The sequence below is a fragment of the Pseudoalteromonas sp. 23_GOM-1509m genome, from assembly GCF_000518425.1.
Classification (GTDB): Bacteria; Pseudomonadota; Gammaproteobacteria; order Enterobacterales; family Alteromonadaceae; genus Pseudoalteromonas; species Pseudoalteromonas tetraodonis.
In genome coordinates this window covers 115,343-173,013 of sequence record NZ_JADO01000012.1, presented here as the reverse complement: position 1 = coordinate 173,013, position 57,671 = coordinate 115,343, and the positions used below count along the sequence as shown (strand labels likewise).

Here is a 57,671-nt window from a genome sequence, read left to right as displayed (position 1 = left end):
CTATTCAAATCACTACGAATTAATTTTTAATGGTCGCGTTGTGATAAACATTTTGTACGTCATCGCAATCTTCAAGCATATTGATAAATTTATCAAAGTTGGCAATAACTTCTTCATCAGTGATTTCAACATGTACTTGTGGCACAAAGGTAATTTCATCAACTTCAAAGTTAATGCCTTCAAATGCCTCTTCCAGTGCCGTTTTAGCTTTAAAATACTCAGTATGCGGTGCAAACACCGATATCTTGCCATCTTCGGCTTCTACATCGGTTACATCAACGTCAGCCATCATCAGGGCTTCTAACACAACTTCGTCGTCATCGCCCGCAAATCCTAAAACAGCAAGATGATCAAACATATGTGCAACACACCCAGGCGTACCTATTTTTGAGTCTGTTTTAGTAAACGGTAAGCGTACATCTTTAATTGTACGGTTTGGGTTGTCGGTTAAACAGTCAACAATCACCATACAATTACCAGGGCCGTAACCCTCGTAACGGGCTGAAGAGTAATCTTCCCCTGCCCCACCGGCTGCTTTTTCAATTGCTTTTTCGATTACGTGCGCAGGAACTTGGTCTTTTTTTGCTTTTTCAATTAAGCGGCGCAATGTTTGATTTACATCGGGATCGGGTTCACCACTTTTGGCTGCAACGTAAATTTCTTTACCGTACTTCGAATTTACTTTAGTTTTTGCGTTGGCTGTTTTAGCCATCGAACTTTTGCGGACTTCAAATGCTCTGCCCATCTTGTGCCTCTATTGAATACATTTGGTTTGCGATATTTTACCAATTCAAACCGTATTGGGCTAGTGGTTCAACATGCTATGCTGTGCAAAAGCAGCTGGGTATTAATTTAAATAATACCCATTATGTCATTAAATAAATAAAACGAAGCTCAATTTAACATAACTCAACTTTTTCAGCGTAATTGTCAATTAATGACACCAACTCATCAAACGCATGAATAACAAAATCGGCTTGTTCGGCATACCCGGGGGTTACATCAGGTGCATACAAACAGGCACGCATATTGGCATTGTGCGCCGCTTGTATGTCATATAAATAATCACCAACATAAATCACATTATCAACCGGCATTTCCCATTGAGTTGCAACCGTTAATAAAGCGCTCGGATCGGGTTTTGCTGGTGCGTCTGTTCGGGTGAGTACTGTTTCTATTGGTAGCGGGTTATTCTGTAACTTTAATGTCGCCGCCTTATCAAAATTACGTGTAACAATAGCCATAGGTATGTTTTTAGCTTGTAGCGCTTTAACAGCCTCTACAACGCCAGGTAGAAGCTTAGCCGATTGTGCATCTAACAACTCATGCTGATGCACTATATTCATTGCTTCTTCACGCATATAGGGGGAAGGCAGTTGTTCTATGTAATCGAGTAAGTCTTGCTCTGCAGGGCAACCTACTTGGGCTTTTATCAATGAAAAGTTTAATTCTGAAGATACTAAAGTTCCGTCTAAATCAAAAATAACACCTTTGATTGCCTCAATTTGCGTTTTCATTTCATTCCTTGCGCTAAATAATTAGCTCAGTATGCTAGGTTTGGCTTAGGTTATCTAAACCTTTAATAAAAAGTATATCAATAAACATATAAAAAACAGCTCAGTCCATTGAAATTTAATTATAGCTCATTCGATAACGTAATAGTTTGGGTTTGTATAACTGGTATAATAAAGACTGTACGATGCAATTAATTAACTCGATCAGCTATAAAGGAAAGTGCGCACCCTCTAAAGGTGCACAATAATAGTGGTTATTTCGGCTCAAATTTCGCTTCAAGCCAGGTATCGTCTTGGCTAAAGTTTAAGGTTTTTATCTGTCCTCGCCCTTCAACATTCACCATATTCACTTGTGCAGGCCACAAATCACGCAGTGCACCATGACTCATTCTAATGCCCTCAATCTCATCGGGAATAGCAGCTTCTTGGTACACCCAAAAAAACTTACCATCCACTTGTGCACCTACATAATTAAGGGTGAGGGGCTCACCGCTCAAGGTTTGTAAGGCAACATGAGATTCAACATACTTGGCAAAGCGTTTTTGGTCACGCTTGTTACTCATAATATCCACTTTGCCTTTAAACAAGTTACCAACAGCATGCTCTGTGTCATGTAAATAAAAACGATGCATCAATTCAATATTGTGCGTACGCTGATTAAATAACACAGTTGTAACGGATGATTTTAATTGATGCGCCATACTTGGCGCAGCAATTAAAAAACAAACAATAATAAGCAAAAATCGCATTATTATTGGTCCTCGTCGTTATTTTTTTCGTCTTTTGGCTCGTCTTTTTTCAGCTCTGTTTTGATATCTTGCATAATATCACGGCTTACTTTTGCCTTGCTCTTTTCACGTTTATACACTTCAATACGCGAAGGAATAATACGACGTGGGTAGTGGTTATTTTCTACATCAACATCTGCTGTTTCCCAGCCTGGATCAACCGATACTGAGGTAAGCGGTTTGTTTTTGTCGGTAATAATCAGCTTTTGTACGTTTTTGTGATTACGACGCCAAATTTCTGCAGGAATATAACGTTCCTCTTTAGTGCCATCTTCATACGTTAGCTCTAAAAGAATTGGCATCACTAAGCCACCGAGGTTTGAAAACTCCATCACGTAGTAGTTTTTGTCTTCTTCAAGCGCGCGATCAAGTGTTTTACGCTCCCACGGCTTTAAGCCTTTTAAAAACTTGTTGTACGTATTACGCTCTTTGTTTGTAACGGTAAAGCGGTCGTTTTCGTCATAAAAGTCTGTCACATCTGGATTTTGTTCAACCCACGTTTTTTTACCTTCAGCGCGATTACGCTCAACAAATAATGAACTTGGCTTATTCGCTTCAATATCACGTAAACGTTTAAAGTCGATATCTGGATTTTTAGTGTCTAAACGTAATTGATATACTTTATCAAGCGAGATATCAACATGGTCTGTGGTGTAGAACCAACCACGCCAAAACCAATCTAAATCAACACCTGAGGCTTCTTCCATAGTACGGAAAAAATCAGCGGGAGTAGGGCGTTTATACTTCCAGCGCTGAGCGTACTCTTTAAAGGCAAAATCAAATAATTCACGCCCTAAAATCACTTCACGTAAAATATTTAATGCCGCAGCTGGTTTAGTGTAGGCGTTAGGGCCTAAACGTAGCACGCTGTCTGATTGCGTCATGATAGGCACTTGAGTCTCTGACTTCATGTAAGCAACAATGTCACGTGGTTCAACGCCCCATGGAATGGTTGGATCCCATTCACGCCCAGCAACACCGTCTAAAAAGCTATTTAAACCTTCATCCATCCAAGTCCATTGGCGCTCATCTGAGTTTACAATCATTGGAAAGTAGATATGACCAACTTCATGAATAACAACACCAATTAAAAAGCGCTTTTCTGCTTGAGAGTAAGTGCGTGTACCATCGTCTTGTAAATCTGTACGTGGGCCATTAAAAGTGATCATTGGGTATTCCATACCCCCTACAGGGCCATTAACTGACTGCGCAGTTGGGTATGGGTAATCAAATGAATACTGTGAATACACTTCCATCGTGTGTACAACCGCTTCAGTTGAGTATTTCTTCCATAAGTCGCCACCTTCTTTAGGGAAGAACGACATCGCCATAACGAGTGGTTGTTCATCACCACCTTGCTGGTAACCTTTAGCATCCCACATAAATTTACGTGATGATGCCCAAGCAAAGTCACGAACATTTTCTGCTTTAAAATGCCATGTTTTTGTTTTGTCTGTACCGGCTTTTTCGTTTTCGAGCGCTTCTTCTTCGGTAACAACAAACACAGGGCGTTTTGCTGTTTCAGCTTCTTTTAAACGCTTGCGCTGAGTGCTGGTCAATACCGAGCTTGGGTTATCAAGCTTACCAGTTGCCGATACAATATGATCCGCAGGAACCGTAATTTCAACATCGTAGTCACCAAACTCTAAAGTGAACTCACCACTGCCTAAAAACGGTTTGTTTGTCCATGCTTCGTAATCGGTGTAAGCCGCTAAGCGAGGAAACCACTGTGCAACTAAGAAAATATCGTTACCGTCTTCTTCAAAATGCTCGTAACCTGCACGTGCGCCTACCGCGTCTTCTTCAACGAGGTTAAACGCAAAGTCCATACTAAACTCAACATCTTTACCGGGTTTAAGTGGCGTATTTAAATCAATGCGCATTAAGGTATCAACCACAGTCACGCGCAGCGCTTTACCATCTTCATCTTTAACATTGCTGATGGTGTAACCCAGTTCATTATCGTCCATAAATTGCTGACGACGTAAATCACCTAAGCTTAACTTAGCAGGCTTTGCATCTGGCTCGTTCTGTAGGGTACTTTTAAATGTTTGCGTGGTTTCTGCAATTGAGTCATTTTTAAAAATATTTTGATCAAGCTGAAGCCATAAATACTTTAATGTATGCGGAGAGTTATTTTTATATTCAATTGTTTGACTCCCCGTTAAGCGACGCTTTTGCTCATCAAGCTTTACATCAATATCGTAATCAACGCGTTGTTGCCAATAATTTTCAGCAGGGGCACCAGCTGCACTGCGGTAAACGTTAGGCGTAGGTAAAGCTTCATCTAGTTGACGAAACTTATCAACATAGCTGCCTTTAGTTTGCTCAACAGATGAGGCAAGCACAGAGCTTGCCATTGCCAAAGGCAATACAAACGCGCTCAGTGTAAATAAATTTTTCTTCATTGTTAATCCTGATCGATTTTAGTAACGCTACTGTGACAAATTTACAGCTTAGCTTCAATAAAATAGCGATAAAACCCTGCTTTTATAGGGTGATATTCCACACCTTTTTGTAAATACAATAAATAGCGTTTTATACAACAAAAAAGAACGGAAATTTCGTCAGAAATTGAATAAAAAAACAAAGGCCATTAATACGCTAAACAAAACTGTAAAGGGGGTTTACAAAATAGACTGGCTATCACTAAAAGTAGAGATAAAAGCAAAAAACACAGCTATTTTCATTAAAAAAGCTAAATAACGCAGTTTTAGGTTGATCTTTACTATGGTTTGTAATTAGAATCGCCCACTTTTTTAATTTGAGAGCATTTTTTTAGCGTTTCTCTCAAATATTTTTTGTTCTAACTAGTCGTAACAAGTGTGGTGAGTTTATGGATTTTTATGTCCTAAAAAAGCAGCAAAAACTAATTGCAATACCAGCAGACGTGCAAAATTGTAAGCAGTACATAAACTCGGGTTATCTGTATATTGATAAAGTCGCTGCTTGTAATGAAACTAATGCACTGCAAGTATTACAAGCTAAAAAAGCCAAAGCATTAAAGTGGCCTTTAACAATCGCGCTCGCTGCTTTGCCCGTTATTTTTATAGCCTGGTATGCTTTAACCTAAAGCGATACTTGCATCTTTAATTGCCTTGGGTATATTGGCGCTCTTATGGTTTTTTAAGAGCGCAAAATGAAAGTTCTTCACACTTCAGACTGGCACCTAGGTCAGCAATTTTATGAACATGATCGCCGTCATGAACACCATGCTTTTTTCTCTTGGCTGTTAACCACCCTCGTTAACCAACAAATCGATTTATTGCTTGTTGCAGGTGACATTTATCATACTGCCACACCGAGTGCTAACGCCGAAAACCAACTCTATCAATTTATAAAAAACGCCAAAGCCCAGTGCCCACAATTACACGTTGTTATTATTGCGGGTAATCATGACTCCGCTAATCGTATTTTGGCTGCACAGCCCTTATTAGCCCAGTTTGATACTCATGTGGTAGGGCGGTTTGATCCTGCTAAACCCAGTGACGTTGTAATAACGATTAATAACGATGATAAACGCGCTGTGGTAATCGCTATGCCTTTTTTACGCACCAGTGACATAAGCACGCTTAGCCAAACCGAAAATGGCCCCAGTTACGCACAGGGCGTTGCAAAAGCCTATGAACTTGCTCTTGAACATGCGCTAACACTTAACGCTGAAAATACGCCTTTAATTGTTATGGGTCATTTGCATGCAAAAGGCGGTAATATTTCAGGTGACTCTGAACGTAATTTGGTCATTGGCGGTGAAGAAGCTATTTCAGCGTCGGTATTTGGTAAGCAAGCCAATTACGTCGCACTAGGCCACTTACATAAAGCGCAACTAGTGGCTAAAAATGAGCAAATACGTTACAGCGGCACGCCTATTCCAATGTCGTTTTCAGAGAGAAAGTATACCCATCAAGTAAATGTGGTTGAATTTAGCGCGCAAAAAAAACAACCGTTAAACACCACTGTAAACCCCCTTTACATTCCGCGCTTAGCTGAAGTAATTGTACTTCCTGAAGGAGAATGTGTGCCTTTAGCGCAGCTGTGTGAGCAAATAAAAGCACTCGATACAGAGCAATACGACATTGCTCCTTACTTACGAGTAAAACTTAAATCAAGTGATATCGATACCACCTTTCGAGAACAAATTGAGCAAGCACTTAAAGGAAAACAGGTTAATTTTTGTGGCATAGAGCGAGTTCGTGACCAGCAAATGAGTAATTCCTCAGAAACGGTATTTGAAGATTTAAGCTTTGTTGAAATGCTCAACCCAATTAGCTTACTCGAACAAGCATTTAATAATGATAAAGATATGGCCGCAGCGACCGTGCCCAATGAATTAAAAGCACTGTTAACCGACGTAATTGAAGAACTTGAACAGGAGCAACTGCTATGAAAATAACGGCTGTTCGTATTCATAATTTAGCCTCCATTGCCGATGCCGAAATCGACTTTTTAGCCTCGCCACTCAAAGACGCAGGCCTCTTTGCCATTACAGGTGACACCGGCGCAGGTAAAAGCACCGTACTCGATGCTATCTGCTTAGCACTTTATACTAAAACTGCGCGTTTGAAAGGCGATAAAGGTAACCTAATTGATTTTAATGGCGATAACATTAAGCTTAACGATGCCCGCAATTTATTGCGCCGTGGCAAATGGGAAGGGTACGCCGAAGTAGATTTTAGTGGCCAAGACCAACAGCTTTACAGAGCACGTTATAGTATTCAACGTACGCATAAAAAAGTAACCGGCAAACTTAAAGTGGCCGAACATACTTTACATAGCCTACCCGATGAAACCTTAATTGCTGACAAAAGTGGCACCTTAAAAGCCATAGAAAATAAAATAGGTTTAACCTTTGAGCAATTCTCGCGTGCGGTGCTACTAGCACAACATGAGTTTGCCGCCTTTTTAAAAGCCACTGGCGATGAGCGCGCGCAGCTTTTAGAGTGCCTGACTGGCACCGATAAATTTAGTCGAATAGGGCAGCGTATATTTGAGCGCAACAAAGCTATTAAAGATAAATTTGAATTACTAACGGCAAGTTTAGCCAGTTATACGTTATTGTCTGACGATGAGCTGAGTGAAAAACAACAAACGCTGGCTGATTTAAAACAACAAATTGAACACACTAAAACAACTTTAGCAACGACAGAGCAAGGCGTTAATTGGTATAAGCAAGCACATAGCTTGGAGCTGACATTAAAAAATGCTCAGCAAAACGAGCAACAAGCACATGCCGCACTCAATGCTGTTAAAGCGCAAACTGAGCAAGCAAAACAAGCGCAAAGTGCGCTTGAAATTAAAGATAACCGCCAGCGCTGTGAAAGCTTAACAGCGCAAAATAGCCAGTTAAATACACAAATAAAACAATTAAACGAGCTTGATCACAACGCGCTGATCACCGAGCAAGCCAGTAACGTTAAAAAACAGCAAAACGAATTAGATACAGCAAAACAACAAAAGCTAACGGCAGAGCCTCTGATTGCAAAAGCGCGAGAGCTCGACAGCCAATTAGCAATATATAACCAAACTATAAAAAGTCTGACTCAACAAAGCGCCAAAGAGCAGCAACAATTAAGTGATTTACAACAGCAGCTACAACAAAACAAAATAAGTGCAGAGCAAGCCACAACTCAAATCACAGGGCATCAGCACTGGTTGAACGAGCAGAGTCAATTAAAGCCATTGGCAACTGATTGGAACTATTTTCATCATAGTTTTAAGCAGTTTTTTAATACTCAGACACAACTAAAAACAACCCAGCAGCAAGCTCAGGCTCACGCAGAGCAACAAACAATACTCACAGCAAAACTTAGCGAGCAAAATAAACAACTCGAACAAGCAGAGCAAACGCTTACAACGCAGCAGCAAAGCCTAAATAAGCTAAACCAGCAGCACGCTCAATTTAACATTGAACAATGCGACATTAAGCTTAAAAACATTGATTATTTAAAAGATCAGCGCACACGCTATAAGCAGTTTAACCAAGAATTAAAACACACGGTGCAACAGCAACGTGATGTGGCAGAAAAGCTCAGCCACAGTGAACACACTAAAACTACGCTGCTTACGCATTTAACCATCAAAGAGCAGGCACTTAAACACGCAGAGCAAGCGCTTAATCAAGCGAGGCTTCGTGCCAGTGAGCATGTTGAGCATTTACGCGCACAACTGGTTCCAAATGAGTCGTGTGCCGTTTGTGGGGCTACAGAGCACCCGTTCGCGAGCAATCAAAGCCAACCTTTTACAAACCTAATAACCGACTTTGAAAATGCATATAATAACGAAAAGCAGCAACACCAAGATGCTCAAACACAGCTTCATCAGCACCAAACACAACACGCGGTTTTGGTGGCAGAGCATACTCAGCACAACCAAGCCATTAGTGATGCACAAGCCAAAATGCTGGAAATTAAAAATACCATGCAAGCGGCTAAAACCGAGCTTAATGAGTTAACAGTTGAGCAGCTTGATGAAACTTATAAGCAATTAAGTGAACAAAAAACACAGTATTTTTCGGCGCAAAAACAGCTCAGTAATTTGCAAGAAACTGTTAACCAGCTGCAAAGCACAGTTAAAAAAGAACAAGCGACACAGCAACAATTAAACACACAACATGTTGAGCTGAGCAATCAGCAATCTCAGCTTAATAACAAATGCGATGAACTAGCAACTCAAAGCGAAGCGTTTATAAAAGAGCTCAATTTACATTTTGAACACAGTGATTTTTGGCACGCATTGCAAGCAGGATCGTTAACGCTTAGCGATTTAGCTCAGCAGGTAGAACAATATCAGCAAATCCAAGCACAGCTTGAGCAAAGTCAAAAACAATTCGACAGCGCCAATGTACAGTTACAACAACTAACACCGCTTATAACCAAAGCAGAGCAGCGAGTTAACACGCTCAATGAAGAATTAACTCAAACACAGCAACAGCACAATAATACGCAGCAACAGCGCTTAGCCTTATTTGATAACCAAACTATTAGCGCCGATGACTACCAAGCTAAACTGTCAGCACAGCTAGAGCACTGCCAAAACCAATTAAGTGCCAGCCAACAAGCACACGACAGTGCCGTAAAACAGCGCGATGAACACGCCATCACGCTTAAAAACCTTGAGCATCGTCTGGCAGATAACCACCAAGAGTTAGTGATGCTTGAAACGCGTTACAACGACTGGTTTAAAGAATTTAACATCCTTCATGGCGATATCAGTCATGAGCAAGTCACATTTTTACTAACTATCAGCAACGACGATATTAAAACTCAGTTAAAACAAGGCGAGCAACTATCGCAAGCAGTCGTTGATGCCAGTGCCGCGTTAAAGCAACAGCAACAAGCTAATGAACAGCATCAACAAAATAATCAGCCAACGCAAAGCGAAGCACAGCTAATTGAGCAACAAAACCACTTAAATACCCAGCAAACACAATTGCAAAATAGCTTACTCACCATCAACACCGCGATTGAGCAGCACAACCAAAATGCAAAAGCGCTTGAGGGCAAACAAGCTGAACTGAGCCAGCTCAAGCAACAGGTTGACCAATGGCATTTACTTAATAAAGTACTAGGTGATGCCACAGGTAAAACAATGCGTAATTTAGCGCAAACACAAACACTCAAAATATTGCTGCATTATGCTAATAGCCATTTAAAAACCCTTAACAAGCGTTATGAGCTCACTGCAATTGCTGAGTCACTTGATATAGCCATTATCGACCGCGATATGGCCGATGAACAACGCTCGGTCAATACGCTATCTGGCGGTGAATCGTTTTTAGTGTCGTTGGCATTAGCACTGGGACTTGCCTCACTATCTTCGAACAAAGTGCAAATTAACTCGTTATTTGTTGACGAGGGCTTTGGAACACTAGATAGTGAAACACTCAGTATTGCCATGGACGCGCTAGATTCATTGCAAGCGCAAGGTAGAAAGGTCGGTGTAATTTCACATGTAAGTGAAATAAGCGAACGCGTTGCTACGCAAATTCATGTCGCTAAAAAACCGGGTGGATACTCCACCATAAACGTAATTTAAGGAGACAGCATGCCCACTTTCAAAGGCGAAGAAGCACAAGAATATGATAACCGCATTACCCGTTTAGTCCCAGGCTATGAGCTACTTCATCAACTAACCAATGCACAACTGCAAACCACGTTAAGCGACGATGCACACATTTTAGTGATTGGTGCCGGCACAGGTAAGGAAGTATTAGCATTAGCACAAATAAATCCTAAATGGCAGTTTACTGCCCAAGACACCTCCAGTGATATGCTCGATATTGCAAAACAGCGCTTTGCAGAGCAAGGTATTGATAGCCGTGTCACTATTGAATGTAGCCCAGTTGATAAAGTAAAAGCGAAAGCAGACGCCGTATTATGTTTACTGGTGATGCATTTTGTAGAAGATAACGGCGACAAAAAACAAATTCTTAAAAGCATTAAAACTAACCTTAAAAAAGGAGCGAATCTTTACATTGCTGATTTAATGCGCCCAGAAACAACATTTGAGCGTGAGTCACAATTAAACACCTGTGCTCAATTAGGCTTAACTGAAGCTGGCAAAACTCAAATGGGGCATAACCTCGAAAGAGAGTTTTACCCCCTAGATCGTATGCGCTTTAGTGAACTACTGAATGAATGTGGATTTGGTATTCCAAAGCTTTATTTTAAAGCACTTGGCTTTAGCGGTTACGTTGTATAAATTTTTGTCAAAAAAAAAGCTAATATCATAATGATATTAGCTTTATTGCTTAACACGAGTTTAAGCGGAGTGAGTGCGCTTTAAAGCCTACTCCCTCTATAATTAGATGCAAACGATGTTTTCAGCTTGCGGGCCTTTTTGACCTTGAGTAACAGTAAACTGTACACGTTGGCCTTCAGCTAATGTTTTAAAACCGTCGCCAGAGATAGCACTGAAATGTGCGAAAACGTCTGCGCCAGATTCTTGCTCGATAAAACCAAAACCTTTTGCTTCGTTAAACCATTTTACTGAACCAGTAGTTGTATTAGACATAATATGTATCCTAAAAATTAATTAAAGTGTGCCTGAAAAGAGGCGATTGAGCCGAAAAAATAGTTAACTTGAGGATATCGCGTAGGATTATTACTAAAACAACGGGGTACTAACAAATAAAACAAAACTTCTTTCAAACTTATAAATATTGATGGGTTAACACTAACCCATCAATTAAAACTATTTAGATGCAAACGATGTTTTCAGCTTGCGGGCCTTTTTGACCTTGCGTTACAGTAAACTGTACTTTTTGGCCTTCGGCTAATGTTTTGAAACCGTCGCCAGAGATAGCACTGAAATGTGCGAAAACGTCTGCGCCAGATTCTTGCTCAATAAAACCAAAACCTTTTGCTTCATTGAAAAATTTTACTGTACCAGTAGTTGTATTAGACATAATAATATCCTAAAAAAATAAATAAAAAATTTGCCTTAAAATAGGCGTTTAACAGGAAGAAAACAAACATTTAACTTGAGGATATCGCGAAGGATTATTACTAATAACAACGAGGTACTTACAAATAAACAGGGCTTTCTATCAACCCGATGGCAAGCAGAATAACAGCAATACACTTTATAACAAGCTTTATTTACACTTTATTTTTACCTATTTAGGCAAAGCCCGCTGCCATAGGCTTTGCAGCGTCATCGGCTTAACTTTTTAAAGTTCGTGTAAAACATAACCTGTTAAAAGTGCAAGTTACGCGCTCTTACAATATCTTTCATCACAATGGTTGAGGTTAAACGTTGTACACCCGGTAAGGCTGATAGCTTGTCATCGTAGAGTTGCTGAAACGCGGCTAAATCTTTAGTAACGACGTGTAATAAGTAATCAGGGGTGCCAAATAAGCGTTGTGCATTGGTGATCTGAGGGATAGCATCCACCGCTTGCTCTAATTTGCTTAACGACGCTTTATCACCTTCTTTAATAGTAATAAATACTAACGCAGAAAAGTTTAAACCCACTTTTTCAGGTGATATTTCTGTTCTGTAGCCAACAATTGCTTTGCTTTTCTCAAGCTCTTTTACACGACGATGACAAGGTGACACGCTTAGCCCAACACGATCAGCCAATTCAGAAAGGGTGAGCCTGCCATCAACTTGCAACTCAGCAAGAATTTTCCTATCTATGGTATCCATAGTTGATTATTTCCTAAAATGAACGCTTATGTCAGTAAAATACAGTAACTTTTACTCATCAGAAAGAAATAAAATAGCAGCTCACTTATTTTGGGTTTTAGCGCATGGATACGTATGGATATTAATATTATTTTTTCTTTTTGGCTGGTATCAATCTTGTTTGTACTTACCCCCGGTGCCGATTGGGCTTATACAATCAGTGCAGGTATAGCGGGTGATAAAATCATTCCTGCAGTAGCGGGGTTAATACTTGGGCATTTAATGGCCAGTTTAATAGTGGTGGTAGGTTTAGGCGCGTTATTAGCGTCGCATGCCATTTTTATAAAGCTGTTAACTTTATTTGGTGCTTTGTACATAATTTGGATTGCCGTATCACTGTACCGATTTCCTCCAATGCCTGCAGCCTATAACGATGGCCAAGAACACACCTCAGACACGCCCCTAAAGTGGATGAGAAAGGGCTTTATAATTAGTGGCTTGAATCCCAAAGTGATGCTGTTATTTTTAGCCTTATTGCCGCAGTTTGTTTTACCAACACTGTCATTTTCTATTACTGAACAATTGCTGGTACTTAGCATTATTCATTTAGTTGGCTGTGCGCTGGTATATTGGTTAATAGGGGTAAGTGCCAGAAAAATCCTCAGCAATAATCCGGCGCTCTCACTAAAATTTGGCCGTGCATCGGCCTGCATCCTATTTATTTTGGGCTCGCTCATGCTAGTTGATAGCGCTAACACACTGAGCGTAACACTTACCTAAAAAACGAAAGTGGCTCAGATTATTCGCAACTGAGCCACTAATTCACTCAAACGGGCAATTTTAATATTACTCAGCTGCCTATAATCAAAATAGGGGCATACAATAATATTCTGGCTTTTATCTATAGCAAACTCATCATCAAGCCAATCAAGTTGGGCGTTTAATTTACCTTGTTGTATCAAGTTTTTAGCGTGAGTTCGCCCTGCTATAATGTGCAATTGATTTTTATGCTCAGTGAGCACCGGCGCACTAAAGAGTAATGCAGTCCCGCTATGTTGCTGTAACAACAGCTCATCTCGATATGCTTGCCAACTCACTGCTTGTTTAGCAAATGAGTAATACTCGCTTGGCAGCGCAAATAACACTTTGGCGTACACATTAAAAACTTTTCGCCAGCCATTGCCACAGTGCTGGTTTATGCTATTTATTTGCCCACTAACTACAGGCTCTAGCTGCGCAAGTGTTTCAAAGTAAGGCATAGGGGGCGCTTTTGCTACATACACAGCAACACTGAATGAATTATCACCTAACCCTATTAACTGGCTGCTCACCTTAATTGCTCTTATTTTGCGCTAAAATACGATCAAGATTGTTAGCAAAGTTTTGTCTGTCACTTTGGCTTAATGGAGGCGGCCCACCACTCATTTCTACGCCACTTGAGCGCATAGTATCCATAAAATCGCGTACATTTAGTAATGAACGAATGTTTTCAGTGGTGTAAAGCTCACCGCGCGGATTAAGTGCTTGGCCGCCATTATCAATCACTTCACTTGCCAGTGGAATATCTCCTGTGATCACTAAATCGCCTTTTTCAATCCGTTTTACTATTTCATCATCAGCCACATCAAAGCCCGATGACACTTGTAGTCGGCTAATAAATTTTGACGGTGGGATGCGCATGGCATGATTTGCAACCAGTATAGTTTCTGTTTGCGTACGCTCTGCGGCTCTAAATAAAATTTCTTTTATTACCACCGGACAAGCGTCAGCATCAACCCAAATTTTCATGCTAAGTTCTTTAAATTGCTTTAGTATTAAAGCGATCCTATAGCAATTTCTAAAGAAAAGGAAACAACATGAAACTCGCTTTTAAAACCGCATTATTTATTACCACCGTGTTTTTACTCAGTGCCTGTACCAGCGCACCCGAAGGAATAACTCCTGTTAAAAACTTTGATTTAGAGAAATACCAAGGCAAGTGGTATGAAATAGCACGATTAGACCACTCTTTTGAACAAGGAATGGAGCAAGTAACAGCCACTTATTCAATTAACGATGATGGAACGGTAAAGGTATTAAACAAAGGGTTTATTAGTAAAGAACAAAAATGGGACGAAGCTGAAGGCTTAGCTAAATTTGTAGAAAACGCCGATACAGGGCATTTTAAAGTGTCATTTTTTGGCCCGTTTTATGGTGCCTATATTATTTTTGAGCTCGACCAACCTGATTATCAATATGCCTTTATTACCAGTTATAGCAAAGATTACTTATGGTTTTTATCGAGAACACCTACAGTGAGTAAAGAGCTCAAGCAGCACTTTTTAAGCCAAGTAAAAGCGCTTGGTTTTGCAACAGATGAGATTATTTGGGTAAATCAAAAATCGCTGTAAAGGGGGTTTACATGCCCCTAGGTTGTAATAAAACGTTCACCTTACTGTAAGGTAAACTAAATAAAGAGGGGCTATATTAGCCCTACTTGCAAAAGGAAAGGCAAGTACAAGACATAATGACAATCCCCCTTTTTTATTGGCAAGCCTGATGGCTTGCCATTTTTTTACCTCAATTTAGCCTATTCTTTGGGATCAGGTTTTTACTAACTAAAGCCCATTTAAACCAAAAAATAACGTACTCGTGGCTAATATCAATAATACAAGCAAGTTAAAAAGCTTAGTTAAATTGACTAAAAAACTATAAAAAATCATTATAATTAAAGCACTTAACGACATAAACCCGCAAAACTGTAGAGCGCCATAGCCGTGTAATTCGCTAACGCAAAGCAGCAAACTTAGTAAAATACTGATCCAAGCAACACTCAATAAAATTAAACGCTGCTGATCAGTAGGGCGCTTGTTAAAAACATCCTTAAAATGATTAAACTTAGCCAGTGCAAAGCAGTTAAAAGCCACCAAACATAAACTAAAAGGGAGCAATGCCATCATACTTTTTGCTCCTGAGTGTTTATCGGACTAGGTTTTTTAGCTTGCAGCGCAGTACGTAATTTTTCGGTTTGTAACAAAAACAGCAAACCAAACAGTAAAAAGAGACTATCAAACATAAATAAAGCCCACTGTTCATTACGTAAATAACTGATTATATTCCCTTGTGTTGTTAGCGCATTAACCACTGGCACACTAAAACAAGCAATGCTGTTTATGGCAGCCATAACACACCACTGCAACTTGTCACGCTTTACAAAAGCGATAATAAGTACACACAGCCAAGTTAAAAAGAAGGCAAGTATCTCTTTATCCGCGCGCTCCATTGCGCGTGTGCTGATTAATCGGTTTGCTAAAAAGAACGCAGACGTTGCCAAGGGCAATCCCATTAAAGTTCCTAAATTAAGCGCTTCGACGAGTTTTAAACCCCATGATGGCTGGGCATTTTTTTTCATTCGCTCCCGAATACGCTTCGCCCACATAATACAGCCCGTGGCTATCATTATGCAGCCAGCAATGCCGCCTAAAAAGTATAAAACACGTAATAATGGCTTTGCTAAACGCCCAGTGTGCATTGAATTTAGTGACTCATACAGCGCTTTACTGCCGGTGAGTTCATCATCAGTTTGAGCAACAAGCTCACCATTCGCTCCACTAAATATCAAACGCGGTGCTTGATCCCTTAATGTTTTTCCAGGACTGACCAAAACCATAATAGTCGCAGCGGCCTTATTCGGCTTATTTATAATCACCCGAGTTATATCAGCCTCTGGCCACTTAGTATAAACCTGATCCAAAACAGTATTGATAGGCACTAACGGTGCAGTGCCTTGCAACGACTCTGTTGCAGAACTACTTGGCGAAACATCATTAAAAAAGCCTCGTATTCCATCCTCATAAACGGTTTGCGCGGGGTAGGGGAAAATCATAAATATCAGGGTAATAATGCCCGTATAAGTAATCATTAAATGAAACGGTAAGGCAAATACCGAACTTAAATTATGCACATCTAACCAGCTACGGCTGCCTTTATTAGCTCTAAAAACAAACATATCTTTAAAAATACGTTTGTGAATAACGACGCCAGATATCAACGCAATGAGCATAAATAAACTAGCAAAACAGACAATCCAACGCGCCGTTTTTACATCAATATAATGCAAATCAAAATGCAAGCGATAAAAGAAATTCCCCCCACGGGTATCTACAAAGGGTGCTAAAGGCTGCATATTATTTGGATCTAAACGGGTATTTTCAAAAGAGGCTCTGCGCTGTCCAGGCTCTTTTGGTTTTGCATAACCATACGTTAAATACGGTATACGCTCCTCAGGAAGCGTTATACGCCAATTAGGCGCATTAGGTGCTTGCGCATTTAAATACTCAACACCCGACACAATTTGTTGCTTTTGCGCGCCAATACGATCTGCCTGCTGCTCAATATTATGGACACTTGGCTGATTCCATAAGCTCACTTCATCTCTAAAAAAGCTAATAGTGCCTGCAAAAAATATTAAATACAGTAACCAACACACGAGCAAACCCACCCATGTATGTAACCACGTCATTGAACGAAAAAAACTCCCTTTCATAACCATCCCTTCAATAGCGACAACACGACAAGTTGCGCTGCAATACTTAGTAAAATACTGATCCAAACAGTTTTTAATGAATGAATATAAAAGCTATAAATAAACACTAGGGCATAAATTAAAATACTCGCAGACACACTAAGCAAAACCGCGTCAACTTTAGGTACAGGCACTACTGTACTTAATAGCGACACACTAACGGCTGTAAAAAAATACCCGCCAACAATGGCAATAAAAAAACGCGATAAAACCGCTAATTCATAGCTAAAGCGTTGCATAAATTGCCATAACATAGAAAAAACGGGTTTGGGAAAGTCTAAAAGACGGTTGGAGGCCTGCATAAACTGCAAATTCCTTTTAAACATAGCTAAAAAAAGATGGCGATATTATAACGCCAACAAATACAAAAGATAGTAATTCTTATTTGTATTTGAATGCAGTAATAGGCATTTAATTGAGTTAGTTAAATAGTGATCTATATAAAGATTAAAAGTCAGCTATAAAATAACCTATCTAAGTAAATGCTTACTCTGGATGCGTTGCTGTTACCGGCTAAATACATAAAGACACAGTAAACACACGTCCGTGTATGAAATTAAAAGTTAAATAAAGCACTCTATTTAATAAGTTTTTCCATAGCCTTAACAGGTAATTTTGATATAAGAAGCTAATAATTAGAGACCTTTTAAGCTATAAATTTCTCTCAAATAACACTGGATCAGTATTTTACCAACAAGGCATAAAATACCGCTGGCATAAACCGATTTTTTACTAACTTATTACCAAAGAAAGCTAAAAAACAACCAAAACGATGAAAAAACAGGCTTGAAAAATTAAATCTTATACTTTTAAACCGACATGTTAGTAAAAATCTGATCTTTGATAAATGCAGTTTAATCCGTAATGATTTTAACTGGGAAGGTAACAATAGAGATACAACGCGTAAATCATGCTCAAAAAACAAACATTTCGCATAGATGTTGCAGTCACTTTATTTCACCGCTTAAGCACAGAGCGACTGCCATAAAAAACTACAAAGTGGTTATGAAAGATTAAAAATAGTTTATAAACATTCATATAGGCTCAACATCAATTAAGTCGCTTTGACTATGCCTTAAAATAACTCCCTCTAGCGTTAAAAAATAATTAACATCGGTGCTATTTTTCTTGTTGCATTTTGCTGGTCAAAATTAATAACTTCATACTAATTATCTCTTTTAAAAAGCCTTAATGTTAACAAAAGATTTCATTTTGATAACAATTGTGTTTAAATCCGAAACAATGGACTGAGATAACCCTCAAAACTAATTTGCACGGAAGTAAAAAAATAATAATTTTTAAAAATGGAAAAACTATGAATAAAAAAATCTTTGCTGCTTCCGCTTTGCTAGCAATTTCATCAACTTCTTTACTTGCATCTAACCAAACATTTCAAGCAAGTGTAAATGGTTGGACTGAGCCTACTTTTGCAGAAGATAGCCCACTGCACTTTGGTAAAATTCGCTTATCTACAAGCTCAACCTGTACGATGGATAATGCTGGCGTTGTATCGGGTGACTGTGATGCGTCAGATGCAAACATTCAATTAGGTGGAATTACTGTATCTGGTTTAGCGCCAAATTCAGCAATGAATATTACTGTATCTGGAAGCACAGGCACTAACTTAACTTTTGTTCCAGTAACAACGGCTACAGATGGCACAACCAGTGTAACAACTGCTGACAATGTTGCGTCTGCTTTCACTACTGATGCAAGTGCAACCGATATTACTGTTAGTGTATATGGTGATATGACAGTTGATTCTACACTGACAGCGGGCGCTGCTTACACTGTAGATTACACTGTAGATGTGTCTTTCCAATAAGACTATGAAAGCTGAGGCTAACTTACTAAGTTAGCCTCAGTTTATTTTTTGCGCAATTGCGCATTAAAAATAAAATGTGTGGAGCAACGCGCTCCACTTTTTATTATCATGTTGTTGAGTTGTCCCATGATTCTTAAACTTTTTTGTTGGGCCGCCCTTTGCCTAACTCTTTTACTACCTGAAATTTGTAGTGCCAACCTTGCGCTGTCTGAATACCGTTTATACTTTGATGGACGTACTAAAAATAATTCACTACTTATCAGAAATACCTCTAATAAAAATCTCGATTTTAAACTTGTTGTTACCCATAAAGATATGACCGAAGAAGGAGCACTTATAGATGTTAATCCGCAACAAGTTGAAGGACGCTCTGCCAAAAACATGCTACGGTTTTCTCCACGTCGCGGCACTATTGCCCCAAAAGGGATGCAAGCTATCAGAATGACCATTCGCAAAAAAGCTGAGCTTGCTGTAGGCGAATACAGGGCGGTGCTTAAAATCATAGCCTCTGAGTCACAAAACCCCGACATTGATGGAATAAGCATTAGACCTAAAGTTGCTTACAGCGTGCCTGTTATTGTTCGTCATGGCCAATTAGAGGCTGACTCAGAATTAATAAACCCGCAATTAATTACTCAAAATGGGCGTCCGACTCTAACATTTTGGCAAACACTCACAGGGAATCGCTCTGTGTATGGAAACTTTGAATTAGTCGATGAGAATAATGTAATGATTGGTGAAATAGCCAATGTGGCCGTTTATACCCCTTTATCACGTCGCAAGGTATACATCACTTTACAAGCCCCTGTGACAGGGCCTGTGACACTCAATTACAAAGAAAACGAGCTTTACGGCGGTAAAATCGAGTTAGCGATCCCTATTAATATCAAATAACAAATGCTACACATTAATGCCTTATACTATGGTATAACGGCTCGCTTGTTACTTTGTACATTACTGTTAATTGTACCCAAAGCAATCATCGCAAAGCAGTTACCGACTCTTTATCAATGGCCTATTGATGAGGAGTCTTTTGTGATTATAAATGTAAGAGTTAATGGCCGTTCTGTTGTCTCCGACTTAGAAGCTTACTACTCAAAATCAAATAAGTTGCTACTTCCCATAAGCGGCCTGAAATCGACCATGGGAATTAGCTTAAACGTGTCACAAAATACACTGTCTGCTAACGTTGACTCAAGTGAGCAGGTGCTGAATGCTGAGCTTTCCTCAACTTTAGCCCCCTCAGAAAATGTTTCATTGTGGGCTGTCGATGACTACGACCACTATGTTGATTTATCTGTTATAAATACACTTTTAAATACCGACTCGCGCTTTGATTACTCACTGATGCAGGTTTCATTTTCTAGTAACTTGCTTACTTATAATAACAACCAAGTAACGAGTGGTATTACAAAAAAAATTAAGTCCAAAGCACTGCAATACGACCACTTTATAGACGACCAATACCAAGCGCTAACCTACCCCGTGTCTGAATATTCGCTATCAGCAAGCTATAAATCGTCTAATAATCGTTATAAGGGACTACTCAGGCTTAATAGCTACTTTGACTTATTTCATCATCGAGCTGAACTACGATTCAACAAAAACGAAAACACCGCTAATACCTTTTTAAAAATAACTAAAGACTTTAACTTAAGTGAACAAGATCACTCACTGGCACGCATTCACTACCAATTGGGAGATATTCAATCTCAGTCAGATCAGCTTATTACTAGCTCAAACCAAGGCCGGGGATTTTATATTTCAAATGCTAACCCGCATTCGGCACAAAATTTTTCAACTATTACCATTGAAGAACCGGCACTACCGGGCTGGCAAGCAGAGCTGCATCGAAATGGCCAATTTATTGCCACGACTCAAGCTAACGACGAAAATTTGGTTCGATTTACCGATGTTGAAACTTTTTACGGCAATAATATCTTTGAAATTAAACTTTTTGGCTCACAGGGTGAGCAAATTACACGCACTCAAAAATATACAATAGGGCAAGACGCACTATCGCCCGGAAAAATAAGCTATCAGGTGGAGTTTTTAGAAACAGATAAAAGCTTTTTTAATCAATCCAGTAACTCCTCAACGGCGATGAGTAATGCCTTTAAAAGTAATCTCTCTTATGGCATTAGTGAGTTTATTACTTATGACGCTCAAATTACTCATTTGCAAACTGAACAAAATAACAGCAGCTACCTATCATCTGGGCTAAACACACTTACAGATCACGGCAGTTACCGTTTTTTAGCCACAAAACAACTCGATGCTGGCTATGCTTATTTTGCCGGTTTTAGAGGCCTACTTTCTAATAAACTTTATAACGATATTAATGTTAATGTTGAATACAGTGCCCTTAATAACTTTTCTAGCGCTTTATTTGTAGCACAAGAGAACTCACTCAAAAATAGGGTGTCACTGAGCCTCAATGGCCGCACTGATTTTTTTAACTCCCTTAACTGGAATATGAGATGGAACAATGAAGTACGTAAAAATACTAACACTAAAAATCGGTTCTCATTAGGCATCAATAAAAGTTATGTCGCAGGAACATGGTCAAGCCAACTATTTTATGATGACGATACCAATAACCTAATAAACCGGCTTTATTCTTCAATAGATATTGCCTCTTGGAAATGGACCAACACCTTAGATTGGCAGGCTAATAATGGCGCAGAACTCACTCGTTTGAGAAGTAGTTTACGCTGGCCACAAACACAAAGCACCTTTAATCAAACCCAGCTGACGTATCAGTCTAACTCTGCGGCAAGTACGCTTTTAAATCATCAATATACTTACCGCCATGAGATATTTAATATACAAGTATCAGGGCAAGTTGATAATCAAGGAGATTGGCGCTTATCTTTAGGTTTAAATGGCACATTTAGTTTTGATCATTTAGAAGCAGACTTTAACTTTGACACTCCTCGCTCATTAAATTCCGGGCAAATAGAAGTTAGTTCGTTCATAGATTGGAATGAAAATGAAATCTTTGACCAAGGCGATGAGCCAATTCAAGACGTTAATTTTACTGGCAACTACCTATGGCGAGATAAATACACCAATAATGACGGAAAGGTCTTGCTACCAAGCAGTTACGGTGGCCAGGTTTTAGATGTTAATTTACGCTCGTTGTCTAATCCTTACTTGCAGCCCTCTTTAGGAAAAATTAAAACATTGGCTCATAGAGGCGGACAAACCAAAGTAAATATTCCTTTAGTGGTCTACAACGAGGTTGAGGGGACTATTTATCTATCGAGCAATGAAAAGAGTAAACCTATCGCAGGACTCACGGTTGTACTTAAAGAAAAAGACGGCGAAAAGCATTATTCAACGGTCACTGAATATGATGGTTATTATTATTTCCCCAATGTTTCTCAAGGAAATTATATGCTTGAAATAGAAAAAAATGAGCAACTCTCAGAAAACATAACTATAAAAAATCTTCCTGAGCAGGTCATCACTGAAAAAAGCGGCGATACCATAATATTGCAAGATATTATTGTATACACAAATAACGCTGATACCTTAACTGAACAAGCTACAATAGCGGCTGAATCAAACCAACAAACACCTTATTTTGTGCAATTAGGCGTATTCAAAAAGTTTCAATCGGCACTTACTGTTGCGAATAAAATTGATAAAGCAGCCTATGCTTTGCAGTTATATAAGCATGAACGTCGTGATAGCTATTACCTCGTTGCAGGCCCATATAACAATGCAGCTAAAGCACAACAAACCATTAATGATGTTTATTCAATACCAGCGCTTCATGGTAGCTTTATGGTTGATGCAAGGCGATATGCCTCACCACAGTGGCGAAAAATAGGAGAGTGGAGCAATGTGGAAACCAAAAATACTGAGACTTATTTTTGCCAGTATGGTGCATATACCTCTAAAAAATCCGTTAACAAAAAACTGCTAAGAGAAAACCCATCACTGTTCATAGCAGAACGAGCAATAAAAGGTAAAGCCCACTATTTGATGCTGTCAGGACCTCATAATGCAAAGCAAACAGCTTGTGATACGCAAGTGATTAAACAAATAAAAGGGCTCACCACCGCGATAAAGAAACCTTGGCACAGCATTTTTACTATAAATCAGTAGTAAAGTACTGCGCCTGTGTTTTGCCATCACTGTTTAAATGCGACTCACATTTTATTTCACAACGCGCTCCCGCAGATTCAGCAACCCAAATCGATTGCGCGCTCTTTTTGATATAACACGCAGAATACAGAGCATCTTCTTTTTGCGCAGCAACAACAAAGCAACGCTGAAAATCACCCAAAGCTAATACTTTGATTGGATAAACTTGTTCTTGTGCAATTACACCAGCACTAAATGTTTGTGATGATTTAGCATAAACAGCATATGAAATAGCGAGCATACACACCAAAAACATTAAAATAGATATTTGTTTCATATAATTAAAGCGAATTAAAAAGCAATATAGTAAGTGTAGAATAAATTAGTTTTTATGTGTTTATTTAACAAATATTAGACTGTAAATAGCAATGACCGCTTGATTCACCACAAGTCAATGTACTGATGATATAATACATTTTTTGCAAAAAGAGCGGGGCACTATGTTAACTATTTCAAATACCGTAACCATAGATGAATGGGAAGTAGAGCTCAGCGCTATTCGCTCACAAGGTGCAGGCGGGCAAAATGTTAATAAAGTAGCCAGTGCTATACATTTACGCTTTGATATTAATCGCTCTAAATTACCTGACTTTTATAAAGAACGATTACTTGCTTTAAAAGATTCAAGGATCACCAAAGAAGGGGTATTGGTTATTAAAGCGCAAAGCCATCGCACCCAAGAGCTCAACAGGGAAGATGCATTAAAACGGCTAAAAGATTTAATTTTAAGCGCGACTAAAGTTAATAAAGCACGTCGTGCTACCAAACCTAGCCGTAACTCACAGCGTAAACGCATGGACAAAAAAACCAAACACGGCCAAACCAAAGCCCTACGCGGTAATATTAAGCTATAACTTTAGTAACCTGTACTGTGGTTAAGTATATAAAAAGGCTGCGGATGCAGCCTTTAATTTAATCATAAGTATGATGGCGGGTGACGCTAAATCGGTTGAGGATTCGATGCACTACATACACTGCACTTAAGCTTACTGTTACTGCAACAGCCACCGAGCTAAATCGATACATGGCGCTGTATATTAAATCTTGCCCTGGGCCTAACGACTGACCAAATAAAATGCCAAACGTGGTTAATACCCCAAACCCAACACCCGGTGGACCACCGCCTAAAATATGAAAACGACTGAATATAAAAGACAAAATCCATAATATAGCCACCGGAAAAAGCAAAACGTCAGTATGGTTATACAAAAACAATTGCGCAACTAAGGCAGCATTACAGCCTATCAGTGTACCAATAATACGTTGCCAACTTGCGGTGCCCGCAGCCTTAAAACACAACGAAAACAAAATTAAAATAGACGCCGCTTGCGCCGAAATTGAATCTTGTAAGTCAAGTACCTGAAAAACCACGAATGATAAAGTCGCAACGCTAGCGCATAGCAACACCTCGTGACGAATACTTTCTTTATCCTTGTGTGGCACAGCCCGCATGGGCCGCGCTGTCACATCAGGAAACAAACCATGCATCAAGAGCGCAATAATAATAGTAATAAAAATAGCCATACCATTACTTAAAATAAGCGGGTAAATGCTGCTTCCTTGATCAACATGGCTGGCAAAGTGCAACTGAATCGATAAACTCACCGCCCCCAAAGCACCAAATAAAAATGCTCCACCAGAGCTCATTAAGTAAAACAATATACAAAAGCTGGCAAAAATAATGAGCGTCATTAACACCGGCAAGTGTGAAAATAAGCCCTGTAAAATAAGCACTATAAACGCACTGTAGGCAGCACTGGCAACAAATTGATGGATCACGCCTTTGTTAATACTTGGCACTAAACCCAGTAATAACATAGGGTAAACTGTAAAAAATATTCCATTGGGCCAATTCATTAACTTGCACAAAGTAAAACCAATAGTGCAGCCGCCAGCAATCCGTAGCGCTTGGCGTAAACCATTTGAATCGAGTTGTGGCGCTTGGCTAACATGTTGTGTCATTACTCGCCCCACTAATAAATGTAATGTAACCAACTAATAAAGCGGATCTGTACTGATCCCAACCATTGACCTATAGCCGATTGTGGAAGTAACTGCACAGTGGCACGCGCACCACTGGGCATATTATTTATAAGCTGAGTGTTATTTGGCAGCACTAAATGAATACGTTGACGCTGAGCGTCACGAACCCAGCGGTTGCTGGTTTCGGTGGTGCTAAGTAATCCATTCGCACTAAGTTGCCCGTCACTAACACCTGCTTCGAAGGTTTCAATTTTAGCGTCGAATACTTCACCTGGTCGGCTGTCAAACACTACTTTTGCTAAACTGCCTGGCTGCATATTTAATAGTGACTTTTCACGAAAATCAGCCACTAAATCTGCTTTTCTTGCCACAATAGCAAGTAATGGCTTACCCGCAACAGCATAGGAACCCTCAAGTAACTGTAAATTAGCCACTACACCATCACTTAAAGCACGCACTTGCGTATAGGATAAGTTAAGCTCGGCTTGCGCTAACTGATTGGCCGCATGGCGCAGCGCTAAATTATTTTGCCCCGAGTCGCCTCGCGCCAAAACAGCTTCAGAAAGCTGTGCTTCAAAGGCGGCTAAATTAGATTGGCTTGCTGCAAAATTTGCACGAATGCTTTCAAGCTCTTGTTCCGAAATAGAGTTTTGTTTATAAAGCGTTTCGCCACGCTTTTTTAATAGCTGCTGCTCATGCAATTTAGCGTTAGCTGCACTTATTTGTGCCTCAAGCGCTTTTACATTGGTATCAAGGCGTTTATTTTGAAGTTTAGCATCGTCAAGGGCAAGCTGTGCTTGCTCAAGTGCTAGTTGGTAAGTATTTTTATCTATCTCAAATAATACATCACCCGCTTTAACCGCTTGGTTATTACTGACCAATACATCGGTAACACGGCCATTTATTTGCGGTGATATTTGCACAACCGGATGATAAACCCGTGCTTGTGGCGTAACCGGCAACCACACATCGGCAACAATATAATAAAAAAAGACAACAATAAAACCAACAAGCGAAACTTTAACGTAGCGGGCAAATTTTTGATCAGGTGTCATACTTATTTATCTCCAGATAAGCTTGCAATACAACGCCGCGCGTTTTCTTCCATTTGCACTAAACTATGCGCCATACCATCAAGTTGCTCAGTACTTAAACCGGCATATAAACGCTGTTTAATATCGCTTGTTAGCTCTTTTAAATGTTCTAATAACTTTATACCCTCATCGGTAAAGTACAATTTTTTACTGCGTTTATCGTGTTCATCAACTTGTCGAATAACCAGATTTTGCTGCTCTAATTGCTTAATGGTGCGCGTTAATGAGGGCATTTCAATACCTAAACTGGTCGCCAACGCTTGCTGTGTTGCCCCTAAAGGTAAATGATGTAAGTGGATCATTGCCGTCCAGCGCGACTGAGTTAAACCTAAGGGTTCAACCGCCAGTGTCACCGCTTCTCGACATAAACGGTGCACTCGGCCCATATTGCCGCATAAGGTTAAATCGAGTGTTTCATGAAAAGGAATAGTGCTACTCATAGGAACTCTTACTTGTGAATATCTAGCAAATTTTAGCATTAGTTAGCAGGCTAAGTAAATATTTGGTATTTTAACTTCACGTAAATAAGTATTATTTAGATAAATAGTGTACGGCAAGCTTATCTAAGAAAGTATAAAGCTTATTGTTCATTTCACTATAGTCGTGACTTAAGAGCTTTTCGGGATTTTCTACAAAGCGATGGTTTTGGGCATTGCTTAAATCATCGTTGGCAATGAGGAGGGTAACCACCTCGGTGGTCAATTCCATGTGGCATTGAAAACCAAATACTAAATCGCTATAAGCGACTATTTGCCTTGGACAACCTTCGCTATAGGCAATAATACTGGCTGTAGTAGTCAGCCCTGGCATATCGTTATGCCAATGCCCCACATTAAGCTCACTGCCAAAATGGCTAAATAACGGATGATTCAAACCTGCATCAGTGAGGGTAATAGCAAACTTACCAATTTCCTTTTCTGGACTAGGTTGATAAGCCGCGCCTAACGCTTCACCAATTAATTGCGACCCCAAACAAACGCCCAACACTACTTTGTTTGCCGTGATCGCACTGGCAATAAAGGCTTGTTCTTTTTTGCTATCAAAATAAGCGCATTCTGCAAGCGATGTAGCGGGCGATTGTGGCCCACCCATTACGATTAAAAAGTCTATATCATCAGCATGTTGCGGTAAGTTTTCAGCTAAATAAATACGGGTGTAAGACAACGTGTGACCATTCATTTTTGCCCAGGTTTCATAAGCGCCTGGCGCTTCAAAATGTTCATGAATAATAAAGTGAATGTGCATTATCGCTTCCTTAAAATATTATCTTTTTAATAAGTAATGGTCACCGGATATAAGTGACCTTGTAACAACCCCTAAAAGTTAAGTAAATTTGCTGGAGAGTATTGATCGGTTAGCACCTTAGTATCACTTGGCCAATCTTTACCATCTTTGGTGAAAAACATACGCTGGCTAATTGCCTTTATATCTACGTCATAAGGGGCAAGTAACGGAGCTAGCTGCGTCACCCGCTGCGCTATTTGTTGCTCTGTAGGGATATTGCTATAACCAGCCAAAATAATACGATTACTATTATTATTGGCTGTTACATTAATAAAATCGCCAAATACCGCATGATAGGTTGCCGACTCATGCTCATAGAGTTTACTTGATGAAAAAGTGTTAGCAGCCACAATTCCGCCTTCTGCTAATACGCTTTTTATCTCTTCAAAAAACTCTTTTGTGAGTAAGTGCTCAGGAATGTAATCGCCATTAAACGCATCTAAAATAATCCAATCAAATTGCTGTTTTTTAAGCGCCGCACGTTTAATAAAAATACGCCCATCTTGCACTTTAGCAGTTACGTTATCGGTTTCTATAAAGTTAAAATAATCGCGCGCCACTTTAATTACCGCAGGATCTATTTCTACATTTTCAATATGCGCACTCGGGTATAGCTCGTGAATCATATTAGAAAGCGTACCGCCACCTAAACCAATAATGAGCACATTTTTAGGGTTATCAATCAGTAACAAACTAGAAAAAGCCAGCTTAGTGTAGTTAAACACGAGTTTTTTAGGGTCGCTAATGTACATGCAACTTTGGCTGCTTTGTCGGGTTTTTTCATCAAACTTTAAACAGCGTAAATCGCCAGTTTCTTCAACGAGTAGATTTCGATACAAGGAGCGCTCTTTATGCACAACATTAGCTGCACTGTATGATGAAAGCAGTAGCGCCGTAATACAAACAAACAGGGATTTAAACTTAAGCATAAACGGCCTCTCGTACTTTAAGTTTGTCAAAGGTAATAGCAATTAGCCCAAGCGTGCCCAATACACCAGCAAAAGCTAAAATAATCGCGTTAACATCAAACGCCAGTACCATATAAAAAGAGGTAATAATGGTGCCCAGTGCGCTGCCTAAGGTACTTACAAAATAAAGGCCACCTGCTACTTGGCCGCTGCGCTCACTATTTGTGACCAGTAAACGTACGGAGTAGGGCGAGATCATGCCTAAAATAATGGTGGGTATAAAAAATAACGCGGTTGAGGCGAGTAACGAGCCATAGCGACTGTCTTCAATATGCGAAAAAATAAATGCCATAATTGGCTCAGCAAACAAAGCAATGGGTAGTACCATAATACTGGCAACTAAAAAGATTAACCCATATTTGGTCAACGAAGGATGACGAATAGACAGCTTACCCCCCAGTAAATACCCAAATGATAAGCTAAGCATAAATACAGTAATAATACTGCCCCAGATATGCACACTACTGCCAAAGTAAGGCGCTAAAATTCGCCCACCTAATAGCTCTATTCCCATAATACTAAAGCCACTACTAAAGGCTAAAAAGTAAATTAATGCATTTGTTTTTGTTAACATTATATTGTTCTTATTGTGTTATTTTTATCCATCTTAACGTGATAGCTGCATAGTCGCTAGTGTAAAAATTAGACGCACACATAGAGCGCAAAAAAACATTTTGTTATAAAGTAACACATGCTATAGTTTTGGTTATAATATAACGTTACTAAAAAGCATTTTATGAAGTACTCATTAATTTACTTAGCCTGCTTAAGTGCAAGCGCACAAAGCCTTGCCCAAAGTCAACCAATAGAGAAAATTGCGGTTACATATAAACAAGCTTACCGAGGCGATATTCCTCAAAAGCAAATGCCACAATCAATCGAAACCCTCGATAACGCGATACTTGATCAAAAAGGAATAACTCAATTACAAGATGCGCTGGATTTTTCTGCCAGTATTTCACGTAAAAATAACAGTGGCGCATTATGGGATAGCTTTTCGATTCGTGGATTATCGGGTAACGAAAACATGCCATCGGGTTACTTAATTAATGGTTTTAGCGGTGGGCGCGGATTCAGCGGCCCTCGTGATGTATCAAACATTGAGTACATTGAAGTATTAAAAGGCCCAGGCTCCGCACTTTATGGCCGCTCAGAGCCCGGCGGTACAGTTAATATCGTGACCAAAAAACCTCAGTTTGAGCAACAGGGTGAGCTAAAGCTCAGCTTAGGTAGTGATAATTTTAATCGCGTTGAAGGTGACTATACAAACGGCATTAACGATAACACTGCATTTAGAATAAATGGCGCATGGCAAGATAGCGACAGCTACCGCGATGACGTGTACACCCATAAAAAGGTGGTTACACCATCGATTTATCATCAAATAAACGCTTCAACCAGCATCACTTATGAATTTGAATACGTTGATTTAGCCCAGCTATTTGACCGTGGGGTTGTTGTACTTAATGATAATTTTAATACTGTCCCTAACTCGCGCTATTTAGGCAATCCAAACGATGGTGACACGCAAGTATATTCTCGTGGTCACCAAGTGACTTTAAATCATGATATAAACAATGAATGGTCACTCGTTGTAGGCGCAAACTACCGCAGCTCTTCACTAACTGGGTTTTCGTCTGATGCTGAACTTGCACCCTCGCGCCAATCATTATTCGATGATGGCCGCACACTTACCCGCCAACAGCGCTACCGCGATTATGAAGTTGATGATACCAGCCTTAAATTTGAGCTAAGCGGGCATTTTGATACCGCAGGCATTACCCATCATTTATTAATCGGAGCCGATGCATACAAATACGACTTACGCACTGGACTTTATCGTTATCGCGGCGGTAACGGCACCTACACAATTGATATTTATCAACCTAATTATAACGTTGCGCGTCCTGAAGTAGGTTTACTCTACGAAAACAACGAACAACAAGATGCTTATGGTATATACGTTCAAGATCAAATGGATCTGACTGATAAATTTAAGCTATTAGTTGGCCTTAGGTTTGATAGCGTAGATCAAGACATTTTAGAAACCAAAAGTGCTGTGCTTTCAAGTAGCTCACAGAGCCAAGTAAGCCCGCGAATAGGCTTAGTATACGAGCTAAACAACGCTGTAACCTTATACAGCAGTTACTCTGAAGGCTTTTTACCATTAAGTGGCACAGATGCAAGTGGCGACCCATTTGGCTTTGAATACAGTGACTCAATTGAAGTAGGCGCTAAATTTAGCTACCAAGGCATAGCGGGTACCCTGGCATTATTTGATGCCACTAAAAGTAATATGTTAGTAGCCGACCCTGTAAACGTTGGCTTTTCAGCGCCTATTGGTAAAGCAAACAGTAAAGGTGTTGAACTCGATTTAAGTACTTACATTACTGATGATACAAAGTTTAATTTATCTTACGCTTATATAGATGCCAGTACGGCAAACGACATAATAAATGCTGATTGGGGCGTGCCAATAAAAAAAGGCAGCCCATTAGTCAATGTACCTAAAAACAACTTAAACCTAACACTTAGCCATCAAACAGCCTTGCTTGGTAAAGAGCTTGAGCTAGGGGCTAGTTATCAGTACACCAGTGAACGATTAGGCGATGCCGCCGATTTAACATTTAACTTACCGAGTTATCAATTAGTTGGCATTTTTGGACAAGTAAATTTAACCGAGCGCACCAAGTTAAATATCAGTGTTAACAACATTTTTGATGAAGAATATGCCCAAAGTAGCTACAACGCATTATGGGTTTACCCAGGTGCGCCTACTCAATTTAAGATGTCATTGGCCTATCAATTCTAACAATTTCATAGTCCCGATTAGCTATTTTAACGTCTAGTTATTTATAGTTTTTCATCCAAAGCGTCTTAATGTAGTGGTTAAGGCGCTTTTTTTATTTTTTTGTATAATACATAGCCGCTGTTAACCCCCTTTACAGTCACTTTCATATCATAAAATAGCTGTTTGCATTATGACATTTTAGGTACGCTGTATTATAAAACATGTTATAAATATCACACTAAAATACAGCGACTCCGGTTAGATTTAAAGGACAAAAATAAATGGATACAAGCAGCAATAATAGCTCGTTAATTATTTTTCTTATTTCTGCATGTTTATTGTTACCATTCCTAGAAAGCATGCACGGGGGAGCGCTATGGGGGTTAAATTGGCACTCACCACGGCTTATGGATACATTAAGCCATAATCTACTTTATATAAAATTAGTGTTGGTAATTACGGGTTTAATACTGCTTTTCACCAAACCTAAAAAAATTAAAAGCATAATTAAAAATAAAATAGCCCAGTGGTTGTTCTATATCATTCTTACATTAGTCGGTGTAATACAAATTCCTTTTTTGTGTTTAGGGATTTTAGTCAATGGTTCTTCATTATCAACGCCTGATTATATTCACAAACAAAGCACGTTTACTGATCGTACTATTTATATTTACACCGCAGACCCTGGCGCGATGGGGAAAGCCTATCATTATGCGTATTTAAATTGCCCACTAGCATTTGGCCGTTATGAGCTAAAGCGAATTGCTAAACTCAATTGGATGCGCGAATATACGTTTTACATTGAAAAGAATAACCTGATAGTAATTGATAAAAATTCTGATAGTTTAACGCATACTTTTGATATGAGTGATGTAACCTGTTCGAGCTGATACCTCCTTTTTATAATTAGCTTAGGTTTCTCGTGTTGAATACGCATGTCATAAGTGCCTTTAGTAAACCAATATTGATTTAAACGCACTCTTTTGAAAATGTATGCATAGTGTTATTGAAATATATGAGCAGTACGAAAATTATAGGGACGTAAATCCCCTTTACACTATGGTGCAATACGCAGTGTTTTCTAGTGCTTTATATACCAATCAGCTTAGACATAAAAAAATTCAATCCGTTAAATTATTCAGATATTTATGCCGATTGGTATATATACAACTTTTAATATTAATTAAAACTGATAGCTTATCCGAGCCGAAACATTACGTCCTGGTTGGCTATATTGGCTAAAATCAGTACCTTTGGATTGACCAGCAATAAGTTCAAACGGTACGTACTCTTTATCGAGTAGGTTAAGTAAACCTACATTCATTTGCCATGCTTGCCACTGATAATTTGCATATAAATCAACAACACCATAACCGTTACCTTGTGTTGTTTTATTACCATTAGTATCACGTACTACATCAGACTGTGCCTTGGCTAAACGCCAAGCAGCGGTCCAATTAACATTGCCAAACTCAGTGCTTACTAATATAGAACCATTTAACGGGCTAATACTAGTAAGTGGCTGGTCAGAGTCTTTGTTTTCACCATCTACGTAAGCAACATTGGCTTCTAATAAAATATCGTCGGTAACATACATAGCAATACCAGCTTCTACACCGCTGATCTGGGTTTCGCTAATATTTTGATATTGGTAAAATGTTTTATTTACATTAGGAATATAAGTTGGTTCAACACCCGCGATTGTTGTTTCGATAAAGTCATCATAGGCAGCATAAAAAGTACTTAGATTTACACTAATATCGCTACTTGCGTATCTTAATCCGATCTCGAATGAGTCACTGCTTTCAGGGTCTAAATCTGCGTTTGGTAATATTTGATAAAATGGCTCAACACCATGGCTTTGATAAGCTTGGTCGTGTGGCGGTATTTTAAAGCCTCGAACATATTGCCCATACCAAGATAAATTATCGTCTACCTGATAAATCACACCCAGCTTTGGTGAAAACGCAGATTCGGTAATATCATCAAGTTCGGCGTCAGCGTATAGCGCATCTTTTTTTGCTTCAAGTGCATAATAATCGTAACGAATACCCGCAACTAACGACCAATCAGTCTCATTAAATTTAATACTGTCTTGCATATATACACCAACTAAAGAAGTATCGGCGCCAGGAAATGCTTTTTGTTTTTCATTCGTAAAATCAACAGTACCATCATTTAATACACGGGTTTTTAAGCGTGGTCGAGTAGTATCATATAAATCAATATCGATTCCATAAACAAATTCATGCTCGGTATTTTCTCCTTTAACTTCCTTACTAAATACCGCTTTTAAGCCTAAAATATCTTGCTCAAACCCGTAGTCATTATAATCGATGTAATTTCTAGCTGCGCTTATTTGGTCACTTTGTTGCTCGTATCGACTATAAGATAGTTGCCCATACCATTTATCAAATATAGCTGTTGCCATATCTGAATCATAATCGAGTGCAAATGAGATATTTGTGTCTTCGTCTTCGGTTTCTTGAATGGATGGAGTGATTACTTGTTCTGTCGTTTGATTAAAGTAATCTAAGGTATACTTAAGGGTGCGTTTTTCATCAAGCTTTTGCTCAACTTTAAACAGCAAAGCGTCCGAGCGGGCATCGTAACCTGGTAAATCTTCAACGTAGTTTTGTACTTCTTCACTATCGCGATGGCTATAAACAGCGCTAATAGCAAAGTCACCTAAATCTTTTGCTGCTGTAATATCAGCAGCAACCTGATTACTTTGGCCTTGATAACCTAACGCTACTTTTACCAAGCTTTGTTGATCCACTAAATAATCGCTCGGGTCTTTAGTTGTTATTACTACAATTCCCCCTAGTGCATCAGAACCATATAGCGATGATGCCGCCCCTTTTGCAACTTCAACTTGTTTAACACCCGCAACATCAAAGTAGTTTCGACCCACTAAATAACCGCCGCCGCCAGCGTAGCCATCGTTAGTGCGTCTTCCATCTTTAATAAAAACAACTCTGTTGCCACCAACACCTCGTACAGTTAATGTTTGCGCGCCTGCGCCACTGCCAGTACTTGAGATACTTGGATCGTATTTAAACATAGTTTGTAAATCTACAGCGAGTTGACGCTCAATATCTTGTTCGGTAATAACCGTTACTGAGCCAGTCACATCTTCAAGCTTTTGTTCAAAACGAGAACCACTAACCACAATATGATCGTCAATAACATTTTCGGCCAGTGTGCTACCAGAGCTAATTAACAAAGAGGCTAATGCTGTAAATTTAAAAGAAAAGGGATTCATCTCCACTCCAAATGATAATAGTTATTATTTACTTTTAAATGGTACAACTAACCCAAACCAAGATCAATTGATTATGATAATCATTTTCATTTAGATTAAAATGGTTATAATACTAAAAAATAAAATCGGAGTTTGTTATGAAGTACCTAATTTTTTTTCTGGCTTTAGCCACTCAATCAGCACTCGCTAAAGAGCGTGTGATCAGCGCTGGCGGTACATTAACTGAAATAATCTACGCACTAGAAAAGCAAAATAGTTTAGTAGCGGTTGACCAATCAAGTATGTATCCGCAACAAGCAACACAGTTGCCACAGGTAGGTTACTATCGAGATCTAGCCGCTGAGGGAGTGCTTTCAATGCGCCCAACTACGTTACTTGCACTTGAAGGTGCGGGAAGGGAGCAGGCACTCAAGCAAATAGAAGCGACCGGAGTGAAGGTTATTCACTATAAAAAACCGACTTCTGTAAATGAACTACTTGAACTAATTAAGCACCTTGGTAGTGATTTAGATGCAAACCTAAAAGCTCAAAATCTGATTACTAAAATAAAAAAATCGTTACCTACTAAAGCAAAAACACAGACCCACAACGCTTTGTTTTTACTTTCAGCTAATGAGCGTGGGCTCGTCGCAGCAGGACAAGAAACGGTGCCCAACTTGCTGTTTAATTATGCGGGCATTACCAATATAGCTGCTACGCATACAGGCTTTAAAGCAATTAACAGTGAAGTACTGGCTGTAAGTCAGCCCGATTTTTTAGTGGCGCCAGCGCATGTTGTGCAAAGCCTTGGTGGTAAAAAAGCCTTTTGTAAACAGCCTACACTTCGTTTATTAAAAGCAGCGCAAGAGTGTCAATTACTGGTCATGGACAGTTTACTTTCACTGGGCATGTCGCCGCGTATTGCAACTGCGATTCAAGCATTGCATGAGTATAAAACACGCTTATGAGCACGTTAACTTTGAATCGTTTTAACGCCATAACACTCAGTAATCCGCATAAGTGGATGCTATTAAGTTATGGCTGCATTTTTGCTTTAGCATTACTTAGCATAGGTTATGGAGCAGCAGGATGGGATTGGCGTTTAGCGATTGCATGGCTAGCTCCTGAACATTTTAGTCAATTTGATGCGCTACAAATCAATGTGGTTACACAAATACGCCTGCCTCGTTTTGTACTTGCAGTGATGGTGGGGTTAGTACTTGCACAAACAGGGGCTGCAACCCAAGCGCTGTGTCGTAACCCGCTTGCTGATCCCTCTATTATTGGTATAAGCGCAGGCGCTGCAATGGTCGCGGTTGCTTTTATCGCCCTTAGTGCACAATTTAATTTTAACGCCCAACACTACTTACCGTATGCCTCATTTTTGGGCGCACTATCAGTAACGTCGCTGGTATATTTAGTCTCAAAACAACAAAAACAAATTAATATAAATACGCTTATATTAGTCGGTGTCGCCATTAATGCATTGGCATTCGCTGTTATTGGATTATTAAGTTTTTATGCCGATGACAGCGCACTGCGGTTAATTAACTATTGGACCATGGGCTCATTAGGCGGTGCGAGCTGGGATAATATAAAACAGGCGAGTCCTTTGCTTTTACTGAGCCTTATCGGGCTATGGCGATTAAAAGAGCCAATGAATCTACTTCTTATCGGTGAATCACAAGCTCAATACTTAGGCGTCGATACCAGCAAGCTTAAATTATACGTCATTATATTAGTTGCATTGGGCGTAGGTGCGGTGGTTGCGCTAACAGGTTTAATTGGCTTTGTTGGTTTAGTTGTCCCTCACATCGCACGCCTCATGGTTGGGCCTCATTTACGAAATATGCTACCACTTTGTATGCTTTTAGGTGTCATTGTGTTGCTACTTTCAGATTGGTTGGCACGCTTGGTTGTTATGCCTGCGGAGCTGCCAATTGGCATTATAACGGCGTTACTTGGCGCTCCACTATTTATATATTTGATCATTAAAAATAAGCGAGATTGGTCATGATCACGTTTAACAACCTCAATATAGGCTTTAACACGCATCGTGTTTTAGAGGGTATTAGCGGCAATATCCAAGCAGGACAACTTGTCGCACTGATAGGCGAAAATGGCGCAGGTAAATCAACCTTACTGCATACTTTGGCAGGCATGCATCCCTTTGAGGGAGATATACTATTTAATACCAAGCCTTTGCATTCATTTTCTAAAGAGCAATTAGCTAGCAAGCGCGCTGTAATGATGCAAAGTAACCATGTTGGCTTTGATTTTAGTGTATTTGAACTCATTGCTATGGGTCGCTATCCCTATACAGAGTCTCTTAAAGCACAAGCCAATAAAGTTCAAAAATATGCCTCACTTATGGATTTAACCCATTACCTAACACGTCGAATGAGTGCGCTTTCGGGCGGCGAACAGCAGCGTGTTCATATGGCGCGCACATTAGCCCAGTTAGATGCTTTTACTGCGCAAACTGAGCCTAAATTAATGTTGCTCGATGAGCCAACATCAGCGCTAGATATGCGTCATCAACACACTTTACTTAGCTGTGTTAGAACCTTTGTAGAGCAAGGAAACAGCGCCATTATTGCTATACACGATCTTAATTTAGCAAGCCTTTATGCAACCAACGCTATTTTATTACACAACCAAAAAGTGCTGCAAAGCGGGTCTATAAATACCGTTTTAACAGCACAAAACTTACAACAAATGTACGCCATGAAATTGCACGTTAACCCTCATCCTTATAACGATGCGCCCATGGTTTTTTCTCAACGTCAGGAGTTTTCATGAGAGAGCAAGCATTAAACGACGCACGTACGCTCGTTTTTAAAACCCATGCCGGCGTAATGTCGACCATTTCAAATAATTTACGCGGCTATCCGTTTGGCTCTGTTACACCTTATATGTGTGACGAACAAGGTCGCATCTACTTTTTTATTAGTGACATAGCTCAGCACACCAAAAATTTAAAACAGGACTCACGCATGAGTCTGACTATTTTTGATGCCGCCGATTATGGCGATCAAAACGAACATGGGCGAGTAACACTTGTAGGTGATGGCTCTATTGTGACAAAGGATCGATGCGAAGTACTACTTGATAAATATATAGCTTTGTATCCTGAGGCTGCAGGCTATCGCAATGCGCATGATTTTCAGCTTTGGCAATTAGATGTAGTCCGTGTACGTTATATTGGCGGCTTTGGAAAAATATTTTGGCTTGAACAAAACGAATGGCAAGCTCAGCCTAAAAAGTGGGATGAAAGCCAGCAGCAAAGCATGATCACTCATATGAATGAAGATCATCAAGATGCCATGTCGCTGATATTAATGCAGCACTACAGCGTAGCTGATAACACCCCAATAATGAGCGGCCTACTACCCACAGGCTTTTATATACAAAGCCACAAGCGTAATTACTTTATTAATTTTGCGAACGAGTGCGATAGCCCAATAGCCGTGCGAAAAGCACTTGTAGCCTTAACAAATCAAGCACGAAACAGCTCAAACCAACTAGCAGAGACAGTATGAAAAAATTAATAGCCTTACTAAGTACTTCACTGCTACTGAGTACCAATGCTGCATATGCAGACGAATGCACACTAAATATAGATGCAAACGATATGATGCAGTTTTCAACTAAAACACTAAGCGCCCCTAAAAGCTGTAAACAAGTGACCGTAAAGCTTAGTCACACCGGTAAATTACCTGCCAATGTAATGGGTCATAACTGGGTACTATCTACGATTAAAACATGCAAGGTATTATCACAGATGGCAACGCAGCAGGGCTTAGCAACCACCACATAAAGCCTAATGATAGTCGCGTGATTGGTGCTACAGACATTATTGGCGGCGGCAAAACAACCGAAGTTACTTTTAAAACCAGCGGCTTAACCGCCGGAACCAATTACACTTTCTTTTGTTCTTTCCCTGGCCATTACGCCATGATGAAAGGCACATTTACGCTTAAGTAAATATTAAAAAGTGTATTACACAAACACAGTGCCAACCTATTATTGGCACTGTGTTTTCTCCCCTCGTTTGGCTAAAGCTTTAAATGCCGCTTGTTGATGTGCTTTTTGCACATAGCGAGCAGGCAAAGCGTTAACTTCTAATTGATAACCATTTTGCTCAGGTTGTACTTTTGATACTGGCGAAACCCATACAACATTAAGCTCTGGGGCAATTCGCTTAATTACCCGCGCTATGCCTTCACCATTTCTCACATGAAAGTCACCGGCTAAATGTATAACCTGCGTGCCCTTATTTTGACTAATATAGTTAACGATAGACTCAGCCATGGTTTCGTCCCAAGTAACTTGCGCGGCGTAAAGTTTTTCGTTTTTACTCGCCGTTCCATGATGCATAGATTGCATAAAGCGCTCTTTATAAAGGCTTGGAGAAATATCTATCTCTTTTGCAATAAAACTGCGCTGCTGTGCGTCGAGCTTATTAATATAATTAATACCTTGGCGACCAATACAGGTAACAATATGCTTAGGCGCATTAGCAGCTATTACATCGCTATTTTGCATCTTCGCCAATTCCACTAACACACGATAATCACTCTTATAATTAGGCCAAGCCTTAGTGTTATCAATTAAGTATTGTTCGCCAATTTTACTCTCAAGGTAAAGGTTTAGTGTTTGCTGATCAGCGCGGCTAAATTGCTCAAGCGATAAGGCAATAGGCTTATTTTTTGTGTTTAATTGCTGAAACAGCTCAGCCTGAAATAAGTGCACACCGGGGTGTGTATGCCACTCACCGACTAAAACAACATCGGCATTCAAAAGCGTGGACTCTGACAATATTGAATTAACTCGCTGGCCCTTTGCATTATAAAGCCCGTAATTATACAAGGATGAATTTTGAGATACTGATACTGTGTTTATACTGCAGCCTGATAATCCACTGAGTAAAAGAAGTGCTAAAAATGGGTTTTTCATATCGGTTTTTATAAAAATAAGAATCAAAACAATGACATTAGTATACACAACAAACTGCTTCAAACCCATAAATACAAATAAAAACAATTATCATTTGATGTTTAGGGGTTTCTGTTTTACAGTCTTAAAAAATAAACAGATATGGAACGCCCCATGGCCTTACCTTTTTTATGTGCTCGACACAAACAACATGTTTTATGTCAACCAGAGCAAGCAATTATAGATATTCAAAATGCGCAGTTAAGTGGCGAAGCGCTGTTTAAACGATACCAATTTGCACAAGCATTGCCGTATTTGGGGTGTGCACTTGAAAGTGCGTCCTTATTAGCTCAAATGTATAATTGTGCAAATAATCAGCAAATCATACAAATTACCTCTCTTACAGAGCGCCTTTATTCCACACTTCACTTTTTAGGCGAACAAAGTGCTGCGCACAATGCACTCATACAATCTATTAATCTGTTAAACGAGATATTGTATAGTGACGATGAATATCATGACTTAGCGCTTTCATGCATTACACAGCTAAAAAATTTGGCATTGCAACATCCTCCACATCTTACTAAGCACTAATTTTTATGACGATAAGCAACGCGCTAAACACAATTGGGTTAATTTTATATATTAATAATGGCTAACATATCTTCTTCGTCTTCATCTAGGCCAACTTCTTCAAACCCAAAACTTGAATAAAAATCTTTAGCAACAGGGTTTTGCGGGTTATAACAAATCTCGATTTGTTCAAGCTTAGAAGTCATTTTAATCTCTGCAATTGCCATGGTCAGTGCTTGGCGGCCAATACCTTTATTTTGATGATGTTCATCTACCATAAAACGCCAAATAGAAACTTTTGTAGGGGTTTCTTGCACCCACATAAAAAAGCCTACAGGCTCATTATTTTGGTAAATAGCTTTACAGGTATGCCCAACATTATAATGAGACTCAACAAGCGACCACATATTACACGCTACATATTCTTGTTGCGCTTCGGTAACGTCTAAATCGCATACCTCTTCGTAATTAGCAGAGGTGATATCTTCCAATAAAATGTTCATTATTGTCCTTAATTTCAAACATGGAGTTATAAGTAGTTTTGTTTTATCACGTTATCAGCACTAATACATCTAGGCAATGTATTCTTTTTAGGCACAAAAAAGCCGCAGTAATAAATACTGCGGCTTTGTTTACATAACACGTGTAATTCTTTATTGATAACAAACAATAGTACTGTGCTTTTGAAGCTTTTCAGAATTGTTATGCTCTTAAGCTGGTGTTACTATTATCGAAACGGATTTTTAATTATCAATAAATGGAATTAAGGTTATGGCTATTCAATTAGCAAACTACGAAATTAATATACGCTCATTTCACCCTGAAAAAGACTTTGGCTGGTCTGGACTAATGTTTGAAGGAGATAATCGAGGGTTTTCGCTAAAACCTAGTGGTATTAAACCTACGACCTCAAGGATTTGGCATCGTCTACGGCTTTCTACAAAAAATAGTAAAATTAGTTCTATTGATACAATATCAGATCCATCAAAAGCACCGTGGGAAGATAAGAAAAGAATATATTCTGGTAACCTTGCACCAAAAGGGCGTGTTACCCTCAAAGAAAAACCTCCAACTAATAATAGTATTTATCAGTATCAGTTAGACGGCCAATACGGAGGAGTTAATCACGCAATGCCAGGTTCTCCTCAGATGCAAGAAAGATTAGACTTTTCATACGTGCCAACTTTAAATGTTAAGTATAAAATTATTATAGACATTGATACTGTTAGCGGTCACATGGATATAGTTACTTATATCACTGGCGATGCTTTTCCTAATTGTGAAGCATTTATTGTTGGTCCTGGTGGGCAATCTATCTCCCTTGGTATACATGTTCGCAAAGGTGCGCCACCACTAAGCTTATCTCTTAATGCTGATTACCCAATGATTGTAAGCGCACTCCGTTTGCCTCTCAACAATAATGGTAGTTTTAAAGGGACCGTAGGCGATGAACTATTTAGACAGGCAAATAAATACCCCAAATTAAGCTTTCATAAAATAGCGGATTGGAATTATCGTTTCACTTCTATTCCAGCAAATAGCGGTCATTGTATGCTGCTTGAAAAAGCGAGTTTAGAAAACTGTTTTAATGGCTTACTTAAGTAAAAAGGCGACTCGATGAAACCCATCTTTAAAGCACACTTTTTAAAAATATTGTTTTTTGGTTCAATGATATCGTTATTATCAGCCTGTACAGAGGTAAAAAAAAGTGAACCCGTAATTTACCTTATACCTGAAAATTATGTTGGTTCTCTATACATAATATTTAATGCACCAAACGGGCATCCACCGAAATACGAAGACGGCTCTCGGGTATATGAAATACCACCATCAGGTATACTCGTTACACAAATGGATGCCAACGAGGGCTGGATTGAAAACAATCAAATACAATACTTTGAAGTGAGTAATGCGAATGAAAGAACACCCATAAGCGAAGACTCTTCATTAAAAGATAAAGATACTACAGACGATGGAGAAACAAGAACTGTGTATGTGGGTGGCCTAGGTGAATCGGGTCCAATATATGGCTGTACTGTGATTAATCAAAATTTTACGGTTGGTACAGACGCAGAACAGACCGACAGGAAAAATTTATTCAGTATATACGATGCTATTAAGCGCAAAAATATAGATGAAAAACTTTTCAAAGGTATGTGTAAGAATAGTAAAGATGTTACATCACCCCAATAATAAAATGTAGTTACTTTTTCAAAATGCCAATATCCGGCGTATTACTTAGCTAATTAGTAAAGCTATTCAAATAAAAAAGCCGCAGTATAAATACTGCGGCCTTTGTTTTTAGCTAAACTTTTTTAGACTAGCTAAGTTTAATAAGCACCAGCGCTGTATATAAGCTCGTAACTGTGGCTGTAAATCTCAAGGATGTTACCAAACGGGTCTTCCATGTAGATCATGCGGTACGGCTTTTCGCCAGGGTAGTAGTAACGTGGCTCTGGCATACGTTTTTTACCACCTGCAGCAACAATACGATCCGCTAAGCCTTCTACATCTGGGTCTTGTACACAGAAGTGGAAGATACCGGTTTTCCAGTATTCAAAGTTGTCTTTAGGGTTTTCTTGGTCTTTAAATTCAAAAATTTCTACACCAATACGATCGCCTGTTGAAAGGTGCGCTATTTTAAATTTTTCCCAATTTGGACCAAATACATCGGTACACATTTCGCCAATTGGGCTGTTATCTTCAGTGATCACGGTAGGCTCCATTATGGTGTACCAGCCCATCACTTTAGTGTAAAACTCTACGGCTTTTTCAACATCCGGTACTGAAATACCAATGTGCGAAAAACTACGTGGATATGTATGACTCATAATAAATACTCCTACTTAACTATGTTTAGTTGATGGAGTTAGTTTACGAATTGACCAACATTAAGTAAAATTATCATTAATCATCATTTTGAGTATATTTTGTAATGATAAATCCTACATGGCTAAATACATTTTGTACTTTAGTTGAGGTAAACCATTTTACCCAAACCGCCGAGCGCCTTTATATGACCCAGTCAGGCGTAAGCCAACATATAAAAAAGTTAGAGCAGCAAGTAGATTGCGCCTTGCTTGAGCGCCACGGTAAACAATTTACCCTTACCGTTCAGGGTCAAAATTTATATCAGCAGGGTAGTCAGTTACTCAAAGAATGGCAGTTTTTAGAGCAGCAATTAAAAGATGATTCACCGTACAGCGGTTTAGTTAAAATACAGTCGCCTGGCAGTTGCGGGCTGCAGTTTTACAATCAACTATTAGCACTGCAAGTAGAGCACAAGGAGCTAATTATAGATTACCGCTTTGCTCCAAATACCAGTGTTGAACAAGCAGTGGCAAACCATAGTGCCGATATTGGCTTTTTAACTCAAGCGCCTGCCCTTAGCGAAGTAACCAGCCATAAAATAGGCCAAGAGCCTTTACTATTGGTAACACCGGCCGCAATAAAAAGCCCAACATGGAGCGCATTAAATGAACTGGGCTTTATTAGCCACCCCGATGCAAAACATCATGCACAGCTTTTACTTAGCGAAAACTACAGTGAATTTGAACATGTTGATCAAATTAAGCAAACGGGGTTTTCTAACCAAATAAGTTTAATACTGGAACCGGTAAGTTTAGGGCTGGGTTTTACGGTTTTACCAGCACACGCAGTAAGTGCTTTTAATAAACCTGCGCTTATTAAAACGCATCATTTAACAAATCCAATTAGCGAAAATATTTATGTGTGCCATCACCGAAATAGGCCGTTAGCAAAGCGTATGCATAGCGTTATTGACGCAATAAAAGCAAGCTAGGGCACCCAAATCAGCGCCCGTAAAGCCCCTTTACAGCTTAAGCTGTACGTTTGGTTTTTTGCGTAATATCTATGAAGCTTTGTTTGCTTTTTAAATAAACCTTGTGCACAGCAAAAGTCAGTAAAGTCATCAGTACCATCATACATAGTGTCGGCCAAAGGCTGAGGGTATGATAACCAAGCGCCCCCATAAACCAGCAAATAAGTACCCATTGAATAACATATAGCGCGGTTACATGTTTACTGGCATATAAAAGAGCACGTGTAATGGGGCCATTATATTTATCAGCAAAAATAAACTGTATAGCCGCTAGTGCACATAAATTTAAGCCAATTAAATAGCTAATACCGCCGCCATTTAAATGGAAAAAGTTGCCAAACTGACCTTTAAAATCAATGGCTAACCATATGCCGCCAATAACTAGTAAAGCAGCACCAAATTGTGCACATACTTTATATAAGTAATCTGCATTCTGTTGGTTACTAAGGTATAAACGACCAAGTACATACCCCGTTAATATCGCACTTACCCAAGGAAATACCGGAAAATACACCTGATAGTTATTAGCGAAAAACAAATCACTAATATAAGGTGAAAGCGTAAATTGCTGCCCCCTTACAAACTGGCTCAAAACTGCAATTGCAATGGCTAAAACCGCAATCCATGTTGTTTTCCAACGGGCAATATTAAGTGCCCCAAACAGCAATAAGCTAACTCCAGCCAGTTGTAAAATATCACCTGTTAACACCATAAATTGTAACTGCCCAGCACTGAGTGGGCTTTGCCAGCCATAAGCATTTATAAACGCCTCGGGCATGGTATTAAATACTTCAATAGGTAGCCAAAACTTAGCCACATTCATTAAATAGGCAAGCAGTAAAAGCTGTAAACCTCGCTTAATTAAAAGTAAGGGTGTTTGCCTACGCGAAAGTGCCATAGACAGTCCCATTGCCACCAAAAACGAGGCGGTGCCTTTGCCAAGTATATGCACAACCGTACCAAATGCGCTTTCACTTTGAAGCGCTGTGGTGGCATACATCCATAAGGTATGCACAATAATCATAATGAAAACGCTCGCACCACGCGCAAGATCAATCGTTTTAAGACGTTGGTTCATTGGTTTTAATGTCCTTTTTAGGGCAGGTTTGGCATTTGCTGTAACCTGCTAAATAATAGCGGCAACAGGTTAAACGCTGGGGTTTTTCAGTAAATGGCGCATCAAGGCTAAAGTGCTCACAAATAAGGGTGTGCAGCTGACGATGGCAATTATTGATATGTAAAGTGGTAGCAAGGGCTAAGCTATGAGCTCGCTCAATAGCGCTACTTAACGAATCGAGTAATAACCGTGCTTGTTCTTTTTTACCCAGCGCATAGTCGGTATTTACCCATTCACCAACTTGGCTTATAAAATGAGTAAACGCTTGGATTTGCTCAGTTTTACTTACTAACACGCCATTATTTAGGTTAAACCCACGACAATAAGCGCCATTTAGCGCTAACGGCATGTTAATGGGATCAGCCGTACTTTGCTTGCAAGCAAACCAATAGCAATAAGCGTAAATAGCTTGCCAGCAAAGCTGCAAATACAAATGCCGACTAATAAATTGCTTAGGCGCAGTAGGATACTGCGCCTTACAACGAACTGTTAAAGCGCGCACTAATAATAAGCTCGGTTTAAAAGTTCGTTGTACGGGTTGATGGCAATATAAAAACTGCGCAAGGGTAATCGGTTTAGCCATACAGCTTTGCCGATACGGGGTTGTTTAAGTTACCAGCAAACTGCAAACTACCTGCCGGATCGGTTAAATCAACCATTTGCTCATTATTACCCAGCTGTAAGCGGTTTAAACAAGAGTGAGCAAACTCATCACTAAAAAAGTCATACTCTTTAAATCGCTCATTTAAAGCAGGATTAGCATGTTGATATGCTTTAACACTTTGGGTAACACACTGCCAAAAGTCATGCTCTGTAATACGCTCTTCTCGCACTAGAATTGCTACTAAGTATCTAAAGAAACAGTCAAATACATCGGTAAATATACTTAACAGCTCAAGCTCTTTAGGCATAGAAACATGAATACGTTCAACCCCTGCAGGCAATACTTCAGCGCTATTAAGTAAGGCAACCTCTTCACCTATGTCTTTCATATATGCGCCCACTGGCACCGAATTTTTAAGCTTTAAAATGAGGTTTTCACCGTGGGGCATAAACACTAATTTATGCGCGTAAAAGCAATGTACTAGCGGAATTAAATAGGCATTAAAGTACGCATGTAACCACTGCTGCGTGCTCAAACCACTTTGCGTTATCCATTCGCCCACTAAACTTTGGCCATTATTATCTAAGTGTAATAACGCTGCCATGGTGGTCAGTTGTTCATCACTATTTAAATTGTGATTTGGGTTTTCTCGCCATAAACAGGCAAACATTTTACGATAGGGTGTATCTCCTAGCGCGTGTTGCTCAAACGTATGATGGGCATAACCTAAGGTGGCGTATTCTCTAAGCGCTGTAAAATTAGCGCCTGCGAGTTGTTGATCTTGGCTAACCTTAGCAAATACCCAATCGTTAATGGCAGGAGTCACCGCCATGTAAGCACGCGATAGGCCACGCATAAATCCCATATTTAAAATCGACAACGCCACTTTTAAATACGGTTTATGCGGGTGCGAGCAGTTATATAAGGTCCGAATTGATTGTTGCGCTTGATATAAATCGTCACCTTCACCTAAATACACTAATCGCTGATTTGCCAACTCATTTGCAAATACCACACTCAATTTGTGTTGGTACTGCCAAGGGTGAGCAGGAATGAGTAAGTAATCATCGGGGTTAAGGTTTTGAGCTTTTAGCGCTTTGTTAAACGCATCTCGGGTGGTTAAATCTAGCTCATCACTTATATGGCTTGGATAATCAGCAAAGTATTCACTATGGGCAAAGTCGCATACCCCTTTATGCGCTGCTAACCACAGTATTTTAAACGGTTTGCCTACTTCTGGCGCATAACGTAAAAAGTCAGCTTTACTAAAACCAATGCGGCCATTATTAGCCACAAACGCAGGGTGACCTTCACTCATTGCAGCTTCTATTTTTTGCAGCCCTAAATTAGCTAACTGCGCCGCTGTTAACGTGTTATTTTCACGTTTAAAGCACGCACTGGCTAAAGTAGCATTTAGCTCTTCAAGGTAGGTGGCAAGGCGCTTACCCGTTAAACCTAGCGCAGGCCCTTGCATACTGAAAAAGTGCAACACATCTAGCGGCTGCAGCTCTTCGTTAAGGTTGTAAAAGCATAGGCTTGGCTCATCTATATCTATATGATTCAGTGCCATAGCACGGCCATTAAAAATAAAGTAACCGCCTTCAACATTCACTTTAAAGCCTTGCTTTGTTGTCTCTGCGGCCAATAAACGCTCGTGCACAAGCTCGGTGAGTGCTTTAGCTTGTAAATGCCGATTTGCCCATTGCCAATGTGGCTGTATCACGTAATCAGTTTGCAAAGGTGCTAACGAATCAGTAAATAGTTGGCTGTGCCTATCAAAGGCTGCTTTATTACAAAAGCCTAAATAAGCGGCTTTTTCGCCTAGTTGAATTTGCTGGGTGTGCACAAATCCCAAACGTTTATTTAAAGTATGAATTTTATTATTTGCAATGTCGGGCTCAACCACAACACGGGCGGCACTGTTTTGAGTAAAAATACTTTGCAGCACGCACTGCATCATTTCAAAACTAAAATGGCGCTTAGGTGCCGTGTTAGGCGCTAATAAAATATGCATACCCACATCATTAGGTTCAACCTCGTACGCCGCTTTCATTAAGCTTTCGTGCTCTGGGCTATAAAGCTCAACTAAAGCCAATAGGTTATTATTTTGCTCGATCACGTATGCCTGATGATGAGGCGTAACAAAAATATCTTGATACGCTTTAGTTATTTGTTGCTCGGTTTGCTGCTGCATCCCCCAAAAGTGCGCATACGGTTGCTTAAGCCAATCGCAAACAGTTGGCATATCTGTTTGTTGTAATAACCGCATCGTCACTTTACCGGTATGCTGTAGGGTGGTTACAAAAGATGAAAAATACATAAAAACTCCAATAAATCTTAAAAACTAAGACGCTGAACGCGCAGTTCGAGCAACAGCCTTAACCCGCCAAAGCAAAATAAAGGCAAGGCTTGCAAAGCCAATAGCAGCAAAGTAAAACACAACCGTTGTTGAAAGATGCTCTACGCTCATACCCACTAGTAACGACGCTAAAATAACCCCGATGTTTTGAGCAATGTGCACTTTGGCAAAGTCGCTGCCGTAATGTGCAGGCTCACTTTTGGCAAATAGCATTACTTCTAGCAGTACCATCACTTGAAATAGCGCAAAACCATATAAAACACGTGATAAAATCACTAACCCCACCGACTCCTGCGCTTGTAAATAAAGCCCAAGCGCGCCCAAAATAAGTGCACATAACAAAGTGCTCGTGCGGCTTAATGTTGGAAGTGGTAAATGCTGCCTGAAATGGTTAAAAACCAGCATAACAAGCGCAGCAAAAGCAGGAATGGCGTATACAACAGCGCTTTGCAACGTGCTGCTTTGTGCGTTTAATGCTTGCCAATGAGTAGTAAAGAAGGGGCGAATTAAAAACGCGCTAAAATAAACCACCACACTTAAAAAGCAAAATTGCCAAATAAAATAGGGAATACGTTCTCGCGGTTTTTCAGTCGCTATTGCTTGCTGATAAATACCTGTTTTTAATGAATACATTAAGTAGGCGCATAATAAAACCTGAACTAGGTCACCGGCACTACTGAGTAATAACGCATAGCGTGGCTCTGCTAAACTAAAGAAGTAACCACCAATTAAAGCACCACCAATCGCACCAAAATGCATCAATACAGAAAACAAACCAATAATAGATAAATGCTTAGTTTGTTGCTCTAATCGCAGTGCAAATGGGTATATAAGTAGGTAGCTTGCCTTTAGCACCAACATAAGTTGGTAGTAAATCCAAAACTCCCACACATTGGTCGCAAAGTAGCAAAGCAGGCCAAAACCAGCGGCTACTACTTGGGTTACTAACCACAAAGCCAACTCATTGTATTTTTTAGCGACCTTAGCCCATAGTGGTAAAGCCAGCATTACAGTAATACAACAGTTAGCCACAAAGAGGCCGATTAACGTGGCGTTACTAATAGCAAATTCACTAGCAAAAAATTGCGGATAAAACGGTAGCAACAAGGTATCGCATACCACCGAAATAACCGTCAGCAAAATTAGCGCTAAACGAAGACTCATGCGGCGCTACTCTGCTGTTGTGCTGATAGGGTTACATCACTTAAATCAAAGTTTTGAAAAGCAATTTTTTGCTCAACCTGATAAGGCGAATAACCTAAAATTTCACGTAAAATAATACTATTACGGTAGCAAGCCATACCTAAATCTGGAGTTACAAAACCATGAGTATGCTGCTCGGCATTTTGTACAAAAATACGTTTTTGTTCGCTATCTACCGCATATTCACGACTCACTAAATAACGACCTTGCTCATCTTCGGGTAATTGGTGGGCAATATTATTTAAAAAAGCAGGGCGCTGATATTTAAAGCCTGTAGCACAAATTAAAAAGTCGGTTTCTATTGAAAAGGGCTGCTCAAGCTCCTGATGATAAAACTCAGTCAGTAAACGCTTACCTGCTTTTTGAGTACCTGTTAGCCTGCTGTTAGTTTTAAATGTAGTAGAAATTGGCCCATCAAGACTTTGCGCGTAGAGGGTGTCGAAAATGTCGTTAATTAAATCGCCATTAATGCCTTTAAATAGATTTTTTTGGTTTTGATTGAGCCAATCTCGCTGCTCAGTTTTTAAATTATAAAAGTAATCTACATACTCAGGAGAGGTCATTTCAAGGGTGAGCTTAGTATACTCAAGCGGAAAATAGCGCGGTGAACGTGCTATCCAATCTAACTGCAAGCCTTGCGGTACTGCTTGCTGCAATAAAGTGTGGTAAATTTCTGCTGCACTTTGCCCAGCCCCTACCACAGTAACCCGTTTAGCTGCCTTTAATTCATCAAGCCGATGACAAAAATCGCTACTGTGCATTACGTTATTTGAGTTACTTTGCACAGCGCAATCAGGAATATACGGTGCAGGCCCTGTGCCCAAAACAATATGGCGAGTCACATAATGTTGCATACCATTGGGGGTGTTACAGCTAACGGTATAACACTCACTTTGCGGGCAAAACTCAACGTGAGTGACTGTTTGTTCAAAGTTAACATTTGAAAGCTGCGAGCAAACCCATTGGCAATATAAGTTGTATTCACGGCGCAATAAAAAAAAGCTTTCGCGAATATAAAACGGGTATAACCGATTATTCAATTTGGCATAATTTAAAAAGCTATATTGGCTGGTTGGATCTGCCATGGTTACTAAATCCGACATAAACGGAGTTTGTAATGTAACGCCCTCCAGCATCATTCCAGGGTGCCAATCAAACTCACTGCGCTGCTCCAAAAACAGGCTTTTTACATCTTCGAGCGGTTCACTTAAACACGCTAAAGATAAGTTAAATGGCCCAAGGCCAATAGCGATAAAATCGTAAGGTTGATTATCCATTATGCAATTTCCCTATAAGTTTGCCATGCAATGTGGCTAATTTTCTCAATAACAGCGCGTACATCTGTTAATTGGCACTGCGCATTAAGCAATGTAAATTTAAGATAATGGCGGCCACTTATTTTTGTACGGGCAACCATGGCTTCACCGGTTTGTAAAAACGTTTGTCGTACATGCAGGTTTAAAGAGTCGAGTAAATCAAGGTCATGTTTTAAATCATCAGGAGCAAATCTAAATACTAAGGCACTAAGCTCGGGGTAATTTACTACTTCAAAGTCGGGATGGTCGTTAAGTACAATATGCGTTTGGCGCGCAAGACCAATAACTTTATCGAACGCGCGACCAAGCGGCGCTTCTCCAGTGGTGCGCAGTGTTAGCCATAACTTTAAGGCATCAAAACGGCGAGTGGTTTGTAGGCTTTTATCAACCAAATTAGGCGTGCCATTTCCCGCCTCTGCTAATGGGTTTAAATAATCGGCATATAAAGTAATGTGGCTAAAATGGCGTTTATCGCTTAATAAAAAGGCACTACAACTAACCGGTTGCATAAATGATTTGTGATAATCAATCGTTATTGAATCAACCAACTCAATGCCATTAAGCGCATTGCGGTGGTGCTCGCTCACCAACAAACCGCCACCATACGCGCCATCTACGTGGCACCATAGCTGCTCTTCTTTAGCTAGCATGGCAATATTATGGATTGGATCGATAGAGCCAAAATCGGTTGTGCCTGCGGTAATAACCACTGCAATGGGTATATCACCTTGCGCTTTGCTTGTTGCTATGGCGGTTTTAAGTGCCTCCATATCCATTTGCATTTCGCGGTTTGTAGCCACCGGCACCACGGCGTTGTAACCTAAGCCTAGTAACGCCGCTGCTTTTTGAATACTAAAATGCGCAACCTCAGAGCAGTAAATTTTAAAGCGCGAGGCAACAGCTGGTAAGCCCTGAAGTTTTACCTGATGTTCTGGCGCATAGCGGCTAACAGCCACTTCACGAGCAACCAACATTGCCATTAAGTTTGATTGTGTGCCGCCACTAGTAAATACTCCATCGGCAGTGCTTGGCAATGCTGCTTTTTGGCATGTCCAATCAATCAGCTTTTGCTCAATTAACGTCGCGCCTGCACTTTGATCCCACGTATCTACCGAGGTATTAATAGCGGCAATAATGTGTTCGGCCACCACAGCAGGGTAGGTTACAGGGCAGTTTAAATGAGCCATATAGCGAGGATGATGAAAATACACGGCATGATCTAAATACACGCCTTTTAGTTCTTCAAGCACCGCCGGAAAGTCAGCCAAAGGCTTTGATAAATCAACATCGTTTACTACTTTTGCTAACGCATTTACCGACACACCTGAAAATGGCTTTTGGGCTTTAGCCATCGCTTGCTGTACCGCCGACAACCCTTGCAATGACGCTATTTGATAATTAATGAACTGCTCTAAATTGAATTGTGGGGGCAGGCCGCTTTGTTCAAATACAGCCTGTTTTTCAATGGTATTAATATTTAACACGTGAGATTGAGACACATCAACATTCCTTGAGTACACTTTTTAGGTGCAAGGATCTTAATGATAATTATTTCTATTTACAATAATGAAAAAAGGTTAGATAGCAACTTTTTTTAAATTAGAGCTAATAAGCTTGTCGTATATTTTTAACAAAAATCGATAAGCCATATTATTAAACGACAAGCATTACATGCAAAAATAAAGTTAAAAAAGAGGGAAGTTGAGCAATTATTTTAGCGGTAGCAAAGCTACGTTTAGCGATTGGCACCTATTTAAACATGAGCAATAAACACGAAATTGAGGTTAATAATCACTGTTTATGAAATATTTAATACAAAATTTAAAGTATTGGCGGTTTTTCTGTTACGTTGGTGTTTGTATTAACGCTAAAGGACGTCATGATGGAAGTAAAACAATTAGCAAGTCAGACCTTAATCGGCTTAAAAGTAAGAACCTGCAACGCCAATGAAATGAATGCTGGCACTGCAAATATAGCTGAACTTTGGCAAAAATTTGGTGAAAAGTTTGCCAACAGCCTTACAGAAAACACCAAAGTGTATGGTGTGTATACTAATTACGAAAGCGATCTCACTGGGGACTTTGACGTAATTGCCTGCTGCGATAATTTATCAATTAAACTCCCTGAAGCTAAAAAAGTAACCACCCAAGCGGGGCGTTATTTGGTATTTAAAGGTGAGGGTGAAATGCCCGATGCAGTAATCGATTTATGGGGCGAAATTTGGCAATACTTCAGCTCAGACGATTGCCGTTATGCCCGCACCTACACTAGCGACTTTGAGTACTATAAAAGCAGTAACGAGATAGAAATTGCCATTGCAATTAAAGACTAGGGTCTGTTGACCTTTGCGGATTAAAATTTGTTCAAACTAGGGGCGGTTTAATCGCGGCGCGAGGTTTGTAACCTAGTGGGCTAAGTAAAAACCGAGCAACAAAGAGTAAATCGCCCCTAGGCAGAACCCGAAGGGCAGCGCCTGTTTGGCATTGATGCTGCGTTATCGCCTATTTATGGGGAGTAACCACACCACATAGGCTCAGCCTTGCCTAAATACCAAACAGACTGCTGCAAATTTAACCTTGAAAGATCAACAGACCCTAAAACGGCTAGGTTTGTAAGCGCAAACCTAGCCTTTCATTGGTGTTATTTAACCCCTGCCCACTAAATCATTGGTTATTACTGGCCAGCTTGGTTTTTAAATCATGTAAATCGCACGCCGTTATTGTAGGCGTTAGTTCCCAGGGATCAAAAATAGCCTCACTTGAGCGCTGTATCCACGCAGCACGCATACCGTGCGATAATGCCCCAATCACATCAAACGGATTACTCGATATCAACCAGGTATTAGCACCTGTTGAATGTGCCTCGCGTAAAAAATGACTATAAACACCGGGGTTGGGTTTAAAAGTTTTAATGTCATCGGCGCTCACTACGCCTTCAAAATAATCACTTATACCCGCCGTTTCTAGCAAGGTATTTACCGCACTGGCCGCACCATTAGAAAACGCAAACAACCGATAGTTTTGTGCTTTTAAACTCTCAAGCCCTGATTTAACATCATCGAATGCGGGGAGGGTTTTATAGCGTGCTAATAACTGTGCTTTTTGCTCATCGCTTAAAGTTACCTTGTACAGTAAACACGCATAATTAAGTGCCTGCTCAGTACACACCGAAAACGGCACATAGTTTTGCATTAATCCGCGTCTAAACGAATATTCAAGCTGTTTTTCGCGCCAAGTAGTTGAAAATGCGTGCGCGTTGTCGCCAATCATATTTTCAAGTAACGACACAACGCCATGGGTGTTAATAAGCGTACCGTATACATCAAACGCCAGTGTAGTTGCCATTAATCACTCCTGTTTAAATCGTTACTAAAACGCAATTTTATTGCTTTGTATTAATTACCTTATCAGCTAATAAAGTACAGTAAAAGCACCAGCGTTCTAAGCAGTTACTGTAAACCCCCGTTACGGTTTGGGTAAAAATACCGCAAGGTAAATGCGGTATTTTATATTTAAATATTATTGATTACTTAACTGTAGCCCTAGCGCTGCTGCTTGGCTATAAGCATTATCGAGCGATAGTTGATGGCGTACATCGGCAAACTCTTGATACTCTGAGGCAATTTCATGAATGGTGCTCACGCCTAAATATTTGCTCAACGTACGTAAGTGCGGCACTAAATGGCTCATATGCTCACGTATGCCGCCTTGCTCAAAACCAAATTCACCGGTTGAGGTGATCACAACTAATATTTTACCGTCCAGCAAAGGCTGCAGTGGGAAATCCCCACGGGCAAGATCAAAATCAAAAGTTTGGTTTATACGTATTACTTGATCAAACCATGCTTTTAACTGTGCGGGCATACCATAGTTATACATAGGCGAGGAAATCACAATAATATCGGCTGCGGCAATTTCAGCGATTAATGTGTCTGACAAGGCCAGTAACTGATGTTGCTCAGCAGCCTTTTTATCATCAGGGGTAAATACTGCGCCTATCCAGTCTTGGGTAATAAAAGGCGGAGGATTCACACCAACATCACGGTAAAAATACTCATCTATAGCTTGGTGTTGTACAAAGCTATCAATAAATTTCTTAGCAATATTTTTAGAAATTGAATCGTGATCTGGGTTGTCGTTTTTAATAGCCCTTACGCTTGCATCAACGTGAAGTAGGGTAGTCATACTGTTTATCCTGTTAGTAAATGTAGGTTAATCATCTTATTAACAGGCATATTTCACAAACGAGTAAACCTTAGCTATAAATAAGTTATACTCACCTATAAGTTAATTCTATTTGGTGTAAACAATCCCCTATGCAAGTATCACTACAAGCACTCAAAGCCTTTGAAGCTGCGGCGCGTTTAGGCAGTTTTAAAGCCGCCGCGGATGAACTATCGCTCACGCCAACCGCGATTTCGCATCATATAAATAACCTTGAAAACCGTTTAAACGTCGATTTATTTTACCGCCAAGTTAGAAAAATCACTCTTACCCCCACCGGTGAATATTTAAGTGAAGCAACAAGCAATGGCTTTAACCTTATTAACCAAGCGCTAGCTACCGTACAAGCTAAAGGCACCGCCGTTAAAATAACCACTACGTCATCACTGGCCGCACTGCGTTTAATACCCGCATTACAGGAGCTATCAAAAAGTCAGCCTAATCTTGAGGTGGATATATCAACCAGTGAAGCCGTTGATAAGCAATTACACACCTTACCGATTCGCTTTGGTCAACAGCAGAATATAAACGCAGATGATATTATTAAAACCGAGCAATTTAACCTGTTTGGATCATACAAAGCCGCGGATATCCCATGGCAAAATGGCCCAGTTACGCTCTATACCACTAAATGGAAAAACAATGCGCTAAGTGAGCCTCCAATTAAACAATGGCTTACTCAAAACAATTTAGATCCTGCTTTATTTAGTATTAAAACCTTTGACCAAGAGTTATTTGGTATTCAAGAAGCTATGGCAGGCTCAGGACTGGTTTTTTGCTCAACCACGCTAGTACAACGATTATTAGACACCGAGTTACTTAAAAACTTTAATACCCACGTAGTTGAATCTGACTTTTGCTACTACATACCTAATAAGCAGCGCTTTCAAACCCGAAATACTCGCCTCGTTTTAGAATGGGTAGAAGGGTTGTTGAGTTTATAAGGGCTAGTTATAAATCTAATTAAGTAATAGCTAAAAGTAGAGGGTTACTTAATTATCTTATTGATTTAGACTTTACCTGATAATTAAAATAAGAATAATTGGTCAGTCAATAAATTTAATGTATGAAGTCAAGATTTGACTCTGGCGAAGGGGCGAAAGCCAAGGGCCTTAACTAATCATCAACGATGCTTAACCGCCTAAATTCATATGGGTGACTGGTGTATATTCACACCAGTCGACGTCATTACTAGGTGCGTAGTCATATTTAAATTGAGTTTAAATAATAAGAACACTTGGCTTTTTGAATAAAAAGATCAAGAAAACACAGCTGCCTGCTTGATCGGAACTTTCTAATGGGTGACCCTATTCACCTCATTTTAATTCTATCAGTAGCAATTATCGCTTGAGGTCAAAAGCCTGTTGGACCTAAAGACTTTAAAGTCGAGCGGATAACTATTTATATAAGCAGAAAATGTTAGGTATAACATGTATTCGTCGCCTGATTTTAATTCAAATTCTTTATCATAAAAAACATCAAACTCTCGCTTTGAATATGGAGCAAGGACTAAACTCGATATAGGGTCATTACCTTCATAACTAGAAAACTTGTTCTTTCTAGCATATTCCCAACGTGTGTAATGCTCTGAATATGATTTCTTTTGAACAACTTTAATGGCATCCGACTCCCAAATGCCGAACTTGTCATTTGCACCTTCTATATTTACATAGGTGCCAGTCATATTGTGAAACTTTAAAGTAGCAATGCCTTTAACCACTGAACAAGTCACATCAATATAGACCTTATTATACAAATCAACACTATGTTCAGCAGCCATGCTAGACATAGTGTGAGATGATAAAATAGCACCCCCCAACAGTATTAATTTATCAATCACTTATAACCTCTTATTTTGGAGCACAAAATCAAGTGTATAAACATTTTTATATAGAGCAGCTCTATCTAACCTTTGACTGTCTAACGCCTGAGTGTCTGTATAAAAAGGGCGATACCGAGCATTATTAGCACGAATACTAATCTCCTTTTTATTAAAATGGTAACCTCCATTCGGGTGCTCCCCTCCAAATGAATGTGAAATCTCGTGTATAAGACCACTCACTGAACTACCATTTAAATAAGTTGTAGTCATTGATATCTCAACAGTAATTATATTATAAGTACCTTCAAATCCTACATCATTTGTATCAATTACTTTAATAGATGATGGGTTTTTAATAATTTCACTAAGTTTTGCATCTATTTTCCCAGCATCTTTTATTAAGAGATCAGCGGTAGTTTTAAATTCGCTGTTATCAACAAAACCATAATTACTCTTTGCTGTTTCATACTTTTCACCTGTTTCAGATCTTAACTCTTGAACTAGATCATTTATTCTAGCTTTTTCAGCTTTAGCACGTACAACAATTTTGCTTTTTTCATTCTCTGTGGCATCTCTAGATTTACTGTCTTTTAAAGTACCATCATTACTGCTATGCAGTATATGCCCATCAGTATCACCTGCCCCCTGCTCTTCACCCACACTATTAAGCAAAAGGGGGCAAATCTTGACTTCAGAAATTATAGATCCTGACAGCATGCAAATGGGGCACTTTCCACTCAATCGATAGTACCTAGCGGCCCGGTTAAATTTAACTATTTTTGCTGGTTTTGTTGCACTCTATCCAACCAATATTCAACTAACTTAAAACCTTTCACCTTTTGCCTTTAACCTTGCATTTCAGCTGTAAACCCCCATGACATTTTGATTAAAAAAGCCACATCTCAACATGTGCTAAGGTGTGGCTTTTTACAGCAGCTATAACTAAAAATTAAGCGACATTTGCTGCTAATAGTTCGTTACGTACTAACTCTGCGCCTTTGCTTAGGGCGTTAAGTTTGCCCTTTGCGATATCGCGGGGTAGGGGGGCCATGCCGCAGTTGGTGCAGGGGTAGAGTTTGTCGGCATCTACGTATTTAAGCGCTTCGCGTAGGGTTTTGGCCACCTCTTCGGGTGTTTCTATAGTATTGGTGGCTACATCGATTGCGCCCACCATTATTTTTTTACCGCGTACCAGTTCGAGTAGCTCTATGGGTACATGTGAGTTTTGGCATTCGAGCGAAATAATATCTATATTCGATTTTTGCAGCTTAGGGAATACTTCTTCGTATTGTCGCCACTCGGTGCCAAGGGTTTTCTTCCAATCGGTGTTGGCTTTA

General features: G+C 39.7%; 56 protein-coding genes and 1 pseudogene (1 of these 57 cut by a window edge). 23 read left to right on the top strand and 34 right to left on the bottom strand.

What is annotated here, in order from left to right; translation table 11 throughout:
• Positions 1 to 19 precede the first annotated feature (19 nt).
• The 4 genes from N523_RS0106485 to N523_RS0106470 all read right to left on the bottom strand — a co-directional run bounded on the left by N523_RS0106485 (position 20) and on the right by N523_RS0106470 (position 4,710).
• A complete protein-coding gene (locus N523_RS0106485) occupies positions 20 to 745 on the bottom strand; it encodes a YebC/PmpR family DNA-binding transcriptional regulator (RefSeq protein WP_028834657.1) in 726 nt (241 codons plus the stop codon).
• Between the two features lie 154 nt (positions 746 to 899).
• On the bottom strand, positions 900 to 1,517 hold the full coding sequence (locus tag N523_RS0106480; RefSeq protein ID WP_013462823.1) for an HAD family hydrolase: 618 nt from the start codon (positions 1,515 to 1,517) through the stop codon (positions 900 to 902).
• Positions 1,518 to 1,768: 251 nt separating this feature from the next.
• A complete protein-coding gene (locus tag N523_RS0106475) occupies positions 1,769 to 2,263 on the bottom strand; it encodes a DUF6702 family protein (protein WP_016899988.1) in 495 nt (164 codons plus the stop codon).
• Between the two features lie 2 nt (positions 2,264 to 2,265).
• On the bottom strand, positions 2,266 to 4,710 hold the full coding sequence (locus N523_RS0106470) for a M1 family metallopeptidase (protein WP_028834656.1): 2,445 nt from the start codon (positions 4,708 to 4,710) through the stop codon (positions 2,266 to 2,268).
• 428 nt (positions 4,711 to 5,138) lie between these two features.
• Between N523_RS0106470 and N523_RS0106465 the strand changes: the two genes are divergently transcribed.
• The 4 genes from N523_RS0106465 (at position 5,139) to N523_RS0106450 (ending at position 11,002) form a co-directional block, all read left to right on the top strand.
• Positions 5,139 to 5,375 (top strand): hypothetical protein, encoded by a 237-nt coding sequence (locus tag N523_RS0106465; protein WP_028834655.1) that lies wholly within the window; start codon positions 5,139 to 5,141, stop codon positions 5,373 to 5,375.
• Between the two features lie 66 nt (positions 5,376 to 5,441).
• Positions 5,442 to 6,689, top strand: coding sequence for an exonuclease SbcCD subunit D (locus N523_RS0106460; protein WP_028834654.1), 1,248 nt, complete (start codon positions 5,442 to 5,444; stop codon positions 6,687 to 6,689).
• A complete protein-coding gene (locus tag N523_RS0106455; RefSeq protein WP_028834653.1) occupies positions 6,686 to 10,336 on the top strand; it encodes an AAA family ATPase in 3,651 nt (1,216 codons plus the stop codon). The genes N523_RS0106460 and N523_RS0106455 overlap by 4 nt, the downstream gene beginning before the upstream one ends.
• A 9-nt stretch (positions 10,337 to 10,345) precedes the next feature.
• Positions 10,346 to 11,002 carry a class I SAM-dependent methyltransferase gene (locus N523_RS0106450; protein ID WP_016899984.1) on the top strand — a complete coding sequence of 219 codons (657 nt, stop codon included), beginning with the start codon at positions 10,346 to 10,348 and terminating at the stop codon, positions 11,000 to 11,002.
• A gap of 102 nt (positions 11,003 to 11,104) precedes the next feature.
• On the opposite strand, the gene N523_RS0106445 is transcribed toward N523_RS0106450, so the two are convergent.
• From N523_RS0106445 to N523_RS0106435, 3 genes are all read right to left on the bottom strand, one after another.
• Positions 11,105 to 11,314: a cold-shock protein gene (locus N523_RS0106445; protein WP_007377377.1), complete on the bottom strand. Its 210-nt coding sequence runs from the start codon at positions 11,312 to 11,314 to the stop codon at positions 11,105 to 11,107.
• Positions 11,315 to 11,498: 184 nt separating this feature from the next.
• Positions 11,499 to 11,708, bottom strand: coding sequence for a cold-shock protein (locus N523_RS0106440; RefSeq protein WP_008463923.1), 210 nt, complete (start codon positions 11,706 to 11,708; stop codon positions 11,499 to 11,501).
• Between the two features lie 290 nt (positions 11,709 to 11,998).
• Positions 11,999 to 12,451, bottom strand: coding sequence for an Lrp/AsnC family transcriptional regulator (locus tag N523_RS0106435; RefSeq protein ID WP_013462814.1), 453 nt, complete (start codon positions 12,449 to 12,451; stop codon positions 11,999 to 12,001).
• Between the two features lie 114 nt (positions 12,452 to 12,565).
• On the opposite strand from N523_RS0106435, the gene N523_RS0106430 reads away from it, so the two are divergent.
• Positions 12,566 to 13,210, top strand: coding sequence for a LysE family translocator (locus N523_RS0106430; RefSeq protein WP_028834652.1), 645 nt, complete (start codon positions 12,566 to 12,568; stop codon positions 13,208 to 13,210).
• Positions 13,211 to 13,224: 14 nt separating this feature from the next.
• Here N523_RS0106430 and N523_RS0106425 read toward each other — a convergent pair whose 3' ends face one another.
• Positions 13,225 to 13,761 carry a DUF6942 family protein gene (locus N523_RS0106425; RefSeq protein WP_024602429.1) on the bottom strand — a complete coding sequence of 179 codons (537 nt, stop codon included), beginning with the start codon at positions 13,759 to 13,761 and terminating at the stop codon, positions 13,225 to 13,227.
• 1 nt (position 13,762) lies between these two features.
• Positions 13,763 to 14,218 (bottom strand): YaiI/YqxD family protein, encoded by a 456-nt coding sequence (locus tag N523_RS0106420; RefSeq protein ID WP_028834651.1) that lies wholly within the window; start codon positions 14,216 to 14,218, stop codon positions 13,763 to 13,765.
• 68 nt (positions 14,219 to 14,286) lie between these two features.
• On the opposite strand from N523_RS0106420, the gene N523_RS0106415 reads away from it, so the two are divergent.
• On the top strand, positions 14,287 to 14,820 hold the full coding sequence (locus tag N523_RS0106415; RefSeq protein ID WP_016899982.1) for a lipocalin family protein: 534 nt from the start codon (positions 14,287 to 14,289) through the stop codon (positions 14,818 to 14,820).
• Between the two features lie 207 nt (positions 14,821 to 15,027).
• Here N523_RS0106415 and N523_RS0106410 read toward each other — a convergent pair whose 3' ends face one another.
• Genes N523_RS0106410 through N523_RS0106400 form a run of 3 tightly spaced genes read right to left on the bottom strand, consistent with a single transcriptional unit; the run spans position 15,028 to position 17,296 of the window.
• Positions 15,028 to 15,369, bottom strand: a complete 342-nt coding sequence (locus N523_RS0106410; protein WP_016899981.1) for a DUF3325 domain-containing protein — start codon at positions 15,367 to 15,369, stop codon at positions 15,028 to 15,030.
• Positions 15,366 to 16,955 carry a PepSY-associated TM helix domain-containing protein gene (locus N523_RS0106405; RefSeq protein ID WP_028834650.1) on the bottom strand — a complete coding sequence of 530 codons (1,590 nt, stop codon included), beginning with the start codon at positions 16,953 to 16,955 and terminating at the stop codon, positions 15,366 to 15,368. Before N523_RS0106405 ends, N523_RS0106410 begins: the two co-directional genes overlap by 4 nt.
• On the bottom strand, positions 16,952 to 17,296 hold the full coding sequence (locus tag N523_RS0106400) for a hypothetical protein (protein WP_028834649.1): 345 nt from the start codon (positions 17,294 to 17,296) through the stop codon (positions 16,952 to 16,954). Before N523_RS0106400 ends, N523_RS0106405 begins: the two co-directional genes overlap by 4 nt.
• A gap of 1,013 nt (positions 17,297 to 18,309) precedes the next feature.
• Between N523_RS0106400 and N523_RS0106395 the strand changes: the two genes are divergently transcribed.
• The 3 genes from N523_RS0106395 to N523_RS0106385 all read left to right on the top strand — a co-directional run bounded on the left by N523_RS0106395 (position 18,310) and on the right by N523_RS0106385 (position 22,935).
• Positions 18,310 to 18,819, top strand: a complete 510-nt coding sequence (locus N523_RS0106395; protein ID WP_028834648.1) for a hypothetical protein — start codon at positions 18,310 to 18,312, stop codon at positions 18,817 to 18,819.
• Between the two features lie 126 nt (positions 18,820 to 18,945).
• Positions 18,946 to 19,713, top strand: coding sequence for a hypothetical protein (locus tag N523_RS0106390; protein WP_231485793.1), 768 nt, complete (start codon positions 18,946 to 18,948; stop codon positions 19,711 to 19,713).
• 3 nt (positions 19,714 to 19,716) lie between these two features.
• Positions 19,717 to 22,935: an SdrD B-like domain-containing protein gene (locus N523_RS0106385; RefSeq protein ID WP_028834646.1), complete on the top strand. Its 3,219-nt coding sequence runs from the start codon at positions 19,717 to 19,719 to the stop codon at positions 22,933 to 22,935.
• Here N523_RS0106385 and N523_RS0106380 read toward each other — a convergent pair.
• Complete coding sequence (locus N523_RS0106380; protein WP_013462804.1) at positions 22,922 to 23,251, bottom strand: hypothetical protein; 330 nt, start codon at positions 23,249 to 23,251, stop codon at positions 22,922 to 22,924. The genes N523_RS0106385 and N523_RS0106380 overlap by 14 nt on opposite strands.
• A 163-nt stretch (positions 23,252 to 23,414) precedes the next feature.
• Here N523_RS0106380 and arfB point away from each other — a divergent pair, with 163 nt between their 5' ends.
• Positions 23,415 to 23,828 carry an alternative ribosome rescue aminoacyl-tRNA hydrolase ArfB gene (arfB, locus tag N523_RS0106375; protein ID WP_028834645.1) on the top strand — a complete coding sequence of 138 codons (414 nt, stop codon included), beginning with the start codon at positions 23,415 to 23,417 and terminating at the stop codon, positions 23,826 to 23,828.
• 58 nt (positions 23,829 to 23,886) lie between these two features.
• Here the strand turns inward: arfB and N523_RS0106370 are convergent, their stop codons facing one another.
• The 6 genes from N523_RS0106370 to N523_RS0106345 form a co-directional block, all read right to left on the bottom strand.
• A complete protein-coding gene (locus tag N523_RS0106370; RefSeq protein WP_028834644.1) occupies positions 23,887 to 24,936 on the bottom strand; it encodes a DUF2955 domain-containing protein in 1,050 nt (349 codons plus the stop codon).
• A gap of 11 nt (positions 24,937 to 24,947) precedes the next feature.
• Complete coding sequence (locus N523_RS0106365; RefSeq protein WP_028834643.1) at positions 24,948 to 26,012, bottom strand: HlyD family secretion protein; 1,065 nt, start codon at positions 26,010 to 26,012, stop codon at positions 24,948 to 24,950.
• A 2-nt stretch (positions 26,013 to 26,014) separates the two neighbouring features.
• Positions 26,015 to 26,491, bottom strand: coding sequence for a MarR family winged helix-turn-helix transcriptional regulator (locus tag N523_RS0106360; RefSeq protein ID WP_008110790.1), 477 nt, complete (start codon positions 26,489 to 26,491; stop codon positions 26,015 to 26,017).
• A 91-nt stretch (positions 26,492 to 26,582) separates the two neighbouring features.
• Positions 26,583 to 27,296, bottom strand: coding sequence for a type 1 glutamine amidotransferase (locus N523_RS0106355; RefSeq protein ID WP_028834642.1), 714 nt, complete (start codon positions 27,294 to 27,296; stop codon positions 26,583 to 26,585).
• Between the two features lie 71 nt (positions 27,297 to 27,367).
• Entirely contained in the window at positions 27,368 to 28,264 is an 897-nt protein-coding gene (locus N523_RS0106350; protein WP_024602439.1) for a spermidine synthase, read from the bottom strand.
• Entirely contained in the window at positions 28,257 to 28,877 is a 621-nt protein-coding gene (locus N523_RS0106345; protein ID WP_028834641.1) for a fused MFS/spermidine synthase, read from the bottom strand. The genes N523_RS0106350 and N523_RS0106345 overlap by 8 nt, the downstream gene beginning before the upstream one ends.
• Positions 28,878 to 29,039: 162 nt before the next feature.
• Here N523_RS0106345 and N523_RS0106340 point away from each other — a divergent pair, with 162 nt between their 5' ends.
• Together N523_RS0106340 and N523_RS0106335 are read left to right on the top strand one after the other, a co-directional pair.
• Positions 29,040 to 31,115 (top strand): TonB-dependent siderophore receptor, encoded by a 2,076-nt coding sequence (locus tag N523_RS0106340; protein ID WP_028834640.1) that lies wholly within the window; start codon positions 29,040 to 29,042, stop codon positions 31,113 to 31,115.
• Positions 31,116 to 31,375: 260 nt separating this feature from the next.
• On the top strand, positions 31,376 to 31,984 hold the full coding sequence (locus tag N523_RS0106335; protein WP_028834639.1) for a hypothetical protein: 609 nt from the start codon (positions 31,376 to 31,378) through the stop codon (positions 31,982 to 31,984).
• Positions 31,985 to 32,277: 293 nt separating this feature from the next.
• Here the strand turns inward: N523_RS0106335 and N523_RS0106330 are convergent, their stop codons facing one another.
• Positions 32,278 to 34,359 carry a TonB-dependent hemoglobin/transferrin/lactoferrin family receptor gene (locus N523_RS0106330; RefSeq protein ID WP_028834638.1) on the bottom strand — a complete coding sequence of 694 codons (2,082 nt, stop codon included), beginning with the start codon at positions 34,357 to 34,359 and terminating at the stop codon, positions 32,278 to 32,280.
• 137 nt (positions 34,360 to 34,496) lie between these two features.
• Here N523_RS0106330 and N523_RS0106325 point away from each other — a divergent pair, with 137 nt between their 5' ends.
• The 5 genes and pseudogenes from N523_RS0106325 to azu all read left to right on the top strand — a co-directional run bounded on the left by N523_RS0106325 (position 34,497) and on the right by azu (position 38,325).
• Entirely contained in the window at positions 34,497 to 35,306 is an 810-nt protein-coding gene (locus N523_RS0106325; protein WP_028834637.1) for a heme/hemin ABC transporter substrate-binding protein, read from the top strand.
• Entirely contained in the window at positions 35,303 to 36,355 is a 1,053-nt protein-coding gene (locus N523_RS0106320; protein ID WP_024602445.1) for a FecCD family ABC transporter permease, read from the top strand. The genes N523_RS0106325 and N523_RS0106320 overlap by 4 nt, the downstream gene beginning before the upstream one ends.
• Positions 36,352 to 37,140, top strand: a complete 789-nt coding sequence (locus N523_RS0106315; RefSeq protein ID WP_051440314.1) for a heme ABC transporter ATP-binding protein — start codon at positions 36,352 to 36,354, stop codon at positions 37,138 to 37,140. Before N523_RS0106320 ends, N523_RS0106315 begins: the two co-directional genes overlap by 4 nt.
• Positions 37,137 to 37,880: a HugZ family pyridoxamine 5'-phosphate oxidase gene (locus N523_RS0106310; protein ID WP_028834635.1), complete on the top strand. Its 744-nt coding sequence runs from the start codon at positions 37,137 to 37,139 to the stop codon at positions 37,878 to 37,880. The genes N523_RS0106315 and N523_RS0106310 overlap by 4 nt, the downstream gene beginning before the upstream one ends.
• Positions 37,877 to 38,325: pseudogene (gene azu, locus N523_RS18960) on the top strand (azurin). The gene N523_RS0106310 and the pseudogene azu overlap by 4 nt, the downstream one beginning before the upstream one ends.
• Before the next feature lie 39 nt (positions 38,326 to 38,364).
• Here azu and N523_RS0106300 read toward each other — a convergent pair.
• Entirely contained in the window at positions 38,365 to 39,297 is a 933-nt protein-coding gene (locus tag N523_RS0106300; protein WP_028834634.1) for a ChaN family lipoprotein, read from the bottom strand.
• A gap of 153 nt (positions 39,298 to 39,450) precedes the next feature.
• On the opposite strand from N523_RS0106300, the gene N523_RS19530 reads away from it, so the two are divergent.
• Positions 39,451 to 39,870, top strand: coding sequence for a hypothetical protein (locus N523_RS19530; RefSeq protein ID WP_036959702.1), 420 nt, complete (start codon positions 39,451 to 39,453; stop codon positions 39,868 to 39,870).
• 44 nt (positions 39,871 to 39,914) lie between these two features.
• Here N523_RS19530 and N523_RS0106290 read toward each other — a convergent pair whose 3' ends face one another.
• Entirely contained in the window at positions 39,915 to 40,352 is a 438-nt protein-coding gene (locus tag N523_RS0106290; protein ID WP_028834632.1) for a GNAT family N-acetyltransferase, read from the bottom strand.
• A 268-nt stretch (positions 40,353 to 40,620) separates the two neighbouring features.
• Between N523_RS0106290 and N523_RS0106285 the strand changes: the two genes are divergently transcribed.
• Complete coding sequence (locus N523_RS0106285; protein WP_010388758.1) at positions 40,621 to 41,454, top strand: hypothetical protein; 834 nt, start codon at positions 40,621 to 40,623, stop codon at positions 41,452 to 41,454.
• Between the two features lie 12 nt (positions 41,455 to 41,466).
• Positions 41,467 to 42,042 carry a DUF6843 domain-containing protein gene (locus N523_RS0106280; RefSeq protein ID WP_028834631.1) on the top strand — a complete coding sequence of 192 codons (576 nt, stop codon included), beginning with the start codon at positions 41,467 to 41,469 and terminating at the stop codon, positions 42,040 to 42,042.
• 137 nt (positions 42,043 to 42,179) lie between these two features.
• On the opposite strand, the gene N523_RS0106275 is transcribed toward N523_RS0106280, so the two are convergent.
• Complete coding sequence (locus N523_RS0106275) at positions 42,180 to 42,680, bottom strand: lactoylglutathione lyase family protein (protein WP_008130525.1); 501 nt, start codon at positions 42,678 to 42,680, stop codon at positions 42,180 to 42,182.
• Positions 42,681 to 42,784: 104 nt separating this feature from the next.
• Between N523_RS0106275 and N523_RS0106270 the strand changes: the two genes are divergently transcribed.
• Positions 42,785 to 43,651 carry a LysR family transcriptional regulator gene (locus N523_RS0106270; protein ID WP_028834630.1) on the top strand — a complete coding sequence of 289 codons (867 nt, stop codon included), beginning with the start codon at positions 42,785 to 42,787 and terminating at the stop codon, positions 43,649 to 43,651.
• 37 nt (positions 43,652 to 43,688) lie between these two features.
• Here the strand turns inward: N523_RS0106270 and N523_RS0106265 are convergent, their stop codons facing one another.
• Genes N523_RS0106265 through N523_RS0106240 form a run of 6 tightly spaced genes read right to left on the bottom strand, consistent with a single transcriptional unit; the run spans position 43,689 to position 51,788 of the window.
• On the bottom strand, positions 43,689 to 44,768 hold the full coding sequence (locus N523_RS0106265; protein WP_028834629.1) for a heparan-alpha-glucosaminide N-acetyltransferase domain-containing protein: 1,080 nt from the start codon (positions 44,766 to 44,768) through the stop codon (positions 43,689 to 43,691).
• Positions 44,752 to 45,390 carry a hypothetical protein gene (locus N523_RS0106260; RefSeq protein WP_028834628.1) on the bottom strand — a complete coding sequence of 213 codons (639 nt, stop codon included), beginning with the start codon at positions 45,388 to 45,390 and terminating at the stop codon, positions 44,752 to 44,754. The genes N523_RS0106265 and N523_RS0106260 overlap by 17 nt, the downstream gene beginning before the upstream one ends.
• Positions 45,383 to 47,731 carry a GNAT family N-acetyltransferase gene (locus N523_RS0106255; protein WP_028834627.1) on the bottom strand — a complete coding sequence of 783 codons (2,349 nt, stop codon included), beginning with the start codon at positions 47,729 to 47,731 and terminating at the stop codon, positions 45,383 to 45,385. Before N523_RS0106255 ends, N523_RS0106260 begins: the two co-directional genes overlap by 8 nt.
• 24 nt (positions 47,732 to 47,755) lie before the next feature.
• Entirely contained in the window at positions 47,756 to 48,934 is a 1,179-nt protein-coding gene (locus tag N523_RS0106250; protein WP_028834626.1) for an MFS transporter, read from the bottom strand.
• Entirely contained in the window at positions 48,931 to 50,250 is a 1,320-nt protein-coding gene (locus tag N523_RS0106245) for a lysine N(6)-hydroxylase/L-ornithine N(5)-oxygenase family protein (protein WP_028834625.1), read from the bottom strand. Before N523_RS0106245 ends, N523_RS0106250 begins: the two co-directional genes overlap by 4 nt.
• A complete protein-coding gene (locus N523_RS0106240; protein ID WP_028834624.1) occupies positions 50,250 to 51,788 on the bottom strand; it encodes a pyridoxal phosphate-dependent decarboxylase family protein in 1,539 nt (512 codons plus the stop codon). Before N523_RS0106240 ends, N523_RS0106245 begins: the two co-directional genes overlap by 1 nt.
• Positions 51,789 to 52,171: 383 nt before the next feature.
• Between N523_RS0106240 and N523_RS0106235 the strand changes: the two genes are divergently transcribed.
• Entirely contained in the window at positions 52,172 to 52,621 is a 450-nt protein-coding gene (locus tag N523_RS0106235) for a GyrI-like domain-containing protein (RefSeq protein ID WP_028834623.1), read from the top strand.
• A 331-nt stretch (positions 52,622 to 52,952) separates the two neighbouring features.
• Here the strand turns inward: N523_RS0106235 and N523_RS0106230 are convergent, their stop codons facing one another.
• Positions 52,953 to 53,633 carry a haloacid dehalogenase type II gene (locus N523_RS0106230; RefSeq protein ID WP_028834622.1) on the bottom strand — a complete coding sequence of 227 codons (681 nt, stop codon included), beginning with the start codon at positions 53,631 to 53,633 and terminating at the stop codon, positions 52,953 to 52,955.
• A 174-nt stretch (positions 53,634 to 53,807) separates the two neighbouring features.
• The gene (locus tag N523_RS0106225; protein ID WP_028834621.1) at positions 53,808 to 54,473 is read right to left on the bottom strand and encodes an FMN-dependent NADH-azoreductase; all 666 of its coding nucleotides are present in this window, start codon (positions 54,471 to 54,473) and stop codon (positions 53,808 to 53,810) included.
• Between the two features lie 131 nt (positions 54,474 to 54,604).
• Here N523_RS0106225 and N523_RS0106220 point away from each other — a divergent pair, with 131 nt between their 5' ends.
• Positions 54,605 to 55,456 (top strand): LysR family transcriptional regulator, encoded by an 852-nt coding sequence (locus N523_RS0106220; RefSeq protein ID WP_028834620.1) that lies wholly within the window; start codon positions 54,605 to 54,607, stop codon positions 55,454 to 55,456.
• Positions 55,457 to 55,842: 386 nt separating this feature from the next.
• Here the strand turns inward: N523_RS0106220 and N523_RS0106215 are convergent, their stop codons facing one another.
• From N523_RS0106215 to N523_RS0106205, 3 genes are all read right to left on the bottom strand, one after another.
• Positions 55,843 to 56,352: a hypothetical protein gene (locus N523_RS0106215; RefSeq protein WP_010388776.1), complete on the bottom strand. Its 510-nt coding sequence runs from the start codon at positions 56,350 to 56,352 to the stop codon at positions 55,843 to 55,845.
• Positions 56,353 to 57,051 carry a hypothetical protein gene (locus N523_RS0106210; protein ID WP_028834619.1) on the bottom strand — a complete coding sequence of 233 codons (699 nt, stop codon included), beginning with the start codon at positions 57,049 to 57,051 and terminating at the stop codon, positions 56,353 to 56,355.
• A 232-nt stretch (positions 57,052 to 57,283) separates the two neighbouring features.
• Positions 57,284 to 57,671: the 3' portion of a methionine synthase gene (locus N523_RS0106205; RefSeq protein WP_028834618.1), read on the bottom strand. The gene runs 653 nt beyond the window's last position; the window shows 388 of its 1,041 coding nt (coding positions 654-1,041); its start codon lies off the right edge, out of view; its stop codon occupies positions 57,284 to 57,286.

Bases quoted from the DNA above. Each gene is read 5' to 3' on its own strand.
- N523_RS0106430 (WP_028834652.1), top strand. From the start codon at position 12,566: ATGGATATTAATATTATTTTTTCTTTTTGGCTGGTATCAATCTTGTTT.
- N523_RS0106320 (WP_024602445.1), top strand. From the start codon at position 35,303: ATGAGCACGTTAACTTTGAATCGTTTTAACGCCATAACACTCAGTAAT.
- N523_RS0106355 (WP_028834642.1), bottom strand. From the start codon at position 27,296: ATGCACATTCACTTTATTATTCATGAACATTTTGAAGCGCCAGGCGCT.
- N523_RS0106225 (WP_028834621.1), bottom strand. From the start codon at position 54,473: ATGACTACCCTACTTCACGTTGATGCAAGCGTAAGGGCTATTAAAAAC.
- N523_RS0106415 (WP_016899982.1), top strand. From the start codon at position 14,287: ATGAAACTCGCTTTTAAAACCGCATTATTTATTACCACCGTGTTTTTA.
- N523_RS0106315 (WP_051440314.1), top strand. From the start codon at position 36,352: ATGATCACGTTTAACAACCTCAATATAGGCTTTAACACGCATCGTGTT.
- N523_RS0106455 (WP_028834653.1), top strand. From the start codon at position 6,686: ATGAAAATAACGGCTGTTCGTATTCATAATTTAGCCTCCATTGCCGAT.
- N523_RS0106480 (WP_013462823.1), bottom strand. From the start codon at position 1,517: ATGAAAACGCAAATTGAGGCAATCAAAGGTGTTATTTTTGATTTAGAC.
- N523_RS0106470 (WP_028834656.1), bottom strand. From the start codon at position 4,710: ATGAAGAAAAATTTATTTACACTGAGCGCGTTTGTATTGCCTTTGGCA.
- N523_RS0106365 (WP_028834643.1), bottom strand. From the start codon at position 26,012: ATGACACCTGATCAAAAATTTGCCCGCTACGTTAAAGTTTCGCTTGTT.
- N523_RS0106270 (WP_028834630.1), top strand. From the start codon at position 42,785: ATGATAAATCCTACATGGCTAAATACATTTTGTACTTTAGTTGAGGTA.
- N523_RS0106210 (WP_028834619.1), bottom strand. From the start codon at position 57,051: ATGCTGTCAGGATCTATAATTTCTGAAGTCAAGATTTGCCCCCTTTTG.
- N523_RS0106330 (WP_028834638.1), bottom strand. From the start codon at position 34,359: ATGAATCCCTTTTCTTTTAAATTTACAGCATTAGCCTCTTTGTTAATT.
- N523_RS0106255 (WP_028834627.1), bottom strand. From the start codon at position 47,731: ATGTATTTTTCATCTTTTGTAACCACCCTACAGCATACCGGTAAAGTG.
- N523_RS0106265 (WP_028834629.1), bottom strand. From the start codon at position 44,768: ATGAACCAACGTCTTAAAACGATTGATCTTGCGCGTGGTGCGAGCGTT.
- N523_RS0106420 (WP_028834651.1), bottom strand. From the start codon at position 14,218: ATGAAAATTTGGGTTGATGCTGACGCTTGTCCGGTGGTAATAAAAGAA.
- N523_RS0106300 (WP_028834634.1), bottom strand. From the start codon at position 39,297: ATGAAAAACCCATTTTTAGCACTTCTTTTACTCAGTGGATTATCAGGC.
- N523_RS0106450 (WP_016899984.1), top strand. From the start codon at position 10,346: ATGCCCACTTTCAAAGGCGAAGAAGCACAAGAATATGATAACCGCATT.
- N523_RS0106290 (WP_028834632.1), bottom strand. From the start codon at position 40,352: ATGAACATTTTATTGGAAGATATCACCTCTGCTAATTACGAAGAGGTA.
- N523_RS0106280 (WP_028834631.1), top strand. From the start codon at position 41,467: ATGAAACCCATCTTTAAAGCACACTTTTTAAAAATATTGTTTTTTGGT.
- N523_RS0106400 (WP_028834649.1), bottom strand. From the start codon at position 17,296: ATGCAGGCCTCCAACCGTCTTTTAGACTTTCCCAAACCCGTTTTTTCT.
- arfB (WP_028834645.1), top strand. From the start codon at position 23,415: ATGTTAACTATTTCAAATACCGTAACCATAGATGAATGGGAAGTAGAG.
- N523_RS0106385 (WP_028834646.1), top strand. From the start codon at position 19,717: ATGCTACACATTAATGCCTTATACTATGGTATAACGGCTCGCTTGTTA.
- N523_RS0106370 (WP_028834644.1), bottom strand. From the start codon at position 24,936: ATGACACAACATGTTAGCCAAGCGCCACAACTCGATTCAAATGGTTTA.
- N523_RS0106475 (WP_016899988.1), bottom strand. From the start codon at position 2,263: ATGCGATTTTTGCTTATTATTGTTTGTTTTTTAATTGCTGCGCCAAGT.
- N523_RS0106245 (WP_028834625.1), bottom strand. From the start codon at position 50,250: ATGGATAATCAACCTTACGATTTTATCGCTATTGGCCTTGGGCCATTT.
- N523_RS0106325 (WP_028834637.1), top strand. From the start codon at position 34,497: ATGAAGTACCTAATTTTTTTTCTGGCTTTAGCCACTCAATCAGCACTC.
- N523_RS0106220 (WP_028834620.1), top strand. From the start codon at position 54,605: ATGCAAGTATCACTACAAGCACTCAAAGCCTTTGAAGCTGCGGCGCGT.
- N523_RS0106440 (WP_008463923.1), bottom strand. From the start codon at position 11,708: ATGTCTAATACAACTACTGGTACAGTAAAATTTTTCAATGAAGCAAAA.
- N523_RS19530 (WP_036959702.1), top strand. From the start codon at position 39,451: ATGGCCTTACCTTTTTTATGTGCTCGACACAAACAACATGTTTTATGT.
- N523_RS0106360 (WP_008110790.1), bottom strand. From the start codon at position 26,491: ATGAGTAGCACTATTCCTTTTCATGAAACACTCGATTTAACCTTATGC.
- N523_RS0106380 (WP_013462804.1), bottom strand. From the start codon at position 23,251: ATGAAACAAATATCTATTTTAATGTTTTTGGTGTGTATGCTCGCTATT.
- N523_RS0106460 (WP_028834654.1), top strand. From the start codon at position 5,442: ATGAAAGTTCTTCACACTTCAGACTGGCACCTAGGTCAGCAATTTTAT.
- N523_RS0106285 (WP_010388758.1), top strand. From the start codon at position 40,621: ATGGCTATTCAATTAGCAAACTACGAAATTAATATACGCTCATTTCAC.
- N523_RS0106250 (WP_028834626.1), bottom strand. From the start codon at position 48,934: ATGAGTCTTCGTTTAGCGCTAATTTTGCTGACGGTTATTTCGGTGGTA.
- N523_RS0106235 (WP_028834623.1), top strand. From the start codon at position 52,172: ATGGAAGTAAAACAATTAGCAAGTCAGACCTTAATCGGCTTAAAAGTA.
- N523_RS0106335 (WP_028834639.1), top strand. From the start codon at position 31,376: ATGGATACAAGCAGCAATAATAGCTCGTTAATTATTTTTCTTATTTCT.
- N523_RS0106435 (WP_013462814.1), bottom strand. From the start codon at position 12,451: ATGGATACCATAGATAGGAAAATTCTTGCTGAGTTGCAAGTTGATGGC.
- N523_RS0106485 (WP_028834657.1), bottom strand. From the start codon at position 745: ATGGGCAGAGCATTTGAAGTCCGCAAAAGTTCGATGGCTAAAACAGCC.
- N523_RS0106465 (WP_028834655.1), top strand. From the start codon at position 5,139: ATGGATTTTTATGTCCTAAAAAAGCAGCAAAAACTAATTGCAATACCA.
- N523_RS0106230 (WP_028834622.1), bottom strand. From the start codon at position 53,633: ATGGCAACTACACTGGCGTTTGATGTATACGGTACGCTTATTAACACC.
- N523_RS0106405 (WP_028834650.1), bottom strand. From the start codon at position 16,955: ATGAAAGGGAGTTTTTTTCGTTCAATGACGTGGTTACATACATGGGTG.
- N523_RS0106345 (WP_028834641.1), bottom strand. From the start codon at position 28,877: ATGTTAACAAAAACAAATGCATTAATTTACTTTTTAGCCTTTAGTAGT.
- N523_RS0106275 (WP_008130525.1), bottom strand. From the start codon at position 42,680: ATGAGTCATACATATCCACGTAGTTTTTCGCACATTGGTATTTCAGTA.
- N523_RS0106390 (WP_231485793.1), top strand. From the start codon at position 18,946: ATGATTCTTAAACTTTTTTGTTGGGCCGCCCTTTGCCTAACTCTTTTA.
- N523_RS0106445 (WP_007377377.1), bottom strand. From the start codon at position 11,314: ATGTCTAATACAACTACTGGTTCAGTAAAATGGTTTAACGAAGCAAAA.
- N523_RS0106350 (WP_024602439.1), bottom strand. From the start codon at position 28,264: ATGCTTAAGTTTAAATCCCTGTTTGTTTGTATTACGGCGCTACTGCTT.
- N523_RS0106410 (WP_016899981.1), bottom strand. From the start codon at position 15,369: ATGATGGCATTGCTCCCTTTTAGTTTATGTTTGGTGGCTTTTAACTGC.
- N523_RS0106310 (WP_028834635.1), top strand. From the start codon at position 37,137: ATGAGAGAGCAAGCATTAAACGACGCACGTACGCTCGTTTTTAAAACC.
- N523_RS0106260 (WP_028834628.1), bottom strand. From the start codon at position 45,390: ATGGCTAAACCGATTACCCTTGCGCAGTTTTTATATTGCCATCAACCC.
- N523_RS0106340 (WP_028834640.1), top strand. From the start codon at position 29,040: ATGAAGTACTCATTAATTTACTTAGCCTGCTTAAGTGCAAGCGCACAA.
- N523_RS0106395 (WP_028834648.1), top strand. From the start codon at position 18,310: ATGAATAAAAAAATCTTTGCTGCTTCCGCTTTGCTAGCAATTTCATCA.